Source organism: Variovorax trehalosi (genome assembly GCF_051216415.1).
In the GTDB taxonomy this organism is placed as follows: domain Bacteria; phylum Pseudomonadota; class Gammaproteobacteria; order Burkholderiales; family Burkholderiaceae_C; genus Variovorax.
In genome coordinates this window covers 1-54,119 of sequence record NZ_JBPJZG010000014.1, presented here as the reverse complement: position 1 = coordinate 54,119, position 54,119 = coordinate 1, and the positions used below count along the sequence as shown (strand labels likewise).

56 protein-coding genes (1 of these 56 running past the window's edge) are annotated in these 54,119 nt (G+C 65.0%); 29 read left to right on the top strand and 27 right to left on the bottom strand.

What is annotated here, in order from left to right; all coding sequences use genetic code 11:
- Window positions 1-821: the 5' portion of a sensor histidine kinase gene (locus ACSFA7_RS32890; RefSeq protein ID WP_435503246.1), read on the bottom strand. Its footprint begins 523 nt before the window's first position; the window shows 821 of its 1,344 coding nt (coding positions 1-821); it begins with the start codon at window positions 819-821; its stop codon lies beyond the left edge, outside the window.
- On the bottom strand, window positions 818-1,498 hold the full coding sequence (locus ACSFA7_RS32885) for a response regulator (RefSeq protein ID WP_435503245.1): 681 nt from the start codon (window positions 1,496-1,498) through the stop codon (window positions 818-820). Before ACSFA7_RS32885 ends, ACSFA7_RS32890 begins: the two co-directional genes overlap by 4 nt.
- A gap of 125 nt (window positions 1,499-1,623) precedes the next feature.
- Here ACSFA7_RS32885 and ACSFA7_RS32880 point away from each other — a divergent pair, with 125 nt between their 5' ends.
- The gene (locus tag ACSFA7_RS32880; RefSeq protein WP_435503244.1) at window positions 1,624-2,310 is read left to right on the top strand and encodes a phosphatase PAP2 family protein; all 687 of its coding nucleotides are present in this window, start codon (window positions 1,624-1,626) and stop codon (window positions 2,308-2,310) included.
- A gap of 44 nt (window positions 2,311-2,354) precedes the next feature.
- Here the strand turns inward: ACSFA7_RS32880 and lpxO are convergent, their stop codons facing one another.
- From lpxO to ACSFA7_RS32860, 4 genes are all read right to left on the bottom strand, one after another.
- Entirely contained in the window at window positions 2,355-3,251 is an 897-nt protein-coding gene (gene lpxO, locus ACSFA7_RS32875; protein WP_093437663.1) for a lipid A hydroxylase LpxO, read from the bottom strand.
- A gap of 104 nt (window positions 3,252-3,355) precedes the next feature.
- Window positions 3,356-4,783: a sensor histidine kinase gene (locus tag ACSFA7_RS32870; RefSeq protein WP_435503243.1), complete on the bottom strand. Its 1,428-nt coding sequence runs from the start codon at window positions 4,781-4,783 to the stop codon at window positions 3,356-3,358.
- Window positions 4,780-5,463, bottom strand: coding sequence for a response regulator (locus ACSFA7_RS32865; protein WP_435503242.1), 684 nt, complete (start codon window positions 5,461-5,463; stop codon window positions 4,780-4,782). The genes ACSFA7_RS32870 and ACSFA7_RS32865 overlap by 4 nt, the downstream gene beginning before the upstream one ends.
- Window positions 5,464-5,602: 139 nt before the next feature.
- Entirely contained in the window at window positions 5,603-6,517 is a 915-nt protein-coding gene (locus tag ACSFA7_RS32860; RefSeq protein WP_435503241.1) for an NAD(P)-dependent oxidoreductase, read from the bottom strand.
- 80 nt (window positions 6,518-6,597) lie between these two features.
- Between ACSFA7_RS32860 and ACSFA7_RS32855 the strand changes: the two genes are divergently transcribed.
- Together ACSFA7_RS32855 and ACSFA7_RS32850 are read left to right on the top strand one after the other, a co-directional pair.
- The gene (locus tag ACSFA7_RS32855; protein WP_435503240.1) at window positions 6,598-6,951 is read left to right on the top strand and encodes a winged helix-turn-helix transcriptional regulator; all 354 of its coding nucleotides are present in this window, start codon (window positions 6,598-6,600) and stop codon (window positions 6,949-6,951) included.
- A 22-nt stretch (window positions 6,952-6,973) separates the two neighbouring features.
- Entirely contained in the window at window positions 6,974-8,155 is a 1,182-nt protein-coding gene (locus ACSFA7_RS32850; protein WP_435503239.1) for a serine hydrolase domain-containing protein, read from the top strand.
- A gap of 31 nt (window positions 8,156-8,186) precedes the next feature.
- Here the strand turns inward: ACSFA7_RS32850 and ACSFA7_RS32845 are convergent, their stop codons facing one another.
- The 3 genes from ACSFA7_RS32845 to ACSFA7_RS32835 are packed head-to-tail and all read right to left on the bottom strand — an operon-like array spanning window position 8,187 to window position 9,594.
- Window positions 8,187-8,585: an OsmC family protein gene (locus tag ACSFA7_RS32845; protein WP_206174957.1), complete on the bottom strand. Its 399-nt coding sequence runs from the start codon at window positions 8,583-8,585 to the stop codon at window positions 8,187-8,189.
- Window positions 8,586-8,615: 30 nt separating this feature from the next.
- On the bottom strand, window positions 8,616-9,101 hold the full coding sequence (locus tag ACSFA7_RS32840; RefSeq protein WP_435503238.1) for a GNAT family N-acetyltransferase: 486 nt from the start codon (window positions 9,099-9,101) through the stop codon (window positions 8,616-8,618).
- Window positions 9,102-9,126: 25 nt separating this feature from the next.
- Window positions 9,127-9,594 (bottom strand): winged helix-turn-helix transcriptional regulator, encoded by a 468-nt coding sequence (locus ACSFA7_RS32835; RefSeq protein WP_176659586.1) that lies wholly within the window; start codon window positions 9,592-9,594, stop codon window positions 9,127-9,129.
- 128 nt (window positions 9,595-9,722) lie between these two features.
- Between ACSFA7_RS32835 and ACSFA7_RS32830 the strand changes: the two genes are divergently transcribed.
- Window positions 9,723-11,024, top strand: a complete 1,302-nt coding sequence (locus ACSFA7_RS32830) for a D-amino acid dehydrogenase (protein WP_435503237.1) — start codon at window positions 9,723-9,725, stop codon at window positions 11,022-11,024.
- Window positions 11,025-11,036: 12 nt separating this feature from the next.
- Here ACSFA7_RS32830 and ACSFA7_RS32825 read toward each other — a convergent pair whose 3' ends face one another.
- Window positions 11,037-12,119 carry an aromatic ring-hydroxylating dioxygenase subunit alpha gene (locus ACSFA7_RS32825; RefSeq protein WP_435503236.1) on the bottom strand — a complete coding sequence of 361 codons (1,083 nt, stop codon included), beginning with the start codon at window positions 12,117-12,119 and terminating at the stop codon, window positions 11,037-11,039.
- A gap of 335 nt (window positions 12,120-12,454) precedes the next feature.
- Here ACSFA7_RS32825 and ACSFA7_RS32820 point away from each other — a divergent pair, with 335 nt between their 5' ends.
- The 3 genes from ACSFA7_RS32820 to ACSFA7_RS32810 are packed head-to-tail and all read left to right on the top strand — an operon-like array spanning window position 12,455 to window position 14,882.
- Window positions 12,455-13,492, top strand: coding sequence for an ABC transporter substrate-binding protein (locus ACSFA7_RS32820; RefSeq protein ID WP_435503235.1), 1,038 nt, complete (start codon window positions 12,455-12,457; stop codon window positions 13,490-13,492).
- Entirely contained in the window at window positions 13,489-14,022 is a 534-nt protein-coding gene (locus ACSFA7_RS32815) for a nucleoside deaminase (RefSeq protein ID WP_435503234.1), read from the top strand. Before ACSFA7_RS32820 ends, ACSFA7_RS32815 begins: the two co-directional genes overlap by 4 nt.
- Before the next feature lie 29 nt (window positions 14,023-14,051).
- The gene (locus tag ACSFA7_RS32810) at window positions 14,052-14,882 is read left to right on the top strand and encodes an urease accessory protein UreD (protein WP_435503233.1); all 831 of its coding nucleotides are present in this window, start codon (window positions 14,052-14,054) and stop codon (window positions 14,880-14,882) included.
- 22 nt (window positions 14,883-14,904) lie between these two features.
- Here ACSFA7_RS32810 and ACSFA7_RS32805 read toward each other — a convergent pair whose 3' ends face one another.
- The 4 genes from ACSFA7_RS32805 to ACSFA7_RS32790 form a co-directional block, all read right to left on the bottom strand.
- The gene (locus ACSFA7_RS32805; RefSeq protein WP_435503232.1) at window positions 14,905-15,558 is read right to left on the bottom strand and encodes a hypothetical protein; all 654 of its coding nucleotides are present in this window, start codon (window positions 15,556-15,558) and stop codon (window positions 14,905-14,907) included.
- Window positions 15,555-18,035, bottom strand: coding sequence for a hypothetical protein (locus ACSFA7_RS32800; RefSeq protein ID WP_435503231.1), 2,481 nt, complete (start codon window positions 18,033-18,035; stop codon window positions 15,555-15,557). The genes ACSFA7_RS32805 and ACSFA7_RS32800 overlap by 4 nt, the downstream gene beginning before the upstream one ends.
- An 8-nt stretch (window positions 18,036-18,043) precedes the next feature.
- On the bottom strand, window positions 18,044-20,539 hold the full coding sequence (locus ACSFA7_RS32795) for a type VI secretion system Vgr family protein (RefSeq protein WP_435503230.1): 2,496 nt from the start codon (window positions 20,537-20,539) through the stop codon (window positions 18,044-18,046).
- Between the two features lie 107 nt (window positions 20,540-20,646).
- On the bottom strand, window positions 20,647-21,525 hold the full coding sequence (locus ACSFA7_RS32790; protein ID WP_435503229.1) for a LysR substrate-binding domain-containing protein: 879 nt from the start codon (window positions 21,523-21,525) through the stop codon (window positions 20,647-20,649).
- A 106-nt stretch (window positions 21,526-21,631) separates the two neighbouring features.
- On the opposite strand from ACSFA7_RS32790, the gene ACSFA7_RS32785 reads away from it, so the two are divergent.
- From ACSFA7_RS32785 to ACSFA7_RS32765, 5 genes are all read left to right on the top strand, one after another.
- Window positions 21,632-22,222, top strand: coding sequence for a cysteine dioxygenase family protein (locus ACSFA7_RS32785; RefSeq protein ID WP_435503228.1), 591 nt, complete (start codon window positions 21,632-21,634; stop codon window positions 22,220-22,222).
- 82 nt (window positions 22,223-22,304) lie between these two features.
- Window positions 22,305-23,879 carry a rhodanese-like domain-containing protein gene (locus ACSFA7_RS32780; protein ID WP_435503227.1) on the top strand — a complete coding sequence of 525 codons (1,575 nt, stop codon included), beginning with the start codon at window positions 22,305-22,307 and terminating at the stop codon, window positions 23,877-23,879.
- Between the two features lie 53 nt (window positions 23,880-23,932).
- Window positions 23,933-24,943, top strand: a complete 1,011-nt coding sequence (locus ACSFA7_RS32775) for a Bug family tripartite tricarboxylate transporter substrate binding protein (RefSeq protein ID WP_435503226.1) — start codon at window positions 23,933-23,935, stop codon at window positions 24,941-24,943.
- A gap of 41 nt (window positions 24,944-24,984) precedes the next feature.
- Window positions 24,985-26,193 (top strand): cystathionine beta-lyase, encoded by a 1,209-nt coding sequence (gene metC / locus ACSFA7_RS32770; protein ID WP_435503225.1) that lies wholly within the window; start codon window positions 24,985-24,987, stop codon window positions 26,191-26,193.
- A 177-nt stretch (window positions 26,194-26,370) separates the two neighbouring features.
- Entirely contained in the window at window positions 26,371-28,026 is a 1,656-nt protein-coding gene (locus ACSFA7_RS32765) for an ankyrin repeat domain-containing protein (RefSeq protein WP_435503224.1), read from the top strand.
- Between the two features lie 61 nt (window positions 28,027-28,087).
- Here ACSFA7_RS32765 and ACSFA7_RS32760 read toward each other — a convergent pair whose 3' ends face one another.
- The 4 genes from ACSFA7_RS32760 to ACSFA7_RS32745 form a co-directional block, all read right to left on the bottom strand.
- Complete coding sequence (locus ACSFA7_RS32760) at window positions 28,088-28,507, bottom strand: SEL1-like repeat protein (protein WP_435503223.1); 420 nt, start codon at window positions 28,505-28,507, stop codon at window positions 28,088-28,090.
- Between the two features lie 117 nt (window positions 28,508-28,624).
- Window positions 28,625-29,896, bottom strand: coding sequence for a glutamate carboxypeptidase (locus tag ACSFA7_RS32755; RefSeq protein WP_435503222.1), 1,272 nt, complete (start codon window positions 29,894-29,896; stop codon window positions 28,625-28,627).
- Window positions 29,897-30,016: 120 nt separating this feature from the next.
- The gene (locus tag ACSFA7_RS32750) at window positions 30,017-30,223 is read right to left on the bottom strand and encodes a YbdD/YjiX family protein (RefSeq protein WP_013542989.1); all 207 of its coding nucleotides are present in this window, start codon (window positions 30,221-30,223) and stop codon (window positions 30,017-30,019) included.
- An 8-nt stretch (window positions 30,224-30,231) separates the two neighbouring features.
- Window positions 30,232-32,304, bottom strand: a complete 2,073-nt coding sequence (locus ACSFA7_RS32745) for a carbon starvation CstA family protein (RefSeq protein WP_435503221.1) — start codon at window positions 32,302-32,304, stop codon at window positions 30,232-30,234.
- 186 nt (window positions 32,305-32,490) lie between these two features.
- On the opposite strand from ACSFA7_RS32745, the gene kdsA reads away from it, so the two are divergent.
- The gene (gene kdsA, locus ACSFA7_RS32740; RefSeq protein ID WP_435503220.1) at window positions 32,491-33,336 is read left to right on the top strand and encodes a 3-deoxy-8-phosphooctulonate synthase; all 846 of its coding nucleotides are present in this window, start codon (window positions 32,491-32,493) and stop codon (window positions 33,334-33,336) included.
- On the opposite strand, the gene ACSFA7_RS32735 is transcribed toward kdsA, so the two are convergent.
- Window positions 33,333-33,845 carry a C40 family peptidase gene (locus ACSFA7_RS32735; protein ID WP_435503219.1) on the bottom strand — a complete coding sequence of 171 codons (513 nt, stop codon included), beginning with the start codon at window positions 33,843-33,845 and terminating at the stop codon, window positions 33,333-33,335. The genes kdsA and ACSFA7_RS32735 overlap by 4 nt on opposite strands.
- A gap of 44 nt (window positions 33,846-33,889) precedes the next feature.
- Between ACSFA7_RS32735 and ACSFA7_RS32730 the strand changes: the two genes are divergently transcribed.
- The 3 genes from ACSFA7_RS32730 to ACSFA7_RS32720 all read left to right on the top strand — a co-directional run bounded on the left by ACSFA7_RS32730 (window position 33,890) and on the right by ACSFA7_RS32720 (window position 37,209).
- The gene (locus tag ACSFA7_RS32730; protein WP_435503218.1) at window positions 33,890-34,495 is read left to right on the top strand and encodes a hypothetical protein; all 606 of its coding nucleotides are present in this window, start codon (window positions 33,890-33,892) and stop codon (window positions 34,493-34,495) included.
- Window positions 34,492-35,688 carry a PrsW family intramembrane metalloprotease gene (locus ACSFA7_RS32725; RefSeq protein ID WP_435503217.1) on the top strand — a complete coding sequence of 399 codons (1,197 nt, stop codon included), beginning with the start codon at window positions 34,492-34,494 and terminating at the stop codon, window positions 35,686-35,688. The genes ACSFA7_RS32730 and ACSFA7_RS32725 overlap by 4 nt, the downstream gene beginning before the upstream one ends.
- 342 nt (window positions 35,689-36,030) lie before the next feature.
- On the top strand, window positions 36,031-37,209 hold the full coding sequence (locus ACSFA7_RS32720; RefSeq protein WP_435503216.1) for an NHL repeat-containing protein: 1,179 nt from the start codon (window positions 36,031-36,033) through the stop codon (window positions 37,207-37,209).
- A 22-nt stretch (window positions 37,210-37,231) separates the two neighbouring features.
- Here ACSFA7_RS32720 and ACSFA7_RS32715 read toward each other — a convergent pair whose 3' ends face one another.
- Window positions 37,232-38,128 (bottom strand): AraC family transcriptional regulator, encoded by an 897-nt coding sequence (locus tag ACSFA7_RS32715; RefSeq protein ID WP_435503215.1) that lies wholly within the window; start codon window positions 38,126-38,128, stop codon window positions 37,232-37,234.
- 101 nt (window positions 38,129-38,229) lie between these two features.
- Here ACSFA7_RS32715 and ACSFA7_RS32710 point away from each other — a divergent pair, with 101 nt between their 5' ends.
- Entirely contained in the window at window positions 38,230-38,973 is a 744-nt protein-coding gene (locus tag ACSFA7_RS32710; protein ID WP_435503214.1) for an SDR family oxidoreductase, read from the top strand.
- A gap of 28 nt (window positions 38,974-39,001) precedes the next feature.
- Here ACSFA7_RS32710 and ACSFA7_RS32705 read toward each other — a convergent pair whose 3' ends face one another.
- Both ACSFA7_RS32705 and ACSFA7_RS32700 read right to left on the bottom strand, forming a co-directional pair.
- Entirely contained in the window at window positions 39,002-39,346 is a 345-nt protein-coding gene (locus tag ACSFA7_RS32705) for a hypothetical protein (RefSeq protein WP_435503213.1), read from the bottom strand.
- Between the two features lie 10 nt (window positions 39,347-39,356).
- Window positions 39,357-40,259: a LysR family transcriptional regulator gene (locus ACSFA7_RS32700; RefSeq protein WP_435503212.1), complete on the bottom strand. Its 903-nt coding sequence runs from the start codon at window positions 40,257-40,259 to the stop codon at window positions 39,357-39,359.
- A 122-nt stretch (window positions 40,260-40,381) separates the two neighbouring features.
- Here ACSFA7_RS32700 and ACSFA7_RS32695 point away from each other — a divergent pair, with 122 nt between their 5' ends.
- Together ACSFA7_RS32695 and ACSFA7_RS32690 are read left to right on the top strand one after the other, a co-directional pair.
- Window positions 40,382-40,777: a RidA family protein gene (locus ACSFA7_RS32695; RefSeq protein WP_435503211.1), complete on the top strand. Its 396-nt coding sequence runs from the start codon at window positions 40,382-40,384 to the stop codon at window positions 40,775-40,777.
- 117 nt (window positions 40,778-40,894) lie between these two features.
- Entirely contained in the window at window positions 40,895-41,854 is a 960-nt protein-coding gene (locus ACSFA7_RS32690; protein WP_435503210.1) for an SMI1/KNR4 family protein, read from the top strand.
- Between the two features lie 117 nt (window positions 41,855-41,971).
- Here the strand turns inward: ACSFA7_RS32690 and ACSFA7_RS32685 are convergent, their stop codons facing one another.
- The 4 genes from ACSFA7_RS32685 to ACSFA7_RS32670 form a co-directional block, all read right to left on the bottom strand.
- Window positions 41,972-42,439: a hypothetical protein gene (locus ACSFA7_RS32685; protein WP_435503209.1), complete on the bottom strand. Its 468-nt coding sequence runs from the start codon at window positions 42,437-42,439 to the stop codon at window positions 41,972-41,974.
- Between the two features lie 66 nt (window positions 42,440-42,505).
- Window positions 42,506-43,612 carry an SMP-30/gluconolactonase/LRE family protein gene (locus ACSFA7_RS32680; protein WP_435503208.1) on the bottom strand — a complete coding sequence of 369 codons (1,107 nt, stop codon included), beginning with the start codon at window positions 43,610-43,612 and terminating at the stop codon, window positions 42,506-42,508.
- Entirely contained in the window at window positions 43,606-44,187 is a 582-nt protein-coding gene (locus ACSFA7_RS32675; protein WP_435503207.1) for a nucleotidyltransferase family protein, read from the bottom strand. The genes ACSFA7_RS32680 and ACSFA7_RS32675 overlap by 7 nt, the downstream gene beginning before the upstream one ends.
- 134 nt (window positions 44,188-44,321) lie before the next feature.
- Entirely contained in the window at window positions 44,322-44,954 is a 633-nt protein-coding gene (locus ACSFA7_RS32670) for a DUF938 domain-containing protein (RefSeq protein ID WP_435503206.1), read from the bottom strand.
- A gap of 303 nt (window positions 44,955-45,257) precedes the next feature.
- On the opposite strand from ACSFA7_RS32670, the gene ACSFA7_RS32665 reads away from it, so the two are divergent.
- Window positions 45,258-45,767, top strand: a complete 510-nt coding sequence (locus ACSFA7_RS32665; RefSeq protein WP_055803081.1) for a DUF1993 domain-containing protein — start codon at window positions 45,258-45,260, stop codon at window positions 45,765-45,767.
- A gap of 98 nt (window positions 45,768-45,865) precedes the next feature.
- A complete protein-coding gene (locus tag ACSFA7_RS32660) occupies window positions 45,866-46,027 on the top strand; it encodes a DUF7661 family protein (RefSeq protein WP_435503205.1) in 162 nt (53 codons plus the stop codon).
- 139 nt (window positions 46,028-46,166) lie between these two features.
- Here the strand turns inward: ACSFA7_RS32660 and ACSFA7_RS32655 are convergent, their stop codons facing one another.
- Entirely contained in the window at window positions 46,167-47,102 is a 936-nt protein-coding gene (locus ACSFA7_RS32655) for a LysR family transcriptional regulator (protein WP_435503204.1), read from the bottom strand.
- A gap of 115 nt (window positions 47,103-47,217) precedes the next feature.
- Between ACSFA7_RS32655 and ACSFA7_RS32650 the strand changes: the two genes are divergently transcribed.
- The 8 genes from ACSFA7_RS32650 to ACSFA7_RS32615 all read left to right on the top strand — a co-directional run bounded on the left by ACSFA7_RS32650 (window position 47,218) and on the right by ACSFA7_RS32615 (window position 53,843).
- A complete protein-coding gene (locus ACSFA7_RS32650; RefSeq protein WP_435503203.1) occupies window positions 47,218-48,189 on the top strand; it encodes a Bug family tripartite tricarboxylate transporter substrate binding protein in 972 nt (323 codons plus the stop codon).
- An 18-nt stretch (window positions 48,190-48,207) separates the two neighbouring features.
- The gene (locus ACSFA7_RS32645; RefSeq protein WP_435503202.1) at window positions 48,208-49,011 is read left to right on the top strand and encodes an alpha/beta fold hydrolase; all 804 of its coding nucleotides are present in this window, start codon (window positions 48,208-48,210) and stop codon (window positions 49,009-49,011) included.
- 120 nt (window positions 49,012-49,131) lie between these two features.
- Window positions 49,132-49,554 (top strand): DUF7684 family protein, encoded by a 423-nt coding sequence (locus ACSFA7_RS32640; RefSeq protein ID WP_435503201.1) that lies wholly within the window; start codon window positions 49,132-49,134, stop codon window positions 49,552-49,554.
- A 182-nt stretch (window positions 49,555-49,736) separates the two neighbouring features.
- Complete coding sequence (locus ACSFA7_RS32635; protein WP_435503268.1) at window positions 49,737-50,174, top strand: Imm26 family immunity protein; 438 nt, start codon at window positions 49,737-49,739, stop codon at window positions 50,172-50,174.
- A gap of 134 nt (window positions 50,175-50,308) precedes the next feature.
- Entirely contained in the window at window positions 50,309-51,076 is a 768-nt protein-coding gene (locus tag ACSFA7_RS32630) for a DUF4261 domain-containing protein (RefSeq protein ID WP_435503200.1), read from the top strand.
- 163 nt (window positions 51,077-51,239) lie between these two features.
- Window positions 51,240-51,689, top strand: a complete 450-nt coding sequence (locus tag ACSFA7_RS32625; RefSeq protein WP_435503199.1) for a hypothetical protein — start codon at window positions 51,240-51,242, stop codon at window positions 51,687-51,689.
- Window positions 51,690-51,852: 163 nt separating this feature from the next.
- Complete coding sequence (locus ACSFA7_RS32620; RefSeq protein ID WP_435503198.1) at window positions 51,853-52,470, top strand: DUF1444 domain-containing protein; 618 nt, start codon at window positions 51,853-51,855, stop codon at window positions 52,468-52,470.
- Window positions 52,471-52,685: 215 nt separating this feature from the next.
- Window positions 52,686-53,843, top strand: coding sequence for a hypothetical protein (locus tag ACSFA7_RS32615; RefSeq protein WP_435503197.1), 1,158 nt, complete (start codon window positions 52,686-52,688; stop codon window positions 53,841-53,843).
- The last annotated feature ends 276 nt before the right edge of the window (window positions 53,844-54,119 follow it).

Genomic DNA, 54,119 nt, shown 5'->3' with positions numbered 1-54,119 from the left:
ACCTTGAGCGGATCGTTCGGCAGACCCTCGAGGTGAATCTGCAGCGTGGTGATCGGCGTGCGCAGCTCGTGCGCGGCATCGGCCAAAAAGCGCTCCTGCCGGTCGTAGCCTTCGTTGAGCCGGTCGAAGGCGCGGTTGACGGCGTTGACCAGCGGGCGGATCTCGCTCGCCACATTGACCAGCGGCAGCCGCGTGGTGCGCTCGTGCACGTCGATGCCCTCGGCATGCTCGGCGGTGGCGATCACGCCCTTCAGCCCCCGCTTCACCACGAAGGGCGTGGCCAGGATCACGCCCAGGCTGGTGAGCAACGCCATCGGCGCCACCAGCCACAGGAACAGGAGACCGGTCCCCTTGAGCGCGTTCTTCATCGTCAACGGGCCACCGGTCTGCGCCATCACGGCGACCGGACCCGCACGGGTCTCGACGCGCTCGAAGCGAGCCTTCGGGCGGGTGTTGTCGTCTTCCGGGTTGATGCCCATGCGGTCCACGCCGCCAAGCGCACTCATGAGCGCCGCATAGACGGGGGGCACATCGCCGCTGCGTGTCTCGGAACCATGGCCATCGCGCGCGATGAACCAGAGCGGCGGGTCGGCTTCCTGCAGCCCCCGCAGCTCACGTGTCGGCTCGATGGCCAGCCGGCCATCGGCGTCGCGCACCAGTGCGCGCCCGATCATCGCCACTGTCTCCTGGCCGTTTTCGTCGACGAAGCGGCCCAGCACCAAGGCCAGCCCGATAAAGCCGCTCAGCGCGAGGGCGCCGACCACCACCTGCAACAAGATCAGGCTCCAGATCAGGCGCCAGCGCAGAGACAACAGGCTCATGCCGCAGACGCCGCGCAGATAAGGTAGCCCACGCCGCGGATCGCATGGATCTCGACCTGCGCGCCCGCCTTGTCGAGCTTGGAGCGCAGGCGCGAGACGTGCGTGTCGAGCGCGTTCGACTGGATATCGTCCTTGTGGCCGTACACGCGGTCCTGCAGTGCTTCGCGCTGCACCGTGCGGCCGCGATGCTCGAGCAGGGCTTCGAGCACCAGCAATTCGCGCCGCGGGAGGGTGAGGCAGGTCTCGCCCACATGGACCTGTCGCGTGTGGTGCTCGAAGCGCAGTTGGCCCAGCGTCATCACGAGGTTGGCGCGCACCGCGGGGCGCCGCGCCAGCGCGCGCACACGCGCCATGAGTTCGTCCATCGAGAAGGGCTTGGCGAGGTAATCGTCCGCGCCGCCATCGAGGCTCAGCACGCGCTCGGCCACATCGGACATGGCGGTGAGCACCAGCACGGCGGCGGCGATGTCGTTCTGGCGCAGGAAAGCCACGAGCGAGAGGCCGTCGCCGTCGGGCAAGCCGCGGTCAAGCACGATCACGTCGTGCTGCGCACCGAGCGCGGCCTCTTCGGCTTCGCGCAGGGAGCTCGCCACATCGACCACCGCCTGGTTCTGACGCAAGGCCGACGCGAGCGCCTGCGCCAGATCGGTTTCGTCTTCGACGAGCAGGATTCTCATTGGAGTGGGCAGTGCGAACGGGTGGGCGGGACATTCTAGGAGAGGCCCCATGCCGGGCAGCGCAATGTTCAGGCAATGCGGTTGCATAAGCTGTGGCGCTCCTCCTCCCGAAAGCCGCATCGGCAATGACATCCCGCTCGAGCCCTGCATCCCTTCCTTCCGTGCCCTGGTACCTGGCGCTGGGACAACGGTTCGCGACGCTCTGGATCGTGAAGATGATCGGCACCACGCTCGGCATCTCGGGCTTCTTCTTCCTGTACTTCTGGGTGATGCACAACCCGCCGTCGACGCCGACGGTGATGCCGCTCACGCCCATCGACCATTGGGTGGCCGTGAGCGACGACGCGATGCTGCTGTACGGCTCGCTGTGGTTCTACATCTCGCTGGCGCCGGCCTTCGCGAAGGACAAGGCCGAGCTGTGGGCCTGCGCGCGGGGCGCCGCGACCATGGCCGCCATCGGCCTCGCGGTGTTCTGGTTCTTTCCGACCACGGTGCCGGCATTCGCGGTCGACTGGTCGCAGTACCCGGCGCTGCAGTTCCTCAAGGCCACCGACGTGGGAGGCAACGCCTTCCCTTCGCTGCACGTGGCCTTCGCGGTGTTCACGGCCGTACTGCTGGGCCGGCAGCTGCGCAGCGTGGGCGCGCCCGCGTGGACGCAGTGGGTGAACCTGCTGTGGGCTTTCGGCATCGTCTACTCGACGCTGGCAACGCGGCAGCATGTGCTGCTCGACGTGATCGGCGGCACGCTGCTCGCCGTGATCGTCAGCTGGGCACGCACCAAGCGCGAACGGCTGGTGCTGGCCGAGGCCTGAGCTGCGCGGTCAGGCGGCCCGGCCTTTAAAAAGCGGCTGCTTGGTTACCAGAAGATCCAAAGGGCGAGACCGCCGAAGATCGCCCACTTCACGAGGTAGTAAGCCCGCTTGTCCCAGGCCTTCAGGCGCTTGCCGACCACGCGGATCTGGTAGATGTACTTGAACGCGCGATTGATGCCGCCCGTCTTGTCGCCCGCATCGTTGGGCGAGCTTGCGGCGGCCAGCAGGTTCTTGGCGAACCAGCGGTTCACCGCGCTGGCCCAGCGGTACTTCAGCGGGCGCTCGATGTCGCAGAACAGGATCACGCGATCGTGGTCGGTGGTGTTCTCGGCATAGTGAATGAAGGTCTCGTCGAACACCACGGCCTCGCCGTCGCGCCAGTGGTAGCGCTGGCCGTCAACGTCGATGTAGCAGCCTTCGACGCCAGGCGTCCACAGGCCCAGGTGGTAGCGCAGCGAACCGGCGAAGGGATCGCGGTGGCGCACGAGGCGACTGCCGGGCGGCAGCTCGGCGAACATGGCCGCCTTGATGGTGCCGATGCCCTTGAGCAGCTCGGTCGTGCGCGGGCACAGGATGGCGGCCGAAGGATGTGCCTCGTCGTACCACTTGAGATAGAAGCGCTTCCAGCCGCTCTTGAAGAAGGAGTTGAAGCCCACGTCGTTGAACTGGCTCGAGGCCTTGATGCTGCCGCCGTTGCGCATGGCCAGTGCTTCTTCGCGAATGACTTCCCAGTTCTCTTCGAGCACGCGCATCTCGGGGAACTGCGCGGGCGACAGGTACGGCGTACCCGGCACCTTCGAGAAAAGGTACATGAAGACGTTCAGCGGCGCGAGGAAGGTCGAGTGATCAGAGAGCTGTCTGAAGAAACGATGCCGGACCTGCCCGCGGAAGTGAACATAGAGCGCGCTGAGCGCGAAGATAGCAAGAATGACCCACTTCATTGTTGAAAGTGTCCTGTAGACGGCGCCGGGGGTAGCCGGAGATTGTAAATCTCCGCCCCAAAATGGACCTGACCAGGTCCTTTGGCCGTGTCCGGAGGGAGGTTTCATAGGCTGAGCATGGGCTGGGGCGCCTCGGCCGCCGCCAGCGGCAACCGTACCGTGGCCAGCAGTCCGCCGCCCTCGGCTTCCCCGAGCACCACTTCGCCGCCGTGCCGGTCCACCACCGACTTGACGATGGCCAGGCCCAGCCCGCTGCCGCTTTGCGTCTGGTCGGGGTTGCGAAAGAACCGGTCGAACACCCGCTCGCGCAGCGCAGGTGGAATGCCGGGACCCTGGTCGGCCACGATCAGCACCGCCCGGGCGCCTTCGCTGGCCACCCTCACCAGGACCGTGCCATTCGCCGGGCTGTACTTGATGGCGTTGTTGATGAGGTTGTCGATCATCGAAGCCAGGCTTTCGCGCTCGCCCAGCACCGGTACGCTGCCCTCGCATTCGAGTTCCAGCTCCACGCCCCGGGCGCTGGCCAGGCCTTCGATCATCGCCAGCCGGTCCTGCACCAGCGCATCGAGCGACAACATGACCGGCAGGTCGCCATGCAACACCGCATCGCTGCGCATGAGTTGCAGCAGCTGACCCACCAGCCGCGCAGCGCGGTCGTTGCTGCGCAAGAGGTTGCCCATGAGTTCCCGTTGACCTTCGTCGGTGCTCTGTTCCTTCAGTGCCTCGACGTTCACGCGCATGGCCGCGAGCGGCGTTCGCAACTCGTGGGCCGCGTCGGCGATCAGGCTGCGCTCGCGCGAGGTGCTGTCGCGCACGCGTTGCAAGAGGCTGTTGATGCTCTGCACCAATGGCTGCAGCTCCTTGTGGGGCGGCGTGTACGACAGCGGCGTCATGTCGGCGGGCCCGCGCTCGGAGGTTTCCTTGGTCACCTGCCGCCAGGGTCGCAGCGCGACGCGCATCGAGAGCCACGCCGGGAAGATCAGGAACGGCAGGCTGATCACCAGCGGCAGCAGGTAGTAGCCCCGGTACGCCATGGTGACGGTGAGCCGCCAGACGCTCGGCTCGGCCAGCGTCACGCGTGTGTCGGAATTGGCAGAGACGTGCGTGCGCGCACGCCATGCGCGGCCACCCGCTTCCACGGTTTCGATGCGGTTGGGCACCGTGTTGAGGATGACGGGCACGCCCGCGGTCGAGCGGTAGATCAGCCGGTCGTTCTGCCAGACCTGCAGCACGGCAGCCGTGTCCGAGGCGGCATCGCCGTCGCCCGAGGCTTCGACCAGCACCTGATCGAAGGCGGCCAGCGTCTCCTGCTGGCGATCGGGCCGGTCGGCCAGGTTCTCCGCAATCGTCGTGATGGCGTGGAAGATCTTCTGATACTTCAGCAGCTCGGGGTCTTCGTAGGAGTCGTAGAGCAGGAGCGCGATGGCCATGGTCCACAACAGCGCCACCACGACCATCTGCGCGAGCAGCAGGCGCCGCATCAGTGAGGGCTGCTTCCACTTCCTCCAGCGCAGCGCCAGGGCCTGCATCATTTGGGCGTGCTCCGCACCAGCGACTGCACATCGATCACGTAGCCGATGCCGCGCACCGTGCGGATGTAGCCCTGCCCGATCTTCTTGCGCAGATTGGAGATGTGCACTTCGAGCGAGTTGCTGCCGTTGGCCTGGCCGCCGGGCAGCACCTGCTCTTCCATCACGCGGCGGGTGACCACGCGGCCGGTGCGCTTGAGCAGCAGCGCGAGCAGGTCGAACTCGCAGCGCGACAACTCGACCGGCTCACCGTCGACGATCACGCCGCGCGTCGGTTCGTGCAGCGCGAGGCCGCGCATGCGGATGGTCTCGTCGTTGAAGCCGTAGCTGCGGCGCGCCAGCGCCCGCACGCGCGACAGCAACTCGGCCAACGCGAAGGGCTTGACGAGATAGTCGTCCGCGCCGTCGTCGAGGCTCCTCAGCCGGTCGTTGAGCGCATCGCGTGCGCTCAGCACCAGCACCGGCAGGATATGCCGGTCGCGGCGCAGGCGGAACAGGAGGTCGAGCCCGTCGCCGTCGGGCAGGCCCAGGTCAAGCAGCACCATGTCGAAGGTGCCGCCGTCGAGGGTGCGCAAGGCGTCGTCGAGGCGACGGACCCACACCACGTCCATGCCCTGGTTGGCCAGCGCGATGCGCACGCCGTTGCCGAGATCGAGATCGTCCTCAACAAGCAGAAGGTTCATGGGATGTGCGGGGCGGAGTCGCCCATTGGCCGGAATGGGGCGAAGTATCTGCCAAGCCCCCACCGGCAACTTCAGGAAATCTTCATGAAGGGGCGAAGGGGTTTTCAGGCGTGAACCCCAGGCCCGCCCACCCGCGTCTTCAGCGCAGCAGCTTGATCAGTGCCGCGATCTCTTCTCCACCGAGCCCCGCTACATCTGCGCGCTTGAACAGCCCCGCGGCGAATGCCGGAAACTCGGTGTTGATACCCGCCTCCTGCGCCGTCTGCAGGATGCGCTGCGTCGCCTCGACCGAGATGCGCATCGGGCTCTGCGATATCTTGAAGTCGCCCGACTGGATCACGGCGCCTTCGTGCTGAAGGAAACCCGCAAAGGTCGGCATGATCCCCGCGACGATGCGGCCGTACTCGGCCACGTCGAAGCCTTCGTGCTCGGCAATGCGGGCGCCATGCATGAACCCGAGCAGCGTGCCGTAGATGGTGGAGAGCGTCGCGAGGTCCATCGCGGCCGCGGCGCTGGCCTTTTCGCCCAGGTACACGGTGCCGCCGCCCAGCACCTTCAGGAACGGCTCCGCCTCGCGGAACACGGACTGCGCACCCGACATGAGAATCGGCGTGTCGGCCTGGCCCATCTGGTCCGGCGCGGCCTGGATGGCGCCTTCGAGGTAGGTGGCGCCCTGCCGATGCGCCCACACCTCGGCATCGCGTGCGTCGTTGGGGCTGCCGGTGGTCAGCTGGACCAGCAAACGGCCATCCATCGCGGCGGCAACGCCGTCCGTTGCGAGGATCGCTTCGGCGGCGCGGTAGTCGTAGACGCACATCAGAACGACCTTCGCGGCGCGCATCGCCTCGGACGCGCTGCGGGCAAGCACGGCGCCCTCGGCGACCAATGCGTCGGCCTTCTCCGCCGTGCGATTCCATACCGTGACCTTGTAGCCCTGGTCCAGGTAGAGCCGTGCGATGGTGAGACCCATCGAGCCCAGGCCGAGAACGGAAACTTCCTTGTTGCTCATAGCGATTCCAATGCGGTGGTTGCAAGTTTGTGGTGACGGGTGCATCGTAGGAATTCCACTTGCAAACGGTCAAGTACCTACCATAAAGTCAGGTACTTACCAAAACGCATGTATTGGATCGGCACATGAAGGCAAAGAAGCCCTACAACTGCGGCATCGGCCCCGCATTCGAAGTCATCGGCGGCAAGTGGAAGGCCGTCATCCTGTGGGAGCTGCACGTGCAGCCGCGCCGCTTCGGCGAGCTGAAGCGCTTGCTGCCCGACATCAGCGAGAAGATGCTGATCCAGCAACTGCGCGAACTGGAGACCGACGGCCTCGTCAACCGCGAGGCCTTCCACGAAGTGCCGCCGCGCGTCGAATACTCCGAGACGAAACTGGGCGCCACGCTCAATGCCGCACTCGGCCCGCTGGCCGACTGGGGCGACCGCTATGCCAAGCGCGTGGAGGCAGCGCGCAAGCTAGCGGAAGCATCGAAGTAGCGCAGCGAATGGAAAGGATCGAATGTCTTTGCTGAAGATATCGGCAGCAGTCCTGCTCGCCACATCACTCTCTCCTGGCCTCGCGCACGCCCAGTCGTCATGCACGGCCTCGCCTGTCTATGCGGGCCCGGCGATGCGCTCGGCCCCCGAGGCCGTGTGGCAAAAGGACTTCCGTCGCTCCATCGATGGCGAACTGCCCGCGGACCTGCAGGCCACACTAGGCGGCGCGCTCGACAAGATGCTGCCGCACGTGCCCGCCGCGAGCGTCGCGGTCGCCATTCCCGGCGAAGGCTTCTGGTCCGCCACGCGCGGGCTGGCGCGCAAGGAACCGACCACGCCGGTCGTCGCGGACCAGCCCTTCCAGGTGGCCAGCACCGGCAAGACCCTCACCGCCGCGGTGGTCCTTCAACTCGTCGAAGAAAAGCGCCTGAAGCTGGACGACACCATCGACAGGTGGTTTCCCGATGCGCCCAATGCGCGGCTCATCACCGTCGAGCAACTGCTGCGGCACACCAACGGCCTCGTGAGCTTCAACGCATTGCCCTCGCTCGGCACGGCATACCGCGCCCCCGCCGACATCATCGCGCTCGGCACCGCGCAGCCGCCGCAGTTCTGCCCGGGCACGAACTGGAGCTACACCAACACCGGCTACGCGATGCTCGGCGTGATCATCGAGAAGACCGAAGGCATGCCGCTGGCCGACGTGCTCGCCAAGCGCCTGCTGCGGCCTCTGTCGCTCACGCACACCGTCATGCGCAAGCCAGGCGTCCGGCTGCCGGTGGCAACGGGCCACGCGTCGGGCCGGCCGGTGGATGCGCCGGACCAGTACGCCACGCCCTACGCGGCCGGCGCACTGGCATCGACTGCGGGCGATCTGGTGCGCTTCTGGCATGCGCTGCTCTCGGGGAAGGTGCTGCCCGACGACACGGTGCATCGCATGTTCACCCGCATGCCCGCGATGCTCGGTCCCTACGCGGGCGGCAATTCTTCCTATGGCATGGGCGTGCAGCTCTATGACGTGCCCGACGGGCCGGGCCTGATGCTCGGGCACAGCGGCGGCATCGAGGGTTTCACCACCGTGGTGGCCTACGTGCTGGCCGACGACCTGTATGTCGCCGTGTCGTTCAACGAGAAGAACGTGCCGGCCGAAGCCGGGCTGTGGGCGCTGGTTCGCGCGGTGCGCGCGTACCGGGTGGTGCGCTGAACGCCCCGGCGCAAGCGCACGGCGAAGAGGCTCAGGCCCAGCCCGTCTCGATCTCGGTCTTCACCTCGGTCATGAGCTTGTGCACCGGGCACTTGCCCGCCACGCGCAGCAGCTCGTCGCGCTGCGCTTCGGTCAGGTCACCGGTCAGGCGCAGGCCCGACTTGAGGCGGTAGACGCCCTTGCGCTCCTCGCTGTCGTCGCGATCGACCACGACCTCGATGTCCTCCACCGGGATGCCCTTGCGGCGCGCGTAGATCAGCACCGTGAGCGCCTTGCAGGCCGCGAGGGATGCGTCGTACAGGTCGTGCGGCTCGGGGCCCGCATCGCTGCCGCCGCCGGCCGGCGAGGCATCGACCGGGATCTCGTGGTTGCGGATCTTGAGGATGTGGCGCGTGCCGGTGGTGCCGTCGCGGCGGATCGTGATGCTCATGCGGGTCTCCTTGGTGGATGAAGAGAAGGTTCAGCGAACGAGCGGCTTCACATACAGGACGGTCGTGAAGCCGCTGTGCCATTCGAGGTCGGGGTAGCGGTCGACTTCGCGGTAGCCGAGCGCGAGATAGAAGCCCTGGCTCTGCGTGTTGAAGGTGTCGGTTTCGAGCCGGGCGATCTCGACGCTCTCGGCGCGCATGCCGTCTTCGGCGAAGGCCATGAGTGCCCGAGCGATGCCCTTGCGCTGGTGCACCGCGGGCACGTGCAGCGCGTGGACGAAGTCGTCTTCCCAATGGACCATGCCGACCACTTCGCCGTCGATTTCCGCAACGAAGAACGCGGGGCCCATCTCGTCGATGTAGCCGACGGGCTCGCCGCTCTCGCGATAGACCGCGAGAGCTTCCGGCGTGAGCTGCGGCAGCCACGTGCCCGCGAAGGTGTCGTCGAGGATGGCCTTGACCGCATCGAAGTCGTCGAGGCGCCAGGGACGGATGGTGATCGTCGGGGTGTCTTGCATGCCGGCGAGATGGTAGCCGCGGCGTTCAGCGGTCCACAGCGAGCGTGAGCGTTTCCTTGATCTCTTCCATCACCACATAGCTGTGCGACTCGGCCGCCACGGGCAGCTTCTTGAGGATGTCGCCGAGCAGATGCCGGTATTCGCTCATGCCGCTCAGGCGCGCCTTCACGAGGTAGTCGAAGCTGCCGGAAACGAGATGGCATTCGAGCACCTCGGGCATGTGCAGCAACTCCTGCTTGACCTTGTCGAACACGTCACCGGACTTGGCCGAGAGCTTGATCTCCACGAACACCAGGAGCGTCTTGCCCAGCGCCTCGGGCGACACCCGCGCGTGGTAGCCGGTGATGACGCCATCGCGCTCCATGCGCTTGACGCGCTCGGCACAAGGCGAGGCGGAGAGGCCGATGTGCTCGGCCAGTTCGGTCATCGAGACACGGCCCTGGCGCTGCAGGAGGTCGAGGATCTTGCGGTCGATTCGGTCGAGTTCTGGCATTTCACTCCGCGGGCCGCATTGGGCGATTTTTGGCAGTGGATTTCACCGCCAAACCATAAAAAACAATGGAATCCACTGCATTGTGCACTTTAGATTCCACGCATTCCACCTGAATCAGCGAATACACCATGAAAGTCATCGTTCTCGGCGGCGGCGTGATCGGCACCACCACGGCCTACTACCTCGCGCGCTCCGGCGCCGACGTGACCCTGCTCGACCGGCAGTCCGGCCCCGCGGAAGAAACCAGCTTCGGCAACGCCGGACAAGTGTCGCCGGGCTACTCCACGCCGTGGGCCGCGCCGGGCATTCCGCTGAAGGCGATCAAGTGGATGTTCAAGAAGCACGCGCCACTGTCGATCCGCCCCGACGGCACGCTGTTCCAACTGCGCTGGATGGCCGCGATGCTGCGCAACTGCTCGCCCGAGCGCTACGCGGTCAACAAGGAACGCATGATGCGCGTGGCCGAATACAGCCGCGGCTGCCTGCAGCAGCTTCGCGCCGACACCGGCCTCGCGTACGAGCACCGCACCGGCGGCACGCTGCAACTCTTTCGCACGCAGGCGCAACTCGATGCCGTGCAGCGCGACATCGCGGTCCTCGAGGAATGCGGCGTGCCCTACGAACTGCTCGACCGCGACGCCCTCGCCCGCATCGAGCCCGCGCTGGCCGGCGCGCGCGACCGCCTGACCGGCGGTCTGCGCCTGCCCAACGACGAGACTGGCGACTGCCACCTCTTCACCCGCGGCCTCGCCGATATCGCGCGCGGCCTGGGCGTGGACTTCCGCTTCGGCCAGGCCATCGACGGCCTCGAAACCGATGGCGGCCGCATCACCGGCGTGCGCACTACCACCGGCAAGATCCTGACGGCCGACCGCTACGTGATGGCCTTCGGCAGCTACTCACGCGCCGCCGTCGCCTCGCTGGGCCTCGATATTCCCGTCTACCCCGTCAAGGGCTACTCGCTCACCGTGCCACTGGTCGACGAATCGCTCGCCCCGCTATCGACGGTGCTCGACGAGACCTACAAGGTCGCGGTCACGCGCTTCGACAACCGCATCCGCGTCGGCGGCATGGCCGAGCTCGGCGGCTTCGACCTGCGCCTGAACCCGGCCCGCCGCGCCACGCTCGAGAAAGTGGTGAGCGACCTGTTCCCCGGCGGCGACCTGCCGAGCGCCACCTTCTGGACGGGCCTGCGCCCGATGACGCCCGACAGCACGCCCATCGTCGGTGCCACGCGCTATGCGAACCTGTTCCTCAACACCGGGCACGGCACCTTGGGCTGGACCATGGCCTGCGGCTCGGGCAAGCTGATCTCGGACATGGTGATGGGCCAGCAGCCCGACATCCGCACCGACGGGCTCGGCATGGACCGCTACGAGCAGGCGCCGTCGCGCGGCACGCGGCCGAGCCCTGTCACGGCACCGGCCTGACAGAGCGGCGACTCAGGCAGCTTTTGCGATGGGGATCGTGGCGCACTCCATACCGCGGTAGACCTCCGCCTCCCCGTGCTTCGCGAGCAACTGCATCAGGTGCTTGCGGATCAGCATGCCGGGCCGATCCGACTCCATCGAATACTCGACGCCGCGCCGGCGCGTATCGACCAACGCATCGGGGTCGGTCGATTCGAGGATGTCCTTGTCCTCGCGCGTGATCTCCGCGTCGAAGTCGATCAGCATCTGCGCCGCGCAGTCGGCCTCGGTGTCGTTGCGGAACAGCCATTGGCACAGCTGCATGCGCCCATCGTCGATCGGCGTGAAGCAGTTGATGATGATGTGGCGCACGCCGCTCGGGTACTCGATGTCGAGCCGGCGCGAGAACGGCAGGAAGTAGGCGTTGCGCATGTGGCGCGTGGTGATGGCATCGGTCACCCCGCTGATCGCGTGGAACTTCACCGGGTTCGTCGCCTCGATGACCGTCTCCGCGTAGAAGCCCGATTCGTTCTCCACCAGCTCGTACTTGCTCGGCTTCGGGCTCGCAGCCACGCCGAAGGTGGCGCGGTGCACGAAGCTGAAGTGCGAGTTGTCGAAGGAGTTCTCTAGCGCGCGCATCGGGCTCGTCTGCCACTCTTCGTAGAACTGGAAGATCGTGCGGTAGCCCGGGTCGGTGAACTCCGGAATCTCGGGGATGTCGGCGATGGGCTCCTCGAGCGCCACCCACGCGTAGCCGTAGCGCGCGGTGCAGCGGTAGGCGGTGGTGCGGTACTCGGGCGAGATCTTGCGGTCGGCCTCGTACTGCGGGATGCGGATCACCTGGCCGCTGCGGTCGTACGTCCAGCCGTGATAGCCGCACTGGATGGCGCCCTGCCCGCAGGCCTTGCCTTCGCCATCGACGCACCAGCCCTTCGAGAGCTTCGCGGTGCGGTGGCAGCAGCGGTCTCGCAATGCGGCCGGCTGGCCGCTGGCGTCGATGAAGAGAACGATGTCTTCGCCCAGCAGCCGGAAAGGCTTCGGGCCATCGGCCAGTTCGGTGAGCGGCATGACGGCATGCCAGAACTTGCGGAAGACGGGTTGTTGGGTAACGAGCATGCGTGGACTCCTTCTGTTGCGCGTGGGTACGTACGAACTTGAAAGAGCAATTTCCTGCCTGGATGCGTGGGCATCGCGCGGCTGAACGCTTCTACTCTGCGCAACCTGCCTTGCAAATTGCGCGCCCGGATTGTGGCGCGCCCCGTTGGCCGATGCACGCTTTTCCGCGCAAAGCCCGAGCAAAAGCCCTTGGCATGCGTCGTGCATGGATGTGGGCAAGAGTAGAAGCGTTCAGCAGCGCACGCACCACGAAAGTGCGCCGCCCGGAAATTGCTCTTGAAGCGCCTTCTGCTCTTGTGCAGGGGATTCAAGACCACCGATTCCGAGGCCCCACCATGCAACGCCGATCCTTTCTCGCGGTCACCTCCGCCGCTGCAGCCACGCTTGCCGCCCCCTCCGTCATGGCGCAGGGCGCCGGCAAGCTCACCCCTGTCAAGTTCACGCTCGACTTCCGCATCAACGGCCAGACCGCGCCGTTCTTCCTCGCGCACACCAAGGGCTACTACAAGGACGAAGGGCTCGACGTGACCATCGACATCGGCGCCGGCTCGGTCGCCTCGATCACGCGCATCGCGAGCGGCGTCTACCAGATGGGCCTGGGCGACATCAGCTCGCTGGTCGAGTTCAACGCCCAGAACCCCGGCACGCCGATGGTGCAGGCCGTGTACCAGTACTACAACCGCGCGCCCTTCGTGATCATCGGCCGCAAGGACCGCGGCGTGAGCGGCGACTTCAGGAGCCTGCAAGGCAAGAAGGTCGCCGCGGCCGCCGTCGAATCGACCCGTCGCGCCTGGCCCCTGGTCGCGCGCAAGCAAGGCATGCGCGCCGATGCGTTCCAGTGGCAGACCACCGATTTCAGCGCACGCGACAACGTCATGGTGCGCGGGGACGTCGATGCCGCCACCTACTTCCACGACTCGGCGATTTCGCTCTTCGCGCGCATGAAGCCCGAGGAGCTCTCGGTGCTGAAGTACGCGGACGCGGGCGTCAACCTGTATGGCAACGCGATCCTCGCGAGCAGCAACCTCATCGCGCAGAACCCGAAGGTGGCTGCCGCCTTCCTGCGCGCGACCAACCGCGCCATCGTCGAGACCTTTGCCAACCCGGCGCCCAGCATCGCCGCCATGCGCCAGCGCGAGCCCATCCTCGACGAGAAGATCGAGCTTGAGCGCTGGGGCGTCACGGCGCAATATGTCGGCGCGGCGGACACCCGAAGCCACGGCCTCGGCGACATCCGAAAGCTCACGCTGGAGCAGCAGGTCGACGAGGTGGTCGAGGTCTTCGGACTCAAGGTCAAGCCCCCGGCCGACGCCATCTTCAACACCTCGATGCTCCCATCGCGCAACGAACGCATGATTTCCACCAAGGCATGAATTTCAACAGCACCCACAACACCAACACCTCGCTCCCCGAAGAAACCGCGCTCGACGAGCGCGACGGGCGGTATCTGCGCAAGGCCATCGGCTGGTCGCACCTCGCGCGCCGCCGCGGCAACCGGCCCTTCGGATCAGTCATCGTCTCCGCCGATGGCGAGGTGCTGGCCGAGGCCTACAACAACACGGGCGAGACGGGCGACTGCACCGGCCACGCCGAGACGAATGCAATCCGCGCGCTGGCCGGCCGCGGCATCCCGCGCGAAGCGCTTGCGGGCGCCACTCTCTATGCCTCGGGCGAACCCTGCGTGATGTGCGCGGGCGCGATCTTCTGGTCGAACATCGGCCGCGTGGTGTTCGGCATCGACGCCGAACGCCTGCGCGTGTTCCGCGGCGAACGGCAGGACCAGCGCGATGCGGAGCTGTCGTGCCGCGACGTGTTCCGCGCGTCGCCGCACCCGATCGAATGCATCGGGCCGGCGCTGCTGGACGAATCCGCCGCGGCGCACGACGGCGCCTGGAAGGTCTGACCGGCGCGGCGGCTGGATAGACTCGACGCATGCCTTGGCACGCCCGTCTCCACCTCGATTACAAAAAAGAAGCCGACCGCACCGTCGCCCGTTTCCGTCACGACGGGCCGCTGCGCATTCTGCAGAGCCTGTATCCCGAAGGCGATGCGATCTGCCACAACGTGCTGGTGCATCCGCCGGGTGGATTGGTCGGGGGGGACACGCTCGACATCGACATCGAGGGCGCGGATGGCAGCCATGGGCTGATCACGACGCCGGGTGCCTCCCGCTTCTATCGCTCCGAAGGCGAGCTGGCGCTGCAGCGCACGCGCATCCGGCTTGCCAAGGGCGCGCGGCTCGAATGGCTGCCGTTGGAGGGGATCTGCTACAGCGGCTGTCAGGCGGAGAACCGGCTGACCATCGAAGTCGAACCGGGCGCCGAGATGATCGGTTGGGACGTGACCGCGCTCGGCTTGCCGAATGCGAACCAGCCGTTCGAGCGGGGCACCTATCTGCAGCACATCGAAGTGCCGGGGGTGTGGCTGGAGCGGGGGCGTATTGATGCGGCGGATCAGCGTTTGCTGCAGAGTCCGCTGGGCTTCGGCGGCCACAAGTGCATCGCGTCGCTGTTCTTCGTGTCGGGCTCGCCGGCGACGCGGGCGCGACGCGAAGTGCTGCTGGGGCATGCGCGCAGATTGCTTGAGGCGCACGAACTGTTCGATAGCGCTGGTGCGACCAGCCCGCATGGAGAGGTGGTTGTGCTGCGTGTGCTGGCGCCTGTGGTGGAGCCTGCGATGCAGTTGCTGCGACAGGTGTGGCAGGCGTGGCGGGGAGAGTTGTGGGGATTGCCGGCAGCTACGCCGCGGATCTGGTCGACCTGAAGAGCAATCCCGCAAGTCCGCCTCATCGGGGATGGTGAGCAGATTCTGACAACGGGTCCGGCGGCGCATCTTCCAGGAATTCGATGCTGCGCAAAAGGCAGATCGCTTGAGGCGTCATGTCTGCGCGCGGGTCGCGATGGATATCTTTCAAGTAGCCCATTTCGTTGTTGCCGCAAATGGCCTTGGGGCCGCGAACGATGCAATAGAACAAGGTGCGCTGGCGAAAGCGCTCATCTCCAACGGTGTCGTCCACGGCAACAGCCCAGCCGCGCGCGTTGACTGAAACCAGGTCATGAAAGCTGAGCGCGTTGAGCCGACCCATCTCCATGCTCGATTCGTTGTCATTGGATCGCCAGCCCCCATTACCCACAGGGACAGCCCAACCGTTGCGCACATGTCCTTCATTGGCAGGGTAGCAACTCAGCCCCAGAATCCATTCGCCGGGAAACAACCTCAAACCTCTCAAAATTAACGCCCCGCCCCCGCGTTCACCGTCGGGGCGATATGCGATTGAAAACTCGGACGTCTCGGGTCTGGCGATCCTTATGCGGCAGCCAGGGCCGAAATTGGCGACGGTCGATGCTCGAATTTCAGGAAATATGGGTTTGACTACCGCTTGGCCGTGAGCGCACCAAGCGCACGCATACGCCATCAAAAATGCGATCAGTCGCGTCATGCAACTCTCCTAGGGGCATAGCCCTCTGGGAATTCCAGGCTGAGCGCGCCCGCCGCATCGGGAAATTTTTCTTCCGACAGCACGGCGATGGCATATCCGTACGCACAGCAACGCGAATCGAAGCCGTTCAACGCCGGGCTATATGGGCTGGCGATCCTGGCAGGCAGATTCACCGCGGCGGACGCTTGCCAAAATGCCAGGCTGCGGTAGTAGACCCGTGATCCTTGCCCATTGACGGTAGTAACCACAACGCGGGCGAGCGCGTGCGCCGCGTCGGCATACTGCGCCATTCTGAGCGATGCCCAATAGAAACCGGCACTGTCGGATGGGGCCAGCGCGTCTTCTCCCGGCGCCGATCTGGATCCTCCTTCGACGGCAAGACGCCACGCCACCATTTCCTGGGTCAGCGCCGCAAAGTTGCCGTCCTGCATGGCGGCTTTGTTTCGAAGGCCGATGCTTTTGCCCTGCTCTGTGGCCTGCGCGGCCGTCAACGCCCCCTTCAACCCCGGAGAGATTGGTCGCCCACGCCATGTCCAATAGGCGATGTAATTGCTGGCATGGGTGAGTTGCAGGAATCCGCGACCATGCCAAGGCGTATACCAGTAAGTCGATCCGCCGCCTTCGCTCAGCCTTCCAAGCCATCCCGTTTCTTGAATCGCATTGCCCAAAAAGCAGGCTTGCCGCATCGGCGTATGGACGGCGTACTTGCGCATCATCCGATTGAGCGGAACTCGATGATCTCTCAGCACGGGATTGTTCTGTGCATCGCCATTGCGCACTGGAATCGACTCCCACAAGTACCCCTCGGCCCCGCTGCGCGGCTCCCTCCCATAGCGCAATGCATGTGTGGGGACAAGTTGTTCGAACTCCTTGCCGCTCAACCACCCGCACTTGCGCACCAGCCCTACGAACTCCCCCGGATGAAACCGCCAATCGGCATCCAGAAACGCCTTCGGCAGATCGGCAAAGGTGACCGCACGCGCATGCTTCACAAAGCGATCCCACTTCTGCGCGCCCGTCGCATCGTCGTCCGTCGACTTGAAATCTTCGGTCTCCAGCCAGCCGTAGCGGGCTTCAATGGTCGTGCGATCCCACTCGCTCGGGAACTTGCAGATCGCGCGACGAAGCTTCGTCCTCACGCTCGCATCACCCAGCCGCATCGCCAGCTGCGTACGCTCCATACGTTGTTCATTCTTCGGGTCGGGATCGCGGATCAGCGTTTTCATGTGCAGCGAGTCGCATCGCAGATCCACATTCGGGTCGTCGTCGAAGCAGTTCCAACCCATGACCGGCAGGAAGTCCGCGTCGCTGAACTTGAAGGTGCCCGGTGCATTCAGATCTGCCCAGACCTCGCCTGCGGGCGTAGCAACCTTGCGCCAATGTGCAGCGTTGGCCGGCAGCGGATCGGTTCCGAGATTGCGTCCGAAGCGCAGCAACTCGTACCAACCGCTGGGGCTGCTCGTGGCGCGGGTGGGTGCGTCCAACGCACTGTGGCGGTCGTTGCAGACGGTGTACAGGTCGTATTCGAAACTCTGGCTTGCTGAGGCCTTGTCGGCGGCCGGCACGTTGGCAGCAACGATGTAGTCGTATCGACTGTCGCTCCTTGGTGCACCGACTCGTGCACCCCATCGGTCGTAGCTCACGAGTGTTGTGGCACCCTTTTCGCTGGTGATCTGCACCCATTGGGCAACCTGCAGAATGCTCGGCGGGAAGCGATCGGATGCGGCGCTGCCTACGCCTGCAGCTGCACCAACCACGCGCAGCTGACTGGTGGGCATGCTCGTACTGGCAGGCGTACCTGCTGGCAAGTAGATGTAGACACTGCCGAACACGCTATCGGTACGACCATCGGCCACAGGCGCCGGCGGATCCAGCGGATCGACCCAGTTCGGCCCGCGCCGGGTCAGCCGCCGGAGATTCGCCTCGTCGCAGCAGATCTCGAAGTGAATCTGCCCCTCGTGTCCGTAGATTTGACCGGGCGTTCCCAATTCATCCTTGCGATAGACAGCATCGCCGACTGCCCACGGGGCCTTCGTCTTCGGGCTGTGCGCAATGCTGGCCAGGTGCATGCAGGCGCTGTAGTAGACGACCTCGGTGACGGCGTTTCCTTCGGCACCGAGCTCCGTCCTGTGTTCGACGACGACGAACCCGTCGCTGGTCCATGCCGGCGTAGGTGTGTCGGCATGAAAAGGGTTGTAGTTGAGCGGGTGCTTGACGTCGTTGTTCGGTGCCGTCGGTGTGTGGACGAAAACCACCTTGCCGTCGGCAATCGCCCGCACGGGCAAATGCCTGCCACCGGACCGAGGCGCCTGAATGTGAATCCCGTTGTGCCACCCCAGCTTCAGGCTCAAGGGAAACGAGCCTTCCGGTGCGTTGGTGCTCGCCAGCCGCGATGCGGGCTGCGCCATTGCGGCGTCGAGCCAGGCTTCTTCGGATTGCCCGGCGCGATCGGGCAGAAAGGGAGGACTGATGATCATGCCGGCGCTCAGAGAGAAAAAGGGAAAGCCGCGTCCTTGCGTGAAGCAAGGGTCAGCTCAGGGCGCGGAAAGGCGGCCACCTCGACCGGCCTGCTCATCGGCCCAACCAGGGCATGGCTGGCCGCATGCTCGACCCACTGCCCCTGGGTGCCATGCTCGATGCCCTGCGCATTCCAGCGGCTGAAGCTGCCGCCGCCGTTGATCACCACTTCTTCTTTCGCCGTGATCGTGATGCGATGGGCGGCATGCTTGATATCGAGCTTGGCCAGCAGGTGAATGCTCTGCTGCAGCGCCTTGAGTTCGATGTTCGCGCCGGCCGCCACCAGTCGGATGCCCGCCTTGTACGAGAACATGCGTATGGACTCCTTCACGCTGACCAGAAAACTCTTGCCCGCACTCACGCTGGTGTGCCCACCGCTCGTCAATGCGTGATGCGCGCCGCTGGCCATGTGGGTGGACTGCGCCGTCGTGCTCTCGATGCCCGCCGGACTGGCCAGCACGAGGTGTGGCTCGGCCAGTTCAGGGAAGCTGCCTTCGGCTCCGCTCCCACCCGTCCCCACGATCGCGTCGTTCTGCGCCTTCAGCGCCAGGATCACTGCATCCTGGTCACCTGTCGCGTGGGCTTCGGCCTGCTGTGCCGCCACCGACAGGTTCTCGTGCTGCTCGTAGCTTCCTGTGAGGCGCGCCAGCGTCTCGTGCATGGACTTGATATGGCCGCGGGCATTGGCGCGCGTCTCGGTCGTGATCAACAACCCTTCCGCGGCTCTTACGGCACCATGCCCGTCGGTGCGCAGTTCGAACCCTTCGCCGCGCGGATCCTTGCGCCCCGCGTTGTCTTCGATGCGCGTGATGTGCCCCAGGCTCAGCTGACTGTGCAGGTGGTCGGACTTGAGCTGCGCCTGGATCTTCGCGTCTGTGTCGTCCAGGACCAGGTGATTGCTGCGGCCCGCAGCGCTGTTACCGCCTTCCTTCGTCAGTTCCCTCGACCTGAACCCCGAGAGCGCCGCCTGGCCGGGCAGCGCCCACGGCGGCAGGTTCGACTGGTTGTGCACGCGCCCCGTGCAAACCGGCAGGTCCGGATCGCCGCCGATGAAGTCGACGATGACTTCCTGCCCGATGCGCGGAATGTGCACGCCGCCCAACTGGTTGCCGGCCCACGACGAACTCACGCGAATCCAGCAGCTGCTGTGCTGATTCTTCCGGCCCAGCCGGTCCCAGGGAAACTGAACCTTGATACGGCCGAGTTCGTCGGTCCAGAGGTTCTGGCCTTCGGGTCCCACGACAACGGCAACCTGGGGGCCGTGCGTGAAAGGCTTCGAACGAGCGAGCACGGGACGAAGCACTTCGACGACGGGATGGGCCGTCAGGTCGACGCTGATGCGCCACTGCTGCTTTCTGTCTGCCGCAGCCTCCTTGACCTGGCTGTCCTGCGCGATGTCCTCGATGAGGAAGCGCGCCTCCAGGATCAGGTACTCGATATTGGCGCGCTCGCTGGGATGCTTTTCGAGCTTGAACGTGCGGCCCGCTGCCATGCCGCGCAGATTGCCGCTGGCCTGCATTCGCGCCCCGTGCGTGCGCAACGCCTGCATGCGCAACAAGGCGAACTGATGGCCGTCGCCCTGGGGATCGTTGGCGGCCTCTGTGCCCGCCCGAGGTTGCGCATGGTGGCTGCCGGCGCGCGGATGATGCCATTGGTAGACCTCCTGGTCGGCTTGCCCGGTCGGACGCGGCGCCTTGCGGCTCGCGCCCAGGTCGGCGCGAGGCCGGGTGTAGTCGTAGTCGCGGGTCGCATAGCGGCCGCTGGTGAGCTGATGGCGGGGAACAACGCTGTGGAGGTATTCGGTATCGGGTCTCCAGCCCGGCGGGTGGTACTCGATCTGCCGATACGCCGCGTTCTCGCTGGTGCCGTATGCGCCCATCCCGTCGCAAAGAACGAGGCGATGCTTTTCTTCGGCGTGCTCGAAGTGATAGCTGATGCCCCACTCCTCGCAGAGACGACAGAAGAAATCGAAGTCGCTCTCGTTGTACTGGGTCTGGTAGTCGCGAACCGGATACGTTTCCATCAGGCGCTTGTCGAGCGGGAAGGCGTAGTCGGCCAGCAGCGCATCGAGGATCTGCACCACGCTCAGGTTCTGAAAGATCCTGCAGTCGACGGACAACGTGGCCAGGTGCAGCCATGGCCGCAAGGTGAGCCTGTATTGCACATGCCGCCCTTCCTCGCCCCAGAAGGCCGCGTCGGTGATGAGCGCGTTGATCTCGCGCGGCGCGCCTTCGTCGAGTTCGATGAGGCAACTGATCTCTCGCCCGATGAAGTCATCGAGGTTGAAATCCGCCGCACCGCTGGCACCCAGGTTCAGGCTGTCGGGCGTCTTGAGCAGCAACTCGTATTCGAAGAGCTCGTTGACGCATTCCCGGCCCGACAAGCGCACAGGCTCCAGCGCCGGGCGGCCTAGGAAAACAGGAATGGCGGGACTTTGGATTTGGAGCGTGCGTGAAGAAGGCATCGCCGCAGTGTTCCGGCTGGCCCGGGATAACACTGAGAACAATGGTCACCCATGCGAGCCCACGGCCATAAAACCGCCGATCACAGGAGATATGTCATGCCTCGCCGTCAGGCCGGCATGTCGGTCCGCGGCAACCGCAGGTGTTTCTTCAACGTCTCGAACACCTGCCGCGTGACCGGGTTCACCACATGGCTGCGCACATACAGGTAGTACGCGAGATCAGGCAGCCGCGGCATGCCGTCGCCCGCGCCGAGCACCCGCAATCCCGCATCAAGCTGCTCCACGCCTCGTGCGGTCACACCGAGCCCCGCCCTCAGCGCCGCCTTGATGCCGATCAGGCTCGACGATGTGTACCGCGGCGTCCACGCCACGCCCGCGGCATCGAGCGCCTCGTGCCCGATGCGCCGGAAGATGCTCGGCCCGTCCGCCATGATCAGCGGCACCGGCTTCGTCGGGTCGTGTACATAGCTCGCCGCGCACAGCCATACGGTGGGCGAGTTGCGCAGCACCACGCCTTCGAACTGCGCCTGCGGATCGGCGCGGTTGGAGATGATCATGTCGACCTCGCCGCTCTTGAGCGAAGTCATCAGGTACGGGCTGCGGCCGATGTGGATGTCCAGTTGCAGCAGCGGCGAGGTGCGCGCCACCTCGGTCAGCAACAGCGGCAGCATGGTCTCGGCCACGTCGTGCGGCGCGCCGATGCGCAGGTTGCCTTCGAGCTGGCCCTGCCGCAGGCTCCTCAGCGCTTCGTCGTTGAGCGCGAGCATGTGGTGCGCATAGCTCAGCAGCCGTTCGCCGTGCTCGGTCAGCCGCTTCTGCCGGCCGTGCTTGATGAAGAGCGGGTGGCCGATCTGCTCTTCCAGCCGCTGCATCTGCTGCGTGATCGCCGACTGCGTGCGCCCCAGGTGGACGGCAGCCGCCGCAAAGCTGTGATGGCTGACAACAGCCGCGAACGAGCGCAGCAGTTCAAGATCGAGCGTGGGCATACATTAATTTTATTGATGTGTTTCTTCTGCCGCTTGGATTGTTGCGTCACGCCGCCGTCACTACAGTGAATGCACACCAAACAGGCAACCCCACTGGAGAAACCGCATGAGTACCCCTTCCGAGCAACGCCGCCAGGCGGTCGAAGCGTCGATCGGCGAAATGAAGAAAGCCATCGGCGGCGCTGAACCAACCCGCGAAAAGCTCGATGCGGTGCTCGATTCGCTGCAAGGCCTGGCCGCCCACACCGCGTACTGGGGCGCCGCCGACTTTCCACCGCCCGAAGCCGGCGAGCACCAGGCGCGCTACCTGATTGCCGAAGACCCCGACCAGAGCTACGCGCTTTACCTGAACGTGATGCGCCCGGGCAAGAAGATCGTGCCGCACAACCACACCACCTGGGCCTGCATCGCGGCCGTCGAAGGCACCGAGCACAACCGCGTGTATACGCGCACCGACGACGGCTCCGTGCCGGGCGTCGGCAGGCTCGAGGAGACGGCGCTGGTCGTCGTCGCGCCGGGCCAAGGCATCGCGCTGATGCCCGAAGACATCCACTCGGTCGAAATCCAGGGCGAACAAGTCATTCGCCACCTGCACATGTACGGCCGCGCACTCGAGACGCTGAACCAGCGCACCGCCTACGACCTTGCCGCCGGCACGTACCAGACGATGGGCATCGGCGTGCAGACGCGCCGCTAGGCCTCTTCCTTCTTCGATTCATCTTCTTTTTCATGCGAGGCGCGCGCCTTGCAGGACCTCGTTCGCCCCAACGATTTGCCCCATGACTTCTCACATCGACCCGAAGACCCTGAAATCCTGGCTGCACGACGGCAGCGAGATCGCGCTGCTCGATGTGCGCGAGCACGGCCAGTACGGCGAGGCGCACCTGTTCTACGGCATCCCGCTGCCTTTCAGTCGGCTCGAGGTCGATGCGCCGCGTCTCGTGCCGCGCCGCAGCGTGCGGGTGGTTGCGTATGACGATGGCGAGTCCGCCGTGGCCCTGCGCTCGGCCGAGCGGCTCGCCGCACTCGGCTACACCGACGTGCATGTGCTGCAAGGCGGCGCCCCCGCGTGGAAGGCCGCGGGCTACGTGCTCTTCGCCGGCGTCAACCTGCCCTCGAAAACCTTCGGCGAACTGGCCGAGGAGGTCTATCACACGCCTCGTGTCAGCGCCAACGAACTGGCCGGGATGCTCGCGCGCAAGAACAAGGTGGTGGTGCTCGACGGCCGCCCTGTCAGCGAGTTCCACAAGATGAGCATCCCCGGCGCCACCTGCTGCCCCAACGGCGAACTGGCCTACCGCGTGCGGCAGCTCGTGCCCGACACCACCACGCCCATCGTCATCAACTGCGCGGGCCGCACGCGCAGCATCATCGGCGCGCAGACGCTCATCAACCTCGGGTTGCCCAACCCGGTCTACGCGTTGGAAAACGGCACGCAGGGCTGGTACCTGAACGATCACGAACTGGCGCACGGTGGCACGCAGCGCTATGCGGACGACAGCGGCAACACCGATCTGCGTCCTGCGGCAAAAGCGCTCGCCGAACGCTTCGACGTGCCCACGGTGTCCGCGAAGACCGTGCAGCAATGGGCGGCAGAAACGGATCGCACCCTGTTCCTCTGCGACGTGCGCACGCCCGAGGAATTCGCGGTCCGCAGCCTGCCCGGCGCACAGCACACGCCCGGCGGCCAGCTGATGCAGGCCGGCGACCAGTACTTCGGCGTGCGCGGCGCGCGGCTCGTGCTGTTCGACAACGACGGCGTGCGTGCGCCGACCGTCGCGAGCTGGCTGCGGCAGATGGGACACGACGCGAGCGTGCTCGAAGGCGGACTTGCGAGCGGGCTGTCGCTCGCCCCCACTGACACGCCGACCGCCCCCGCGTTGAAGACCATCGATGCCCAAACGCTGTCCGCGCGGCTCGCGCAAAGCGACGTTGCGTTGATCGAACTGCGCGGCAGCATGCAATTTCGCGCCGGCCACATCCCGCAAGCCCGCTGGTCCATCCGCCCACGCCTCGCCGCCGACACGAAGGGCGAGACGCGACAGATCGTGCTGGTCGCCGACGATGCAGCGCTGGCCGCATGGGCCGCCGAATCCGAACTCGCCGATCACGCCCCATTGCTGCTCGAAGGCGGCATGGCCGCATGGCGCACCGCCGGCCTGCCCGTCGAAGCCACGCCCGCATTGCCCGCCGATGCCGACTGCATCGACTACCTCTTCTTCGTGCACGACCGGCACGACGGCAACAAGGAGGCCGCGCGCCGCTACCTCGCGTGGGAGACCGGCCTCGTCGCGCAGCTCGATGCACAGGAGCGCGCGGCCTTCAGGCTGCCCTCCGCCGCATCGCACCACTAGCCACCGTTTTCTTCTCGCTCGTCGTTGTCCGTTCCTATTCCAGGAGTCCTGCCATGTCGTCTGCTTCCCGCGTTTCGCACCTTGCTCGTCTTGCCGTCGCCGCCACGTGGATCGCGGCGCTGGCCCTGCAGCCCGCATCGGCCGACCCGCTGCCCGCGCGCAACGGCTTTCCCTCGCAGACGGTGAAGTTCATCTCGCCCTTCCCGCCCGGCGGCGGCAACGACGCGACGGCGCGCCTGGTCACCACGCGCCTGCCGGAAATCATGGGCCAGGCCGCGGTGGTCGACAACCGCGGCGGCGCGGGCGGCAACATCGGCGCCAAGACGGTGGCCGAGTCCAGGCCCGACGGCTACACCGTGCTCACCTCGCAGGTGTCGATCATGGCCGTGAACCCCACGCTGTACGCCTCGGCCGGCTTCGATCCGGTGAAGAACTTCATCCCGATCACGCAGATCAACGCCGCGCCGCTCGCGCTCGTGGTCGATGCCAACTCGCCGCTCAAGAGCTTTGCCGACCTCGCCACCAAGGCCAAGGCCACGCCCGGCAAGGTGACCTACGCGACGCCCGGTAACGGCACGCTCTCGCACCTCGTGGGCGTGGTGCTCGCCAAGGACAACGGCGTCGACATGACGCACGTGCCCTACAAGGGCGCCGGTCCCGCGCTGACCGACCTGCTCGGCGGACAGGTCGATGTGCTCGTGACCTCGACCGCCTCGGTCGCGGGCCTCGTGCAGAACGGCAAGCTGCGCGTGCTCGCCGTGACCAGCCCGCGCCGCATCGGCGTGTTCGCCAAGGTGCCGACGCTCGAGGAGCTGGGCTATGCCGGTGCGCGCTTCGAAGACTGGTACGGCTTCTTCGCGCCGGCCGGCACGCCGCCCGAGCGCGTGGCCTACCTGAACGAAGCCATCGTGCGCACGCTGCGCCTGCCCGAGGTGACCAAGCTGGTGAACGACGGCGGCAGCGAAGTGGTGGCCAACTCGTCGGAAGCCTTCGCCGCACAGTTGAAGCAAGACATCGACCGGTGGTCACGCATCGTCAAGCTCTCCGGCGCGAAGGCGGATTGACGCACCATAGAGGCTTGGCCCACGCTCGATAGAACACCACCATGTCCGACTTGCACAAAGAAGACCCCGCGGTACAGGCGCTCGATACCCGGCTCACGCGCACCGGAAAATCCCCGTCCTATTTCGGCGGCACGCCCGTCAACGCGCCGCTGGTGCGCGCCAGCACCGTGCTGTTCGACAGCGTGGCCGCGATGCGTGACACCCGTGCTCGCCGCGGTGACGAGCGCGCCTTCAGCTACGGCGCGCGCGGCACGCCCACCACCTTCGCGCTCGAAGATGCGGTGAGCGAACTCGAAGGCGCCTACCGCACACGGCTTTTTCCGACGGGCCTTGCGGCCATCGGCATGGTGCTGCTGTCGTACCTGAAGCCAGGCGACCATGTGCTGATGTCCGACAGCGTGTACGAGCCGACGCGCAACCTGGTGCATTCGTTCCTTGAACCGTACGGCATCCGCAGCAGCTTCTTCGCGGCGGATGGCAGCGGCATCGAGGACCTGTTCGAGCCGACAACCCGCCTCGTGTACGCCGAGTGCCCCGGCTCGCTGGTCTACGAGATGTGCGACCTCCCGAAGCTGGCCGCACTCGCGCACGCGCGCGGCGCGCTGCTCGCGGCCGACAACACCTGGGGGTCGGGCGTGCAGTACCGGCCCCTGGCACTCGGCGCGGACATCTCCACGATGGCCGCCACCAAGTACCTCTCGGGCCACTCCGACGTGATGATGGGCACCGTCGCCACCACGCGCGAAGCCTGGCAACCGCTCAACGAGCGCTGCGATGCTTTCGGCATGACCGTGAGCCCCGACGACGCCTGGCTGGTGCTGCGCGGCATGCGCACGCTGTCCGCGCGGCTGCAGATGCACGAGCGGCACGCGCTCGAAGTGGCGCACTGGCTCGAAGCGCGGTCCGAGGTGGCGACGGTGTTCTGCCCCGCGCTGCCGCAGCACCCGGGCCATGACATCTGGAAGCGCGATTGCAGCGGCACCAACGGGCTGATCTCCTTCGAGTTCAAGCCAGACATCGGGAACGCGGCCGTCGAGCGTTTCGCCGATGCGCTGTCGCTGTTCGGACGCGGCTCGTCTTGGGGCGGCTACGAAAGCCTCGTGGCCTGGACCAACATGCGCGCGGCGCGCAGCGTGACCGACTGGAGGGCGCGCGGCGCGGTCGTGCGGCTGCATATCGGCCTGGAAGCGCCGGCCGACCTGCAGCGCGATCTTGCACACGGCTTCGCGGCCATGGCCGGTTCGCGTTGACCCTCCCGGGCCTCATGCCCTAACATCGGCCCCGCGGTGCAAGCCGCGCCCGGGCCCGCGGGAAGGGTTGAACCCACTTGCTTTCGCATGCTGCCGCGCGCTCGCGCGGCGCCATTCACCAGCTCCTTTGTGCAGCCGGATTTGCGGGTCGTCGGCGCTTCATGCACGGAGGTTCATGTGAAACGCATTCCCGCCCGGCCGGATCTCGGCCATCTCAAGAAGCAAGCCAAAGAGTTGCTTGCCAGTTACCGCAGCGGCGACACCGCCGCCTTCTCCCGATTCCGCGAATCCCTCCCCCTTGCCGTCGGCAAGGACGATGCGGCCATTGCCGCGCTCGGCCTGCGCCTGCATGACGCGCAGTCGTGCCTCGCGCGCGAGTACGGCTTCGTGTCGTGGGTCGATCTGCAGGGCTTCGTTCTCGCCCGCATCGCGCAGGCGAACGATCCGGCGCGCGCGGTGCTGCTCTGGCTGCGAGCCGCGTATGCAGGCGAGATCTCGGGCGGCAACAACATGGCCAGACCTGCGGTGGCCGCACGCCTGCTCGAAGAAAGCCCGGGCCTCCTGGGCAACGACCCCTACCTCGCCTGCGCCATCGGCGATGCCGACGTGGTGCGCGAGGCGATCGCGCGCGATCCGGACTGGGTCCGGCGCGCGGGCGGGCCGCTTCTGCTGCCGCCGCTCAATGCGGTCGCGTATTCCAGCCTGGTGCAACTGCCAGCCTTTCGCGAGCGCCTGCGCACCTGCGCGAAGCTGCTGCTCGATGCCGGGGCCGATCCGAACCAGGCCATCGGCAGCCGCTGGCCGCCCGCGTCGCTCGCTTCGCCGTCCGAGGAGGATCGGCTGTCCGCGCTGTACGGCGCGGCCGGGCAGAACCGCGACGTGGAAATCACGCGGCTGCTGCTGGATGCCGGCGCCGACCCGAACGACGGCGAATCGCTCTATCACTCGCTCGAAGAACCCGCCTGCACGCGCCTGCTGCTGAAGGCCGGCGCGCGTGTCGGCGGCACGAATGCGCTCTACCGCGTGCTCGACCTCGACCAGCTCGAATCGCTGCAGTTGCTGCTCGCCCACGGCGGCGATCCGAACGAAGTCGCGCTCGGCGAACCCACGAGCGACTGGGGGCGGCCGCTGCTGTGGGCCATCCGGCGACGGCGCTCGGCCGCACACATCGAGGCGCTGCTGGACGCGGGCGCCGATGCCTCGGCGCGAACGCCCGAAGGCATCGATGCCCACACGCTCGCGCTGCGCTTCGGCTTGACGGACGTGGCCCGGTTGCTCGCGCAGCGGACGGGCGGCGATGCGCAGTTGCCCCCCGACGAGCAGTTCATCGCCGCATGCGCGCGCGGCGACGGGCCCGCCGCCCGACGCATCCAGGCGGAACATCCGCAGTTGCCTTTCAACCTGTCTCCCGTGCAATTTCGCCTGCTGCCCGAACTGGCCGCACAGCCGGGCTGCGGCGCGGCCGTGCAGCTCATGGTCGAACTCGGCTGGCCGATCGCCACGACAGGCGGCGACTGGGAAGGCTCGGCGCTGAACCACGCCGTGTTCCGCGGCGACGCAGCGCTCACGCGCTTCCTGCTCGCACACGGCGCCACATGGACCGAGCAGCACGGCTTCGGCGACAACGTGCGCGGCTCGCTGTCGTGGGCCTCGCTCAACCAGCCCACCGACGACGGTGACTGGGTCGGCTGCGCCGAAGCGCTGGTCGCCCACGGCATGCCCACGGTGCAGCCCGACCCGGGCGGTTCGGACGGCGTGATCGTCGATGGGCGGCTCACGTGGTTCTCCGACGAGGTGACCGACTACCTGCTGGGCGCGTCCAGGGCGCCCTGACGTGAACGGGCGGCGCGCGGGCCTTCGCGGCTGCGCGCCCTGCTTCACCGGATCGGTGGTCTCAGTCGCAAGCCTTCACGCCCGCGGGCGAATTGCGCAGCCGATTGAGAAACGTGAGCTGCACCTTCGCCGTTTCGCTCCCCTGCATCGCCGCCTGGCGCATCCACTGGCGCGCCTCGCAGCGATCGGCCCGCACCGACATGCCGTAGAGCACCGGCCCGGTGAGCAGCACCATGCCGAGCATTTCCTGCGCCTCGGCATCGCCCTGCATGGCGGCCTCGCGCAGTTGATCGAGCATCGTGCGGTAGTCGCGGGCGGTCTGGGCTTCGAGCGCGAGCTGGAAGCGCTGCGCCGCATGCAGCTCAAGGCTGCGGTCGGGCGGACCCGCAGCGGCGAGCGCCGCCGCAAGGCAAAGCACGCCCGCCAGGAAGATGCGCCAGCGCAGCGACCAACTCGTGAGCTGGCTGAGTTCGGATGCCATCGATGTTCTCCACATGTCATTGATGTGGATGCATCGTGGCCCTGCGCGCGCCATAAGAAAAACTGGAATTCACGCAGGGCGCCTCAGGCCTTGCCTGAGGCTTGGCCGGGCACCGCGTTATTTGGCGCTCAGGTCCATCAGCATGCGCGACAGCAGGTACACCCGCGGCACCACGCTCTCGACCTCGGCGTATTCCTCCGGCGTGTGGATGCCGCCACCCACGATGCCGAAGCCGTCGAGCACCGGCACGCCCACGCCCGCCACCAGGCTTGCGTCGGCCGCGCCGCCGCTGCTCTCGATGGTGAGCTTCTTGCCGATCTCGGCGTAGATGCCCTCGGCCATCGCGACCAGCTTGTCCGATGCGGGCGAACGCGGCATCGGCGGCAGGCCGCGCACGAGGCGCACGCGCACCTCGGTCTCGGGGATCAGCTTGTTCTGCGAGATGCGCACCAGGTCCTTCTCGACGCGGTCCAGCTCGTCGGGCGTGGCGGCGCGCACGTCGCCCTTGGCGCTCGCGGTGGCGGGAATCACGTTGGTCGGGCCGTTGGCCGTGAGCACCGTGAAATTGACCGTGGTCTTCTTCGCGGCATCCGCCGTCTTCGACAGTTGCAGCACCTGGTGCGCCACTTCCATCGCCGCGTTGCGGCCGGCTTCGGGCGCGACGCCCGCGTGCGCGGCCAGCCCCTTCACTTCGACAAGCGCGGTGGCCGAGCCCTTGCGCTCCACCACGAGGCCATCGGCCGGGCGGCCCGGCTCCAGGTTCAGCGCCACGTCGTGCTGTTTGGCGATGCGCTCGATGAGCGCGCTGGTGCCGACCGAGCCGACCTCTTCGTTCGTGTCGATCAGGAAAGTGATCTGCCCATAGTCCTTGAAGCCGATCTTCTGCAGCACCTTCAGCGCCTGCAGGCCGGCGACCACGCCGCCCTTGTTGTCCATGACACCAGGGCCGTAGGCGCGGCCGTCCTTGATGTAGAACGGCTTGGCCGTGGCCGTGCCTTCCTTGAACACGGTGTCGATGTGGGCGAGGATGAGGATCTTCTTCGTGCCCTGCCCCGTCAGCGTGGCGACCACGTTGGTGCCGGGATGCGGCTCCGCCGGAAAGGTCTCGATGCGCGCGCCGAGCTTGCGCAATTCATCGACGGCAATCTCGCGCACCTTCGAGAGTCCGTCGGTGTCGGCCGAGCCGGAGTCGATGTTGACCAGGCGCTCGAGAAGCTTCAGCGCTTCGTCCTTCTGCTGTGTGGCCGCATCCAGCGCGCCCTGGTGCGGCTTCTGGGCCATGGCGTTGCCGGCTGCAGCGAGCAGTGCGCAGGCGAGCAGCACGCCCTGGCAGGCGGTGCGCAGCGGCGCGGGGTTCTTGAGGGGGAATGGGCGCTTGGAAAAAGTCATGGAGTCCGTTCTCGGTTCGTTCGCTGGATTGCCCAGCGCAAAAAAGCCTGCTCCTCGCAGGCGAAGCAGGCTATCACCCGCGTTCCGCGCGGGTCAAGCGAACGAAGTACGGATCGGCCCCTAGCAGCAACGCCCTTTGCCTGCCCCGTACCGCGCCTCCAGCCGCTCGCGGAAGAAGGCCTCGTAGCTCATCGGCGGCCGGTCCGGGTGCGTGGCCGCCATGTGCGTGAGGTAGGCGTCGTAGTCGGGCAGGCCGACCATCAACCGCAGCGACTGCTTGAGCGAGCGGGCGAAGTAGCGCCCGGCTTCCGGCAATGCGAGGGCCATGTGCGTGCTCAGTGGGCCGCCGCGGTCGATGTGCCGGCCGGCTCGAACGGCGTCTCCTGCGTGGTCGGCCGGTTGGCAGCACGCGCCACGAGACATGCCTTGATGCTGTAGACCAGCACGCTCAGCACCACGAACATGAAGAGCGCGCACAGCGCCGCGTCGAGGCGGTCGTTGAAGACGATGCGCGACATCGCCTCGGGTGTCTTCGCCGGCGCCACCAGCACGCCGTTGGCGAGGCCTTCGGTGTACTTCGCGGCATGCGAGAGGAAACCGATCTTCGGGTCCGCCGAGAAGATCTTCTGCCAGCCCGCCGTCAGCGTGCACGCCAGCAGCCACACGGCCGGTGCGATCGCCACCCACGCATAGCGCTCGCGCTTCATGCGGAACAGCACCACCACGCCGAGCAACAGCGCGACGGCCGCAAGCATCTGGTTGGAGATGCCGAAGAGCGGCCACAGCGTGTTGATGCCGCCCAGCGGATCGACCACGCCCTGGTAGAGGAAGTAGCCCCAGGCCGCGACGCACAGAGCCGTCGCCACGAGGTTGGCCGGCAGCGAATCGGTGCGCTTGAGCGCGGGCACGAAGCTGCCCAGCAAGTCCTGCAGCATGAAACGGCCCGCGCGGGTGCCGGCATCCACCGCCGTGAGGATGAAAAGCGCCTCGAACAAAATCGCGAAGTGGTACCAGAAGGCCATCATGGCCTGCCCGCCGATCACCTGGTGGAGGATGTGGGCCATGCCCACGGCCAGCGTCGGCGCGCCGCCTGCGCGGCCGAGGATGGTGGTCTCGCCCACGTCCTTGGCCGTCTGCAGCAGCATCTCGGGCGTGATCACGAAGCCCCAGCTCGAGATGGTCGCCGCCGCCTGCTGCGCGGTGCTGCCCACCAGCGCGGCCGGGCTGTTCATCGCGAAGTAGATGCCCGGCTCGATGCACGAAGCCGCCACCAGCGCCATCACCGCTACGAACGATTCAGCCAGCATGCCGCCGTAGCCGATGAAGCGCGCATGGCGCTCGTTGTCCAGCATCTTGGGCGTGGTGCCCGAGGAGATCAGCGCATGAAAGCCCGACACCGCGCCGCAGGCGATGGTGATGAACAGAAACGGGAACAGGCTGCCCGACCACACCGGCCCGCCGCCCTGCGCAAACTGCGTGATGGCCGGCATCTGCATCGTCGGCATCACGAACACGATGCCGATGGCCAGCGCGATGATCGTGCCGATCTTCAGGAAGGTCGAGAGGTAGTCGCGCGGTGCGAGCAGCAGCCACACCGGCAGGCTCGCGGCGATGAAGCCGTAACCCACCAGCATCCAGGTGAGCGCCTTGCCGTCGAAGGTGAAGAGCGGTGCCCATTCGGCGCTCTGGCTCACCGCCTGGCCGCCGAAGATGGCGAGCATGAGCAGCACGAAGCCGATCAGCGAGACCTCGCCGATGCGGCCCGGGCGAATGAACCGCAGGTACACGCCCATGAAGAGCGCCACCGGAATCGTCGCGGCCACCGTGAAGGTGCCCCACGGCGATTCGGCCAGCGCCTTCACCACGATCAGCGCCAGCACCGCGAGGATGATGATCATGATCATGAAGGTGCCGAAGAGCGCGATCATCCCGGGCACCACGCCCATCTCCTGCTTGACGAGGTCGCCCAGCGAGCGGCCGTCGCGCCGTGTGGAGATGAAGAGAATGATGAAGTCCTGCACGGCCCCCGCGAACACCACGCCCGCCAGGATCCACAGCAGGCCCGGCAGATAACCCATCTGCGCCGCAAGCACCGGGCCCACCAGCGGGCCCGCACCCGCGATGGCCGCGAAGTGGTGGCCGAACAGCACGTTCTTGTCGGTCGGCACATAGTCCAGGCCGTCGTTGTGGCGGTGCGCAGGCGTCTTGCGGTTGCCGTCCAGGCCCAGCACCTTGTCGGCGATGAAGAGGCTGTAGTAGCGGTATGCGATCAGGTAGGTGCAGATCGCGGCGGCCACCACCCACAGGGCGTTGACGCTTTCACCACGGGTCAGGGCGACGGTGCCGAGCGCGAATGCGCCGACGACGGCCACGACCAGCCACACCAGATGGCGGCGGAGGGTTTGCATGCGGATGTCTCCTCGATATTGGAACCGGGGAGTTTTGCCTTATGAGGGTGCGTTGGCATCCGTCGGACCGCGTGGGCGGGTTGCGTGGCACTGCGTAATGGAAAACCCGAGGCACGCAAGAGCCCAACCGGATCGCCCGCCCCCGCGGGGCGCGAGAATGCCGCCACGTATCCGGAGAACTCCCCCATGTCCACCGTCACCATCCATCCCCAGATCAATGTTCGCAACGAAGGCGCCTTCGTGCTGTTCGGCGGCGTCAACGTCCTCGAGTCACGCGACCTGGCCCTGCGCACCGCGGCCGAGTTCGTGCGCGTTGCCGGCAAGCTCGGCATCCCCTATGTCTTCAAGGGCAGCTTCGACAAGGCCAACCGCTCGTCGATTCATTCGTACCGCGGCCCGGGCCTGGACGAGGGCCTGAAGATCCTGCAAGAGGTCAAGACCGAGTTCGGCGTGCCGCTGCTGACCGACGTGCACGAACCCTGGCAGGCCGCCCCGGTCGCCGAGGTGGTCGACGTGCTGCAGCTGCCAGCCTTTCTGGCGCGGCAGACCGACCTGGTGGTGGCGCTCGCCAGGACCGGCCGCGTCATCAACATCAAGAAGCCGCAGTTCCTGAGCCCGTCGCAGGTGCTGAACATCGTCGAGAAATTCAAGGAAGCCGGCAACGAACAGATCATCCTGTGCGACCGGGGCACCTGCTTCGGCTACGACAACCTGGTGGTCGACATGCTGGGCTTCGGCGTCATGAAGAAGGTGACGCAGGACCTGCCGGTGATCTTCGACGTGACCCATGCGCTGCAACAACGCGAGGCCGGCGCCGCCGCTTCCGGTGGCCGGCGCGAGCAACTGGTGGATTTGGCGCGTGCCGGCATGGCCGTCGGCCTGGCCGGTCTTTTTCTCGAAGCACATCCGGACCCGGCAGAGGCCAAGTGCGACGGCCCGAGCGCGCTGCCGCTGGCGCAACTCGAACCGCTGCTGACGCAACTCAAGGCACTGGACGATCTGGTGAAGTCGTTCCCGGTGCTGAATATCTAAGGCCGCCGCGCCTGCGTCGGCTGGCGTGACCAGTACACGCCATCGAGCCGGTCGAGCCGCACCTCGCCGCCGGTCGACGGCGCATGCACGAAGCGCCCTTCGCCGACGTAGATGCCCGCGTGCGACGGCGCGGAATTGCCGAAGAGCACGAGGTCGCCGGAACGGATCTCGGACATCGCCACCGGCTGGCCGAACGAAGCCATGCGCGCCACCGTGCGCGGCGGCGCCTTCCCCAGGCTGCTGCGGTACACGTAGCCGATGAGCCCGCTGCAGTCGAAGCCGCCCTCGGGCGTGTTGCCGCCATAGCGGTACGGCGTGCCGACGAGGCCCAGGGCGTGGATCGTGATGCTGTTCGACTGCTCGGTCGTCAGCGGCGGGATGCTGGAGACGGGTGGTCTCTGCGGCGTGGGTGGGCTTGCACAACCCACCATCAGAAGGAAGACGCCCATCGGGAGCAGACGGAACAGCGGCATGCGGGAACGTTGCGTTGGAACGGTGGTGTCGGGCATGGAGAAGGCAGGTCTTGTGGACGTGGGCCGACTTTAGCGGCTCGATGAATGCCACCGAAGTGCCGGGCACCGTATGGCACGATCCACCCATGCCCGAGCCGTCACGCCGCATCCCGTATCGCACCTGGCCAGGCGCACTCGCGGTGCTCCTGGCCATCGCCGCCTATGTGGGCGGCCTCACTTTCTGGGACAGCCGCACGCCCGGCGCCCGCCCCCTCGACCCGGGAGAGACGGTGTCCGTCGGCCATGCCCGGTTCATGCCCGCCAACGGATGGGAGATGGACGTCTCGCGCTCCAAGGCCGGCAGATCGCTGATGCTCTTCAAGGGCGGCCACAAGTTCCTTGTGACCACCGGTTCATGGGTGGGTGGGCCTGACGGCCCGCTGGTGCGCCAGCAACGCCTCATGGAGCGCGGCCAGCACCTGGAGATCGACGGCGACATCTCCGATTTCGTCACCTCCTGGGGCCTGCAGGGCAAGACCTTCGCCTACTACGGCTCGAAGCTCGCGGGCCGGTTCTGGCAGGTGGTCGACCTGCAGCGAAAGTCGCTCGTGCAGATCGATTTCTACGGCGCCAGCGATGGCCTGAACGAAGCGATGGCCGATGCCCGCAGCATGCTGGAGTCGATGGACCTGGAGGCCTCGCCATGAGCGTCGACAACCTCGTGGGCCCCGAACAGGATCGCGGCGAGTGGCCGGTGGGCACCGACTCGTTCTTCCAGCCGCATCGCGCGGCCTTCTGGCTGCTCGCGGCGATGATCGTCAACGGGTTGTTCTACACGATCAACATGTTCTCGATGGGCTTTCGCGTGGTGCCCGTCACCGCGTTGCTGGGCCTCCTGGTGTGGGGCCTCTACACGCTGGTTTTCCTCCTGGTATTTCGCACGCTGGACCTGCTCGAGCAGCATCCGCCCGAGGCCTTCGTGCTGGCCTTCGCGTGGGGCGGCTTCGGTGCGGTGTACTTCGCCGCGCCGGCGAACATCGCGATCCAGAGCCTGTGCGCCAAGCTGGTGTCACCGGACTTCGTGGCCATGTGGGGCCCGGCCATCGCGGGCCCGATCACCGAGGAGTTCCTCAAGCTCGCGGGCGTCATCCTGCTGGTGCTGGTCGCGCGCAACCAGTTCCAGACGTATCTCTCGGTGTTGATCGTCGGCGCCATGGCGGGACTGGGTTTCCAGGTGGTCGAGAACCTGAGCTACACCGTCAATGCGTCGATGCACTTTCCGCTCGAGAACCAGGTGTACCCGGTGCTGCTGAACCTGTTCACGCGCGGACTGCTGAGCGGCCTCTGGAGCCACGCGGCCTACACGACGATCGCGTCCTTCGGCGTCGCCTGGTTCCTGCTGCACCCGGAGCGATCGAAGGTGATGCGGATCGCCGTGGCCTTGCTGTGCTTCGCGCTCGCGTGGGCCATGCACTTCATCTGGAACTCGCCGTGGCTGGAAGACCTTTTCGACGGCAGCTACCGCGAGATGGCCGTGCTGCTCGCCGTGAAGGGCATCCCCGCACTGATCGCGGCCGGGCTCTTCTGGCGGGTCGCCGCGCGCGAGAACGGCGCGTACCTCCATTCACTGGCCGCCTACTTCGTGCCCGAGCGCGAGCTGATCCGTGACGACGAATGGGTGCGCCTGGGCGCGCCGCTGCTGCGCTACAAGGTGCGCCGCGAGATGGGCTGGACCTTCGGCCTGCGGGCAAGGCGGCTGAAGACGCAACTGCAGCGCGAGCAATTGCGGCTGGTCCGTAAGGCGATGACGTACGGGCGCGGCGCGCAGACGCTGCGGCATGAGGTGACGATCCGGCGCATCCGGGCCGAGCTGGAGCCGTTGGTTCAGGCGCGGCCGTAGGCGTGGGCCTTTGCGTCCGTCGTGGAGCCTCGGTCAGTCATCCCCCGATCGGTACAGACCTCACTGGCACAAACACCAGGGTGTCAACGCCGAAGCACGTTTCTTTCCGGCCTCGTGCAGAATACGGCGCGCCGACGATGTAGGTGGAACCGCCTCAGCGCGCGCAATCACAAGTACGAAAAGTATTCACAGAGAGTTGGAGTGTGAGGGATGGGAACACTTACTTGCAGGGCTGCCCTGACATTGCTGCTCGCAGCGCTCGTGTCTTGCGGCGGTGGCGGTGATGTCGGTGGAGGGGGCCTAGGCGGCTTGTCGTCCGGACAGTCGCCCTCTTCGCCTGCGGTGGCGAACAAGGTGGAGAAGGAAGACGCGGCCGATGCAACGCGGCTGTCCGCCGGAGCCGCCGACTCGCTGGGGGGAGTAGCCGCCCTTCGCGCATCGGGTGCGGATGTCGCTGCGGCGCTCGCCCAGCGAACGGCCAGCGATGGCGTTGTGACGTACAGGACACTCGACACCAGCGCCTTCGGCATGCCCCGGACCCTGGTCTACGACGCGGTACATGGCGACATCTATGCCTCGTATCCCACCACCTACGAATCGATCGGCCTCAGTGCCATCGTGCGGTTCCGCACCAACGGCACGAGCTGGACGAGCACGTCACTCTCCCTGCCCGGCCTGCGGGACATCGCATTGGCGTCCGATGCCAGCGTGCTGGCCGCGACGGACGGCAGCAACCAGGTCCATCTGATCGACCTGGCGACGTTCAGCGTGAAGAGCAGCCATCTCTCCGCCACCGAGATCGGCGACCAGGGCAGCAATACCGAGACCGGCATCGCGTTCACCAACGACGGCAAGCTGTGGATGCCAACGGGTGCGGGCTATCAGTGGCACGGATTGGGCTTCTTCGACCTGCGCACCCTGAGCTTCGGAACCCGGCCCTGTCCTTCGTGCCACGGCGGGCCGTTCTTCGCGGTTTCCGGCGATGGCTCGCGGTTGATGATGACCCAATCGGCATCCATGTCGCCGGCACCTCCGGTGCTCTACATGGACACGGCCGACGGCGTCTTCCGGACGAATCCCATCGGGTTGGACTTCTTCTATTGGCTCACGAACCTGAGCGACAGCGGGGATCGCTTCCTGCTGAATGGCTACGCCGTCTACGACCGGGCATTCGGCACGGTGGGCGCGGTGCCTCAACCAGCGATGGGGCTCAGGGCCGCGCAGTTGTCCCCCGATGGGCGCCGCGCGTACGTCCTGAGCTATGCCGTCGAGCCGGGCACGCCGGCGCTGCCCGTAGTCCAGGCCTTCGACACGAGCGCGCCGGCAGGTACACACGTCAACCTGCCGCTGGTCGGGACCTTCACGCTCGCGGACTTCCCCGCCTGCCAGGCGTCCACCTATCCCAGGTACTCCTGCTACAAGCCCAGGATGCAAGTGAGCAAGGACGGCACGACCCTGATGATCCTCGGCGACAAAAAGCTGATCGTGGTCACCATCCCCAAGGCGCTGCGCCGCTACTGACGGGTACCGGCAGCACAGCACACTAATGCTGCCGCGCGTACCGCCCCGGCGATTGTCCCACGTGCCGGCTGAACGCAGTGCTGAACGTGCTGGCCGAACCGTAGCCCACGCGTTCCGCGACTTCCGCAATGCCGACATCCTCGCGGGCGAGCAGGTCCTTCGCGACGGCCATGCGCCAGGCCAGCAGGTACTCCATCGGCGGCAGCCCGACCGCGCGCGAGAAGCGCTCGAAAAAAGCCGAACGCGACAACGCTGACTTCTTCGCGAGTTCGGCCACTGTCCACGGTTGCGCCGGATCGCCGTGCAGATGCCGCAGCGCAAGCGACAGCCGAGGGTCTGCCAGCCCCCGCAGCAGCCCCGGCGGCGCGCCCTCGCCGGGCGTCGAGCGCAGCGCTTCGATCAGCAGCAGTTCGACCAGCCGCTCGAGCACCAAGTCGCGCCCCGACTTCGCTTCGATCGACTCCTCCCGCACAAGCTGCACCAGCACCGACAGCCGCCCCACGTCGCGCACATGCAGCAGCGTCGGGAGCAGCGACGCCAGCAGCGAGGCGTCCGGCGAGTCGAAGGCGAAGTAGCCGCCGAGCATCCGCACATCCGGCGGACCGTCTTGCCTGCCGTGGCGGATCTCGTCCGTCGGTGCGGGCGCCAGCCTGGGATCGACGAAGACAGGCTCCGCCGGCTCGAGGCCCGCAATCGTGAACCCGGGCGTGAACGGCGTCAGCACGAAATCGCCGGCCACGAGGGTGATGGGCTCCTGCCCATCCACGGCCAGCGTGCATTCGCCTTCGAGCATCGTGCAGAAGCTGGGCTCTCCGAAGGCCGCGTAGCGCACCGCCCACGAGCCTGCACCGCCGATCACCTTCGAATACACCGCGCGCGGACGAAGCAGCGAGACGACCTCGGCGAGTGGATCGGCCATTCAGGACTCCTGCAAACAAATGATGGATTTTTGATTATAGAAAGTCCTTCCTATCGCCGATATCGTGACGCACCTTCAACCCCAACCTCAAAGGAAACCCAATGAAGACCGTCCTGATCACCGGCTGCTCCTCCGGCTACGGCCTGGAAACCGCGCGCCACTTTCTCGCCCAGGGCTGGTATGTCGTCGCCACCATGCGCACGCCGCGCGCCGAGCTGCTGCCTCGCTCGGAGCACCTGCGCGTGCTGCCCCTGGATGTGACGAAGCCCGAGAGCATCGCCGCTGCACTCGAAGCCGCCGGCCCCATCGACGTGCTCGTGAACAACGCAGGCCTCGGGCTCTTCGGCGCGTTCGAGGTCACGCCGATGGCCACCGTGCGCGAGATCTTCGAGACCAATACCTTCGGCATGATGGCGATGACCCAGGCGGTGCTGCCGCAGTTCCGGCAGCGCAGGTCGGGGCTGGTCATCAACGTGACGTCGACCGTCACGCTGGCACCGATGCCGCTCGTGGCGGCATACACCGCGAGCAAGACGGCGATCGAAGGCTTCACCGAATCGCTCGCGTTCGAGCTCGAGCCCTTCGGCGTTCGCGTGAAACTGGTGGAGCCCGGCTATGGGCCGAGCACGCGCTTCACGGCGAACGGCGCGGAGCGCATGCAGGGCCTGATTCCCGAGGCGTATGCGCCGTTGGCGCAGTCGATCTTCGCGACACTGGGAAATCCGAGCGCGGTGACCACCGAAGCGGATGTGGCCGAGGCCGTGTGGCGCGCCGCGAACGATCCGGACGCGAAGCTGCGGTATCCGGCGGGCGCCGATGCGGTCGCGCTGTCTCAGGGGCAGTGAAATGCCAGCCGCGCGGGTGAGCTGGCCTTCAGGGCGGGTCTTCCGCCTTCGCGAGCGCCCTGAGCACCGTCACCCCCAGATAGGCGCGCCAGAGCCCGAATGGCACGAGCAAGGCAGCCAGCAGCCGATGCAGGAGGGGATCGGAGTGCAGCACCGCCCACACCCCCAGCGCCACGAGCGCGATCCCGCCCACGGCGTTCAGCACGCCGCCGCTGAACCACTGCAGCGCCAGGAACCGGCCGGTCAGCGTCAGGAGGCGGTCGGCGATCCCGAGCCCGAAGTAGCTGGCGAGCGCGTAGAGGCCGAGCAGCAGCAGCGGGGCCACGGCGATGCCGATCAGGAGGTACGGAAGGATGTCGATCAGCGTGTCCATGCAGCGCGCCTCAGCGTGGGAGTTCTTCGGCCATCAGGTCGATGAACCGCCGCACACGCGGCTCCAGCAGCCGCCGCGTCGGATACAGCGCGAGGACCTTCACGTCGCCTGCATCGAGCCCGGGTAACACCTGCCGCAGGCGCTCCGCGGCCAGGTCTTCCGCCACGAGGAAGTCCGGAAGCAATGCGATGCCGAGCCCGGCGACAGCGGCATCGCGCAAGGCCTCCCCGCTGTCCAACCGCAAGCGGCTGCGCCCTTGTGCCTTGATCCAGTCGCCACCCTCGCCCCGGAAGCGCCAGCTCTGCCTCTGGTTGCGGCTGCTGAAGAACAGGCAGTCGTGGCCCGCGAGCGCGTCGATGTCCATCGGCTCGCCACGCTCCGCGAGGTAAGCGGGAGACGCACACAGCACGGCCTTGTACTTGGCGACCACACGGGAGACCAGCCCCGTGTCCGTGTTCTCCCCGCCCGCACCGATGCGCACCGCCAGATCGAAGCCGTCTTCGACGATGTCGGCCACCCGATCGCTGAAGCTCACCTCGGCCTGCAGCTCGGGCCACGCCGCGAGGTACTTTTGCAGCAGCGGCAGCACCACGAGCCGGCCGAAGGCATCGGGCACGGTGAGGCGCAGCACGCCGCGCGGCGTGCCGCCCGGGCCCGCCACGCTCGCCTCCGCTTCATCGACCGCCGAGAGAATCTGCAGGCCGCGCTCGTAGAACACCCGGCCCTCGTCGGTGAGGCTCAGCGTGCGCGTCGTGCGGTTCAGGAGGCGCGCGCCGAGCCTGTCTTCAAGCCGGCCCACGGCCTTGCCCGCCGCCGAGCGCGTGAGGCCCATGGCCTGCCCGCCGGCGATGAAGCTGCCTTCGTCGACAACGGCCATGAAGACCAGGATCTCGTTCAGGTTCGCGCGTTGCATGGGTGGTGATGGTGATCGAGGTGGAATGTTCTTCGCATCTGTGTAGAAGCCGCTTCGCCAATGGCGTGACTACAGTCGTTCATCACCTCATCACCCATTGCCTCGAAGGAAAGAAAGCGCACATGAAACAACAGCCCGTCCTCTACAGCCACGGCGTGCCATGGGAAGAAGCCTTCGGCGTCGGCCAAGGGTACAGCGTGAACGGCACCATCTACATCTCGGGGCAGTTCTCGCACGACATGCAGGGCGCGTTCGTCGGCGAAGGCGACATTGCGGCGCAGACCACCCAGACGCTGGAAAACCTCGACCGCGTGCTCGCGGGGTTCAACGTGACGAAGACGAATCTTGCGGAGCTCGTGATCTACGTGACCGACCCGCAGGCGCATACGGCGGCGCTGGTGCCTGTGTTCAAGGCGTACATGGGAACGCATCGGCCGGCGGTGACGCTCGTTGGCGTGTCGGGGCTGGCATTTCCGCATCAGTTGATCGAGATCAAGGCGGTGGCGCACACGGACTGATGGGGGCGCGGCGCAGGCCGCCCCAGCGCCGCAAGATTCACTCGCGGCACAATGCCCCGCATCACCCATGGCGCGGCTGGCACAAGGCCATCCCGCCCCCGACGACAGGGAGCACGCATGACAATCGATGCCTCGATTCTTTTCCAGGCCTTCGAACAACGCCTCGCCGCCTTCGAGGCCGAAGCCGAAACCATCACCACCCGCGGCGCCTGCTGGCGACTGCAGCGGCTGGCCGATGAAGCCTGGAGCGAATTGCGGCAGGGCTTTGCTGCCGCAAGCGACTGGGAGAGCGCGGACACGCAGCCACTGCTCAAGCGACTCAACGACCTGAAGGAAACGGCCCGCGTGCGCTTCATCGCGCACCGGCAGGCTCATCCCGAAACAACAGCGGCAGCAGCAAAAGAAGACGAGCGCATCGTGCTCGAACCGCAGCCGCCGACGCTGAACAATTTCTTCTACGCGCGGCACTACAGCCACAAGCACTCGTCACCCGTTGCCAGCGCAGACGACCTCGCCGCCGCCATCGCCCACGCAGAAAAGCGCCTCGACATCCGCCTGCCCGAGCCGCTGCGCCAGTTGTACCTGCGGCAGAACGGCGGCCACACCGACTTCGAGCATTTTCCGAAGACGCCCGAAGCGGCCTACACGTTGCCCGATCACGACGCCCTGTTCGCGCAATGGGAGCACCCCTTCCCCGGCGAAGCGGTGAACCCGGTGGACAAGCTCTGCACCATCGGCGAACTCTCGGACGGCATCAGCTTCGGCGCCGACGACGAGAACCCGTGGCGCGAGAACGTGCCGGAGGTCGACCGCCTCGTCGTCATCAACGGGCACGGCAGCGACATCTTCCTGTGCCTCGACTACCGCGGAGGCGCCACCGAGCCGCGCATCGTGCGGCTCGACGACACGCAGTGGGACGCCACCCTGAAATGCGTCTTCGAATGCAGCGACTTCGCCACGCTGTTCGCGGGCCTGCGGCGCGAGGCCGTCAAGACGCTGGACGGTGTGCTGCGGCAGCGCGGCATGCGTACTGTGGAGCTGTTGGTGGATGGGCAGTGGCGGCCAGCCAAGTCATAGGGCTGGCAGGTTACAGCGGGCGAAAGGGATCCCATGGCGGTTGTTGGCCCCATCTACGGCGGGTATTTCCGCATCAGTAGATCGAGATTCACGTTGGGAGCTCGCCAACTCGATTCGTTACTTGCCGTGCCTTCCTGTTGTCTCATAGGCATCCAGAAGTTGCTGAAGCGCGGAGCGCTCTTCTTGCGAAAGGGCGCTCGCAAGGTCGACGACGATGCCTTTGATGAGGTAGTACTCGGTGTCGTTGCGGATCGAACCGCGCTTGACGATGCGCTTGTACGAAGCAGCGTAACGACGACGAACTTCGGACGCGGTCAACAGTCCCGCCGCACTCAGCGCCTCGTCGAGGGCTGTGACTCCGTCGGCAGGCCTATCGCTCAGGTCCTCGATGATGTCGTTGGCTGCCTGGCGCAACCCTTCCAGCGCTTTTGACTTCCCGTACTGCGCGACGATGCCAGCGCACACCGTCTCCATATTGAAGCCTTCCGTCGGGCGCACGCCCTCGACGTGCTCTGCGTAGAAAGAAATGAACGCGAGCAACTCTTGGAACTCGCGCTCACGGTCTGGTGAAAGGGATCGTGCCATGGAGATAAGAGATTGAAGGAATGATCCACCGCGTCGAAGGCGGCCAATAGTGGAAGCGTCGGCGAATTACCGCTTCAACCACCCCAGCCCCTTCGCATGCAGGCTCTGCACATAAAGCCGATCGCGCGTTTCGGTGACGGCCGTGGTCTCGGGGTAGGCGCCCGTCGCATCCTGCAGGCTCGCGAGCACCTTGCCGTCTTCGCTGAATGCGACCACATGGCCATAGGCCTTGGGCACCGGCCACAGTGCGCGCGGCAGGCGCATCGTCACGCTGCGCAGGAAAGGCTTGTCGGCTAGCTTGTCGATGGTCGGGTTACGCGGCTTCACGAGACCCACCCAGATCTTGCCGTCGAGCCCGCGCATGAGGTTGTCGGGGTAGCCGGGCAGGTTGTCGAGCAGCACGGCGGCCTGTGGGGTGGTGCCCGCGGCGGCATCGAGATCGCGCGCGTCGACGCTGATCTTCCACACGCGGTACTTGCCAGTCTCGGCAACGAACAGGCTCTTCTCATCGGCGCTCAACGCGATGCCGTTCGCGAACGCGAGGCCCCGCGCGACCACGCGCGTCGTCTTGGTAGCCGGGTCGTAGGCCAGCACACGGCCCGTGGCGGACTGCTCGAGGATGTCGAGCACGCTGGCCTCGAAGGTGCCGCCCCACTCGGCCGGTGAGAAGCGCGTCGATGCATCAGTGAAATACATCGTGCCGCTGCCGCGCGCCACCACCACACCGTCGGCATAGCGGATCGGCTGGCCGTCGACCTGGTTGGTGAGCACGGTGATCTGCTTCGAAGGGCTGATCGACAGCAGCCCCTTGATGGCATCGGCTGCGATGAGATTGCCGCTTGAATCGAAGTCGAAGCCGAGCACGCGGCCGCCCGTGTTGACGAAAGCCTCCTGCCTTGTGCCGTCGGGGTTCATGCGAAGGATGTTGCCGCTCAGCACCGTGGTGTAGAGCTTGCCGTCGGGGCCGATGGCGATGTGCTCGGGGCCCTCTTCGCGGCCGAGGTCGATCATGTTGAGCTGGGCCAGGTGGTCGTTGACCGCGAAGGCGCCGGTGTAGCCGGGGTCGGTGGGGGCAGACCAGACGACGGGCTTGACCGGAACGGGCCACAGGGCGAGATAGGCGATGGCTGCGAGGAGCAGCACGCCGAGTACGGCGAGAGTTTTCTTCAGCATGTCTGGTCCGTCTCGGAGTGAGGAAGATCGCCCGGCTGAACCTGCAGCCACGGCCACCGCGAAAGATACGACGCGGCTTTCTTCTTGAACAGCTCGCGATGCGGCATCAGCGGGTTGATCGTCAGCACGCCGTCGTACAGCATGGGGAGGCCATTCGGCGCATAAAGCTCGCCCGGCCGGACGCCGACGCATGTAGCCGGAACAAGGAAGCGGTCGATGCCATCGCGCGTGCTGCGCAGCGCCTCGTAGGGATGGCCGAAATACGATTCGTACCAGAGGTGAACACGCGCCTGGTTCGATGCCTCGACCGTGATGCCGAGATCGCCCAACGCTTCATCGACTCGCGCTTGCACACGACGCTCCCCTGCATCGCTCGTGTCGTTGGCGTCGAAGTAGAACAGGTCGTAATCCTTGATGCCCGCCTCCGGCGCAGCGCCGGACCGCAGGTTCCACACCGTTTGAAAGAGGCAGCCGGCGACCAGCCATCCGTCGGGGAGAGCCAGGGCGTGCCATCGCTCGAGGATTGCGCGGTTGTTGCGATTCTTGAGGATGTCGGTGATGAAGCGTTCTTGCATGGCGTGAAGGAAGCGATGCCGGGCATGTGCGGCGGAAACCGGCGATAGCGTGGCAGCGGCACGGGGGCCAAGGGTATTGGATGTGGAGGCGCAGTACAGCGCGGCCTGAGTGGATCTTTTTTGAACCTTCGGCTTTAGAAGCCGAAGACCAGCAGCAGGTTGTTCGCTGGCATCGCATGCCGCTCGCGCAACGCGAGGCCTGCGCTGCGCGCCTCTGCCGCCACGTCTGCCAGGCGACGTATGCCCCATGCGGAATTGCGGGCGCGCAGGTCTTCATCGAACGCTGTGTTGCTTGGCGCTGTCGGCACGTCGTCTTCGAGGTAAGGCCCGTAGGTGATCAGCAACCCGCCGGGACGCAGATGCCGCGCGGCGCCTTGCATCAGGGCGGCGCATGTGGGCCAAGGTGCGATGTGCAGCATGTTGGCGCAGTAGACGGCGTCGAACTTTTCTCCTTCTCCTCCCCCTTCAGCGAACGCATGTCCTGGCGATGGCCATTGGGGTGACGTCACGTCGAGCAGAAGCGGCGCGCGGAGATTGCGGAGTGCGGCTTCTGCGACTCGGGTCGCGAGCGCGGGGAGCGTGCGGGGGTCTGCGTCGGTGGGTTGCCAGGTCCATTGGGGCATGGAGGCTGCGAACCAGGCGGCATGTTGGCCTGTGCCGGAGGCGATTTCCAGTGCGGTGCCGTGCTGGCCGAGGATGCGGGTCAGTGCGTCGAGGATGGACTGCTTGTTGCGGTCGGCGGCCGGGCTGTAGGGGAGTTCGGGCATGCGGACTGGACTTGGATGGAGGAGGTCTGAACAGTATCGGGGCAAGGTGACACAGGTGATTGCGATCATCCGGCGAAGTCGGCATTGCAGCGATCGCGGTCTGTCGTGCGTCTGCAATTGACGTCCGCTTCTTGCTAGTGAACTGCCCTTCAACGCGGCTGCTCCGACTACCAGCGGGAAGAAAAGCTGGCCACAAAAGCCGGGGCGATTCAGTTCGCCCTGTGCTGTTAGCCTTACATGGTCGGCAGGGCCTCTGCCACGCCAACTCCGGCCATCGCGCCCAATTTTAGAAGTGAACTCACTATGACCAGCCCGCTGTACAACGCCTCCGTTCCCGTCATGCAGCAGATGCTGCGCGCCCTGTCCGACGTGCTCAAGAAGGCCGAAGACCACGCGACGCAGAAAAATATCGATCCAAATGCGCTGCTGCAGGCGCGGCTGTTCCCTGACATGTTTCCGCTGGTACGTCAGGTACAGATCGCCGCAGACTTCTCCAAGGGCATTGCCTCCCGCCTGGCTGGTGCCGAAGTGCCGTCCTGGCCCGACACCGAGGTCAGCTTCGCCGACCTGCAAGCGTTGATCGCCAAAGCTTTGGCCCATATCGGCTCCTTCAAGTCTGAGCAATTTGATTCAAGCGAGAGCCGCGAGATCGTATTGCGCCCCGGCACCCCCAAGGAAAAGAAGCTGACCGCAGGCGCATATCTTCTGCACTATGGACTGCCGCAGTTTTTCTTCCACGTGACCACCACCTATGCCATCTTGCGCCACAACGGTATTGAGATCGGTAAGCGCGACTACATGGGTGCCTACTGACCCAAGACAGACAGGAGTTCATCCCTCGGCCTCACGCAAGTGGGTAATTCGGCCAGGAGCGGACATCGGCCCTGGTGACCGCTCGAAAGGAACGGACCATGCGTTACCGCTTCAACGTTTTCGGACGAATCATTGCCGTCGAACGGGTCGATGACGCCTGGGATACGTACCTGATGGGAAACGAGGGGAAGCGCCGGCCAGCAGGCTTTGCCATTCCGTCCGACGTGACCCACCGTCGTTTCGAACTTTCCCGCGCGTGACGCGCGCACGCACCCTCGCTTCTTCTAGGGCGCAAGCAAAACGGTAACTTCGAACTCTATTAGCTCGAACCACCCGAGGCCGGCCCCACGCGCCATGGGGCAGATCGACAGCAGTGCCGCGAGCCCACCGTAAACTCTGTCAATGCGGTACTTCAGGGTTCATAAAGTCGACCAGTTGCCGCCACGCCCCGAACGGTCCTGCGATCGGGCACATCAAGCCGAGCGGCTCGAGCATGTAAAGCGGCCGTAGCTTCAACTCGCGCAGCAAACCGGCATCGAGGAGGGGCCGCACGAAGTTAAGCGGCAGGAACGACAGTAGATTTTCTTGCTGCGAGAGCCACCACAACATGGCCGTTGAGCGAGTGACGACCGGATAGGTGCGGATCGGGTGAGGCAGGTTCGCGGTCAATTCGTCGAATCGCTCACGGGCGGCCGAACCCGTGGGGGCGAGTAGCCAGGTCTCGTCGGCGAGTTGCGGCCAGCCCAGGGAACGCTTGCGCACCAGCGGATGGTCTGCGCGCGCCAAGACCGCGAAACGATCTTCGCGCACCGGCAAGAAGTGCCAGCCTTCCGGGATCACGGGAGGCCGTCGGCATGCCACAAGATCTGCCTCGCCACGTGCGATGGCCAGCAGTTGATCGTCCCCTTCGGCTTCCGAGAGGTGAACGGTGACATCCGGATGCCGTTGCGCGAAGCGAGGCAGCACGTCGAGCAGGAGCCCGTTCATCGCGCCGACCGAGGCGACGAGGCGGATCGCGCCGCCGATGCGTTGCCGTCCCGCGGCGACGACCTCGGCGCCGTCGGCGACGCCAATGAGCATGCGACGCGCAACGGGCAAGAGGTCTTCGCACGCCTGCGTGGGCCGCACGCCGCGCGCATGCCGCTCGAAGAGCTGAACTTCCAGCAGCCGTTCCAGGTACGCGAGGCCCTGGGTCACCGACGACTGCGTCATGCCGATCGAGTCCGCCGCCCGCTGGAGGCTGCCCAGCTCTGCCACTTTCAAGAGGATCTGCACATGCCGAAACTTGCCGCGCGCGAGCAGGCGGTTGAAGAGGACGGATGCGTCATGGCTCAAGGTATCGGCAAGTCTAATGGGAGATCGCTGTTTTTAATTTGTCGCCGATAGCTTGCTTAGGGATGATGGCAACTCCACAAACAGCGGGCAGCAAGCCACGCACAGGAGACAAAACGTGAAAAAACCATGGCCGCTGCTCGCGGTTGTCTGTTGCCTGCTCGGCGCCTTTCCGGCCCATGCGCAGGACGAGGTCTGGCCATCCAAGCCGATCCGGGTGATCGTGCCGACCCCGCCCGGCGGCGCCTACGACCGCACCATGCGACCGCTTGCGCAGGAGTTGGCGTCGTTGCTCAAACAACCGGTGGTGATCGACAACAAGCCTGGTGCCGGCAACATCATCGGCGCCCAGGCGGGCGCCGCGGCCCCGCCCGACGGCTACACGCTCACGATGACGGGCATGGTGAACACGATCGCCCAAGGCATGTACGACAACGTGCCCTTCAACATCGTCAATGACTTCACCCACGTCGCCATGATCGGCGGCGGCGCGCAATGGCTGGTGGTCAACAGCCAGTCCGGCATCGAGTCCTTCGCCGATCTGATCGCCCGCGCCAGACGCGAGCCAGGCGCGATCAACTACGCGAGCTCGGGCGCCGGCAGCACCGGCCATCTGTTGATGGAACTGCTGCAGAGGGCGACACAAACCTCGTTCGTGCACATCCCCTACAAGGGCGGCGCGCCGGCGCTGATGGATGTGCTGGGAGGCCAGGTCGCTGTCACCGTGATTCCGCCGAGCGGGTCGATGCAGTACATCCAGAGCGGCAAGCTCAGGGTGCTGGCGGTGTCCAGCCCGAAGCGCAGCCCCGAGCTCCCTCAAGTTCCGACCTTCGAGGAGCTGGGCTACAAGCAGCTGACGGTGATCTCCTGGGTGGGCCTGTCGGCACCGAAGAAGACGCGGCCCGAAATCGTGCGCAAGGTCAACGAAGCAGTGCGCGAAGCGATGATGAAGCCGGAGCTGCAAAAGAAGCTCGACGCCGAAGGCATCACGCCGATGACGATGACGTCCGACGAGTTCACGCGCGTCGTCAAGAGCGACACCGAGCGCTGGGGTGCACTGACACGCAGCCTGCAACTCAAGGCCAACTGAAACCCGAACCCATCCCTCATGCCTTTTGTCACATCGAACAAACGCGACATCTACTACGAGCGCCACGGCGCCGGCCCGGCGATCCTGTTCCTGCACGGTGCCGGCTCGAACGCCGCCACCTGGTGGCAGCAATTGCCGGCCTTCACGCCGCAGTACACCTGTCTCACGATGGACATCCGCTGCTTCGGTCGTTCGGTGGCGCCGCCGGAGGAGTTCTCACTGGAGCTCTTCGTCGGCGATGCCTTGGCGGTACTGGCGCGCGAAGGCATCGAGCGCGCGACGGTCGTCGGCCAATCGCTTGGCGGGATGATCGGGCTGCGGCTCGCGCTGCGCCATCCCGAGCGCGTCGCCGCGTTCGTCGCGTGCGACACGTCGCTGGCCATCGACCACCCGACACTGGTCGACAGCATCGAGCGGCGCTTTAAGACAGTTTCCGCGGTAAGCATCGAGCAGCGCTCGCTGGGCGCCTGGTTCTTGAAGGCGCAGCCCGCGCTTGCAGCGCTTTACGCGCAGATCAACCACTTCAACCCGAGCGCTCACAGTATTGCGCCCGAAGCTTGGCGCGAGGCCGTACTGCGCCTGAACCAGCCCGAGAACCTGCTCGCCGTCGCGGAGATAGACCAGTTGGCTTGCCCGACGATGTTTCTCGTTGGCGCCGAAGACCCGATTGTTCCGCTGGCGGTCATGCGCGAACTCGGCCAGCGCCTGCCAGGGTGCGAGGTCGTCGTCGTCGAGGAGGCCGCGCATTCTGCGTACTTCGAGAAGCCGCTGGAGTTCAACCAGACGGTGTTCGACTTCTTGAGACGACGCGCCGACTCCTAGGTCTGCTGTGCAGCGGTTGCCGACATCCCTCAGCCTCGAGCGAATGGGTACTATCGGCCACAACCGGTCGTTCGCCTCGGCGGTTCAAGATGCACCCAAGTCCCTCAGAGTTTTGATTCCATGCCAGAAGTTCCGGTCTACTTCCATGTACAGCCTGGCGCCGCTCTGCCCAACATTGCGTACTTGGCTCCCTTTCGAGCGGTGGTGATCATCGAGGGAGAGGTCTCCGTTGAGTGGCGCACCGATGTCAGCAATTGGCTGGTGCATTCTGGCTGCCTCTACATGATCGCTTGGGGTCAGGACTGCAGTTTGTGGGACGACTCGGTCGACTGGGCGAGCATGGATTGCTTTCCTTTCGAGGAAATCCCTGAGGATCGATTCGTCATGACAGCATGGCATGACGGTGATCCACTGGATGAGGTTTTCTATTTCTGTAAACATCTTGCCATTCATCCGGCATTGGAGCTACCTCAAGCGATCTTGCTGCACATCGCCCGCAATGAGAGCGCAGATCCGATGCTTCATGCGTATATCCGCGCCTGATATGGCGGGCACGACCGGCTAGATTCGACCCATACCGGAGTTCCGCGCGGCCCCCTAACATCCAGCCATGGCCTCAGCAAATATGCCAATTACGGACACCCAAACTCTTGAGGCGCACTTCAAAAGCGTTGACCCGGCAGCGCCATCTTGGCGAAGCACCCACCAGGCACTTTGGGGTTTTTATGGCAAAGCGTAAACCCAGTGTCGGTTCGCTAGTGCGCATCGAGCTCGAGAACGGATGGGACATGTTTGCACGTGTCTTGGAGCACGCAGAAGCGGGTTTTTACAAGTACGCTGTGAAGCGAAAGGAGCCTGTTGACGTCGAGGAAATCTACTCATTGCCGATGGCATTTATCGTTGCGGTGATGAACTCTGCCTACAGAGACGATCGTTGGGCTGTCGTAGGCCGCAAAAAGCTCGAACCTCTTTTGCTGGAGCCACGAAGAAATTTCATCCGAGACTCGATTTCCGGAGAATTCTCCTTGTATATGACCAACGACGGAAGCATCAGGCCTTCGACTCAAGAGGAGTGCATAGGTCTTGAAGAAGCAGCGGTATGGAGCAGTGAGCATATTGAGGAAAGGCTGATGGATTATTTCTCTCAACAGTTGTGTGAATGATTTTCGAGTCGACTTTGTGCGTAGGCGGAGTCGTTTGAACTGCTCACCGGCCGGCGTCCGATAGTCCCTCCAATGTCAGCTTCAGGGCAAGGCGTGCAGCCATCCGAACCAAGCAGTCGAAAAGAAAGCATCGAATGAAAGATGGCGTCGCCGTTCCTGAGGCCGTGCTGTGCATCCCGGGCCCTTGGATTGAGAGAGCGGACCTGACGAGGCAACTCGTTCAGTCAAACACGGGCTATATTTTCGCTGGCATGTTGTTGATGGACATGAAGACCCGTACATCATGCGAGCTTCAGATGGAAGCACGCGACGAGAGAATGTCTTCTGCTTTCAAGGTGGCTGGACCGCACTGGGCTCAAACCGATGAAATGACGCGCATCGAGAATCACGATTCCGTCATCTATCTAATCGGTCACGGCGGCTCTGAGACCAACTTTGCTCCGTTGATGCACGCCGCGCGTGCGCTGCTAGATGCAGGCGGTTTTGGCGTCAAGGTCGAGAGTACGGGCCTTGCGCATAGCCCAGAGACGTGGCGCAGGCTCTGCGATGATCTGCATCTTTTCAGTGTTCACGAAGCTTGCGTCGTGTACATCACCGGCACTGACGTTTACTCGTGCGGTATGCACAATCTTGGCCTGAAGGATGTGGTCGTCTCAGCAGATGGCACAGAAGACCCTGTCGAGTTACTTCGGACCTTCACACGCTATGCCTTCGCCGAGAAAGCGGACATCCGTGCTGGCCAGACTTTTTCTGTGGCTTCCGACGCTCCCGTCTACAGGATCGTTGAAGACGAGGGCGTGGTGTACGACGCTTCATCACTTTTTAAGAACCCGTATGGCTTCTGGCGCCTTGAACCTGAGGGCCTGAAGCTTGCGACCAGCACCCCCGCCAGACGTTCCTGATGGAAGTTCCGCAATCACTAGCCCAACGTCCGCTTTCTGGCAAACCGAACAGCCGGTAAGGGCCCCTTCGCGGCAGCATCTCGACCGGCTACAGTCGGCCAGAAGCAGACGTACAAAGGCGTGACAGGATCCGAAGGCCCAACTTTCCATAGGCGAACTAAAAATGCTGGTAAACCTGCTCGGCAAGAGTCTAAAAGACGAGGCGACTCTCCAGTTCTTAGAGGACCACCTAGCTGGGCCTGTCATCTATGACTTTGATCGTCTACGTGAAGGCACGGCAGATTCATATTGGGCCGAGGCCCGCGGCGCCGGCTATGCGCTTCGATTCAACGAGCATCAGCTGCTCAGAACCGTTCACTGCTATGTGATGCCGCTTGACGGATTTTCATCTTGCGATGTAGCAGCCCTCGGAGTGCAGATATACGAGACTAGGGATGAGGTCGAACGGGTGGCAAAGGCTCGCAGCCTCCGGGTTGTTACAGACGATGCGAACATCCCCGCACTGAGCCTTCAAACAAAATGGGCGCGTATCGAGGACGAGCATTTCTGGGTGCACTACGAGTTTCGCGATGGCGCTTTGAGTATGGTGAATCTGTCACTTCCTCGTCCGTGATCGGCCAGGACCGGTCATTCGGAGGGCTGCTTCAATTCGCCTGATAGCGGACGCTCGAGGCGTCCGCACCACAATATTGTGCAGATTCAGCAGAACACACTCCGAAGCGCGTGCACACCAACGGCGCGCCCATGAACAATTAGGCCAACTTCCGCGTCGAACCATGAGCATCACGCCTCCCGCCGAATTGCAGCCGCTTGCCGGCAACCTTCATCTTCTCTATCCGTACGTCGTTCCACGGAGCTGGGTGGACTACGTTGGCGCCGACTCCCTTCTGACTTGGGATTTTTCAGAAGACGTCCGCATGGTTCTGGTCATTGACGGACTTGGAACCGTACGCAATGCGAAGTCGCAAGACCTGTCGGAGGCGGGCCTCTCAGTGGAAGACGCCTTCGAGGTGGCCGCGAACAACCTGGGAAAAGCCTTTCAAGCAGGGGAATTTCAGCTCGGCGGGGCAACCCTCATCGATGGAACGAACATCGGGATGGCTCGTGGAAGCTGGATGGCGCCCGCCGGCGCGCTGATACTTGGCAACTTCTACGAGATGCTCAAGGAGAACTTGGGCGGCGAGGAGTTCGCCGCGGTAGCCGTGAACCAACAGTGCCTGTTCGCGTTTCCGACCGACGAGAAGACTCTTGGCTCCAAGTCGCTGCGCATCGCGATTGAGGATGAGTTCCGAGGCCATCCAAAGCCGATTTCACGGGCCTGGCTGAAGCTTGACGGAACATGGCCGAGCGAGCATCCGTTGAACGGTACCTTTAATGCCAGTCCCGATAGTTGAACGCCCTTTGGTCGGCGGTCGGCCACAACCGGACGTTCCCATTCACCGGGCCAAATTCCGACAGAGGAGTTGCTCGTTGAGGCGGTGAAATCCTGTTGAGCGCGGGTTTGCGACGGGTTCCAGCGGCAGAGCGCAGTAACGCTACTTTGCGAATTTTTTGATGGCAATGGTATGGAGCGCGTGCACTGGGCACGATAGACCGACTGATCAAGCACATGAAACTCAAAGCGCGCAGCCACCTTAACCCGGGTGAACATGGATATGAAATTCGCGGAGGCACCGTTGAGAAAAAGGTGCTGACGCTCGGTGCTACTGACTCCTACGACACCGTCGTCGGAGGCGTGAAATTTACCGACTGCGAGTTTCGGATGAAGCGCGTGAAAGAGACGGACTTCAATTTTGATGCGACATGCGTTGACTGCGACTTCCATCTTCCAAAACGGGTCTCCAACCGCTACATGGATCGACCAGTGCTCGATAGCTGCAGGTTTCACGGGCACTTTGTCGGGTTTGATTTTGGACCGAAGTTCTTAAATGGGGTCTTGCTAGGCCCGAGCCCCGGGCGTTTGCACAACTGCGACTTCTCGGATGCGCGCCTCCACCTTTGCGCCTTCTACGAAACCTCTCTCGCGGCACATTCATGGCCCGACTGGCCTCACATCTATCTTGATTACTCGGAAGATTTCGCGTGGGCTCATAGTCTTGCAAAAACCCCCGTGCCCAAGAGGCTCAAGACCATCCTAACGCTGCAGTCCAACGATATCGATATCCCTGAGGTCACTCGGGTGCGCTCTCAATGCATTGTTTCTGTGTACTTGCCTGATTTAGAGGAAGACCCGGAAGCACTCTGGCCCTTGATTCAAGATGTCCCGCAAATTTGGTTTCCGGGGAAATCGAAGAAAGGGCGGGCAACACCAGAGCAGGTGTCAGCTGCTGAGCAAAAGAACGTGGTCGCCGCGACAAAGGAGGCTGTGAAAAGGGACCGCTTATCACCATTCTGGTTGATCCAGCGTTGCTGGCTCCTGGAGTGTCGGACGGTCGAAGATACTTCTGGAATCGAGCTGGTCTTTGATAGTTCATATCTTCAGAAGCGCGTCCCTGAGGCTCCACCTAAGGTTCGTTTGTTTCTCACCGAAGGAGAAGCCATTCTCCGCGGGTCGAGTGGTCACGAATCTATTGACGGCTCTGTAGAAAAATTCATGGTCACGGGCACGGACCTTGAAGGCAACACGGTAATACTCAAGCCCCACAGGAAAGAGAGAGGCCAAGTTGCGATCGACTTTTCTGACTGTGTAGCGCGCGACGAAATTGGTAATCCGCTGGAAATTTCACAATTGAGAGACTTTGTCAATCGCTACTGGCGTCCGGATTAGGAATTGATGCTAGGCATATCTCTCATGCTTGAGAAGACGTTACGAAACTGGCAAAAGTCGTTGATCCGTCTTCAAGAGACGCTCCAGCGAGCGACTGCTTCAGAATAAGCTGAACTTCCGCTTTTGGCCCGTTCACGACGGCGGCGCGACCGGCTACAGTCGGCCAAGAGCGGTCCTTCGTCACAATGTCTCGAATCAGGCCTGCAACCTGCCTTCCATGCCAGCCACACTCCACCTGAAGTCCTAGGCGTTGAATGAAACCAGAGGTTCAATCGA

Bases quoted from the DNA above. Each gene is read 5' to 3' on its own strand.
- ACSFA7_RS32715 (WP_435503215.1), bottom strand. From the start codon at position 38,128: ATGGCCGATCCACTCGCCGAGGTCGTCTCGCTGCTTCGTCCGCGCGCG.
- lpxO (WP_093437663.1), bottom strand. From the start codon at position 3,251: ATGAAGTGGGTCATTCTTGCTATCTTCGCGCTCAGCGCGCTCTATGTT.
- ACSFA7_RS32795 (WP_435503230.1), bottom strand. From the start codon at position 20,539: ATGCCTTCTTCACGCACGCTCCAAATCCAAAGTCCCGCCATTCCTGTT.
- ACSFA7_RS32625 (WP_435503199.1), top strand. From the start codon at position 51,240: ATGCTGGTAAACCTGCTCGGCAAGAGTCTAAAAGACGAGGCGACTCTC.
- ACSFA7_RS32880 (WP_435503244.1), top strand. From the start codon at position 1,624: ATGACATCCCGCTCGAGCCCTGCATCCCTTCCTTCCGTGCCCTGGTAC.
- ACSFA7_RS32850 (WP_435503239.1), top strand. From the start codon at position 6,974: ATGTCTTTGCTGAAGATATCGGCAGCAGTCCTGCTCGCCACATCACTC.
- ACSFA7_RS32860 (WP_435503241.1), bottom strand. From the start codon at position 6,517: ATGCACCCGTCACCACAAACTTGCAACCACCGCATTGGAATCGCTATG.
- ACSFA7_RS32665 (WP_055803081.1), top strand. From the start codon at position 45,258: ATGACCAGCCCGCTGTACAACGCCTCCGTTCCCGTCATGCAGCAGATG.
- ACSFA7_RS32780 (WP_435503227.1), top strand. From the start codon at position 22,305: ATGACTTCTCACATCGACCCGAAGACCCTGAAATCCTGGCTGCACGAC.
- ACSFA7_RS32825 (WP_435503236.1), bottom strand. From the start codon at position 12,119: ATGCTCGTTACCCAACAACCCGTCTTCCGCAAGTTCTGGCATGCCGTC.
- ACSFA7_RS32830 (WP_435503237.1), top strand. From the start codon at position 9,723: ATGAAAGTCATCGTTCTCGGCGGCGGCGTGATCGGCACCACCACGGCC.
- ACSFA7_RS32865 (WP_435503242.1), bottom strand. From the start codon at position 5,463: ATGAACCTTCTGCTTGTTGAGGACGATCTCGATCTCGGCAACGGCGTG.
- ACSFA7_RS32750 (WP_013542989.1), bottom strand. From the start codon at position 30,223: ATGGCCCTCGCATTGCCGGAAGCCGGGCGCTACTTCGCCCGCTCGCTC.
- ACSFA7_RS32760 (WP_435503223.1), bottom strand. From the start codon at position 28,507: ATGGCATCCGAACTCAGCCAGCTCACGAGTTGGTCGCTGCGCTGGCGC.
- ACSFA7_RS32685 (WP_435503209.1), bottom strand. From the start codon at position 42,439: ATGGCACGATCCCTTTCACCAGACCGTGAGCGCGAGTTCCAAGAGTTG.
- ACSFA7_RS32690 (WP_435503210.1), top strand. From the start codon at position 40,895: ATGACAATCGATGCCTCGATTCTTTTCCAGGCCTTCGAACAACGCCTC.
- ACSFA7_RS32820 (WP_435503235.1), top strand. From the start codon at position 12,455: ATGCAACGCCGATCCTTTCTCGCGGTCACCTCCGCCGCTGCAGCCACG.
- ACSFA7_RS32710 (WP_435503214.1), top strand. From the start codon at position 38,230: ATGAAGACCGTCCTGATCACCGGCTGCTCCTCCGGCTACGGCCTGGAA.
- ACSFA7_RS32645 (WP_435503202.1), top strand. From the start codon at position 48,208: ATGCCTTTTGTCACATCGAACAAACGCGACATCTACTACGAGCGCCAC.
- ACSFA7_RS32855 (WP_435503240.1), top strand. From the start codon at position 6,598: ATGAAGGCAAAGAAGCCCTACAACTGCGGCATCGGCCCCGCATTCGAA.
- ACSFA7_RS32700 (WP_435503212.1), bottom strand. From the start codon at position 40,259: ATGCAACGCGCGAACCTGAACGAGATCCTGGTCTTCATGGCCGTTGTC.
- ACSFA7_RS32730 (WP_435503218.1), top strand. From the start codon at position 33,890: ATGAATGCCACCGAAGTGCCGGGCACCGTATGGCACGATCCACCCATG.
- ACSFA7_RS32840 (WP_435503238.1), bottom strand. From the start codon at position 9,101: ATGCAAGACACCCCGACGATCACCATCCGTCCCTGGCGCCTCGACGAC.
- ACSFA7_RS32885 (WP_435503245.1), bottom strand. From the start codon at position 1,498: ATGAGAATCCTGCTCGTCGAAGACGAAACCGATCTGGCGCAGGCGCTC.
- ACSFA7_RS32785 (WP_435503228.1), top strand. From the start codon at position 21,632: ATGAGTACCCCTTCCGAGCAACGCCGCCAGGCGGTCGAAGCGTCGATC.
- ACSFA7_RS32845 (WP_206174957.1), bottom strand. From the start codon at position 8,585: ATGAGCATCACGATCCGCCGCGACGGCACCACCGGCACGCGCCACATC.
- ACSFA7_RS32620 (WP_435503198.1), top strand. From the start codon at position 51,853: ATGAGCATCACGCCTCCCGCCGAATTGCAGCCGCTTGCCGGCAACCTT.
- ACSFA7_RS32735 (WP_435503219.1), bottom strand. From the start codon at position 33,845: ATGCCCGACACCACCGTTCCAACGCAACGTTCCCGCATGCCGCTGTTC.
- ACSFA7_RS32680 (WP_435503208.1), bottom strand. From the start codon at position 43,612: ATGCTGAAGAAAACTCTCGCCGTACTCGGCGTGCTGCTCCTCGCAGCC.
- ACSFA7_RS32835 (WP_176659586.1), bottom strand. From the start codon at position 9,594: ATGCCAGAACTCGACCGAATCGACCGCAAGATCCTCGACCTCCTGCAG.
- ACSFA7_RS32705 (WP_435503213.1), bottom strand. From the start codon at position 39,346: ATGGACACGCTGATCGACATCCTTCCGTACCTCCTGATCGGCATCGCC.
- ACSFA7_RS32755 (WP_435503222.1), bottom strand. From the start codon at position 29,896: ATGACTTTTTCCAAGCGCCCATTCCCCCTCAAGAACCCCGCGCCGCTG.
- ACSFA7_RS32675 (WP_435503207.1), bottom strand. From the start codon at position 44,187: ATGCAAGAACGCTTCATCACCGACATCCTCAAGAATCGCAACAACCGC.
- ACSFA7_RS32660 (WP_435503205.1), top strand. From the start codon at position 45,866: ATGCGTTACCGCTTCAACGTTTTCGGACGAATCATTGCCGTCGAACGG.
- kdsA (WP_435503220.1), top strand. From the start codon at position 32,491: ATGTCCACCGTCACCATCCATCCCCAGATCAATGTTCGCAACGAAGGC.
- ACSFA7_RS32640 (WP_435503201.1), top strand. From the start codon at position 49,132: ATGCCAGAAGTTCCGGTCTACTTCCATGTACAGCCTGGCGCCGCTCTG.
- ACSFA7_RS32810 (WP_435503233.1), top strand. From the start codon at position 14,052: ATGCCTTGGCACGCCCGTCTCCACCTCGATTACAAAAAAGAAGCCGAC.
- ACSFA7_RS32615 (WP_435503197.1), top strand. From the start codon at position 52,686: ATGAAACTCAAAGCGCGCAGCCACCTTAACCCGGGTGAACATGGATAT.
- metC (WP_435503225.1), top strand. From the start codon at position 24,985: ATGTCCGACTTGCACAAAGAAGACCCCGCGGTACAGGCGCTCGATACC.
- ACSFA7_RS32670 (WP_435503206.1), bottom strand. From the start codon at position 44,954: ATGCCCGAACTCCCCTACAGCCCGGCCGCCGACCGCAACAAGCAGTCC.
- ACSFA7_RS32805 (WP_435503232.1), bottom strand. From the start codon at position 15,558: ATGACGCGACTGATCGCATTTTTGATGGCGTATGCGTGCGCTTGGTGC.
- ACSFA7_RS32745 (WP_435503221.1), bottom strand. From the start codon at position 32,304: ATGCAAACCCTCCGCCGCCATCTGGTGTGGCTGGTCGTGGCCGTCGTC.
- ACSFA7_RS32800 (WP_435503231.1), bottom strand. From the start codon at position 18,035: ATGATCATCAGTCCTCCCTTTCTGCCCGATCGCGCCGGGCAATCCGAA.
- ACSFA7_RS32635 (WP_435503268.1), top strand. From the start codon at position 49,737: ATGGCAAAGCGTAAACCCAGTGTCGGTTCGCTAGTGCGCATCGAGCTC.
- ACSFA7_RS32790 (WP_435503229.1), bottom strand. From the start codon at position 21,525: ATGCCCACGCTCGATCTTGAACTGCTGCGCTCGTTCGCGGCTGTTGTC.
- ACSFA7_RS32630 (WP_435503200.1), top strand. From the start codon at position 50,309: ATGAAAGATGGCGTCGCCGTTCCTGAGGCCGTGCTGTGCATCCCGGGC.
- ACSFA7_RS32870 (WP_435503243.1), bottom strand. From the start codon at position 4,783: ATGATGCAGGCCCTGGCGCTGCGCTGGAGGAAGTGGAAGCAGCCCTCA.
- ACSFA7_RS32725 (WP_435503217.1), top strand. From the start codon at position 34,492: ATGAGCGTCGACAACCTCGTGGGCCCCGAACAGGATCGCGGCGAGTGG.
- ACSFA7_RS32695 (WP_435503211.1), top strand. From the start codon at position 40,382: ATGAAACAACAGCCCGTCCTCTACAGCCACGGCGTGCCATGGGAAGAA.
- ACSFA7_RS32815 (WP_435503234.1), top strand. From the start codon at position 13,489: ATGAATTTCAACAGCACCCACAACACCAACACCTCGCTCCCCGAAGAA.
- ACSFA7_RS32775 (WP_435503226.1), top strand. From the start codon at position 23,933: ATGTCGTCTGCTTCCCGCGTTTCGCACCTTGCTCGTCTTGCCGTCGCC.